Here is a 56,532-nt window from a genome sequence, read left to right as displayed (position 1 = left end):
CGTCCTCGGCGGTTTCACCACGTTCTCGACGTTCGCTGTGGACGCGGTGCGGGAGGACGCCGTCACCGCGACGCTCTACGTGGTGGCCACCCTGATTCCTGCCCTGCTCGCGGCGCGGCTCGGGATGCTCGCCGGTCACCGGCACCGGCTGGCGCGGAAGGCGGCGGCATGACCGTTCTCCTCGTCGCGCTGGGCGGCGCGCTCGGTGCGACGGCGCGATACCTCACCGGCCGGTACGTCGACTCGTACCGCAGCTTTCCGGTGGCCACCTTCCTCGTGAACGTCGCCGGGTGCCTGATCCTCGGACTGCTGTCGGGGGCGTCGATGTCCGAGCAGACGTTCGCGTTACTGGGCACGGGCTTCTGCGGCGGCCTGACCACGTACTCGACGTTCGCGGTGGAATCGGTGGGACTGCTGCGGATCCGCCTGGTGCTCACGTCCGTCGTCTACGTGGTCGCGAGTGTGGCGGCCGGACTGGCCGCCGCCTGGCTGGGATTCCGATTGACGTCTTGAGGGCAGACTCCGGTGCGAGGGTGCAGGATGGGTGGGTAGTCGAGTTCGATCCCGATGAATTTCCAGGAGGTCTCGTGGCGCACGACAGAGCGGGTCAGGTGGCACTGCCGGAGGATCTCGTAGACATCGCGCACCTGGTGACGGCGTACTACAGCGGCGTGCCCGATCCCGAGAATCCCTTGCAGCAGGTGGTGTTCGGGACATCGGGGCACCGGGGGTCGAGCCTCGACAACGCCTTCAACGAGGCACACATCCTGGCCACCACCCAGGCCATCGTCGAGTACCGGGCGTCCCAGGGCATCGACGGACCGCTGTTCGTCGGGCGCGACACCCATGCCCTGTCGGAGCCGGCGTGGACGTCGGCTCTGGAGGTGCTGGCCGCGAACGACGTGACGGTGCTGATCGATTCGCGGAACCGGTACACCCCGACTCCCGCGGTCAGTCACGCGATTCTCCGCTACAACCGCAGCGGCCCGGAGTCGCGGGCCGACGGCATCGTCGTGACGCCGTCGCACAACCCGCCGCGCGACGGCGGCTTCAAGTACAACCCGCCGCACGGTGGCCCCGCAGGCTCCGAGGCGACGACGATCATCGCCGACCGTGCGAACGAGTTACTCCGCCGGGACCTCTCGGGTGTGCGGAGAGTCTCCGCGGACCGGGCGATCCAGCGGGCCGAGCGGTACGACTTCCTCCGCTTCTACATCGACGACCTGCCCGGCGTGCTCGATCTCGACGCCATCCGGAGCGCCGGAGTCCGGATCGGCGCCGACCCGCTGGGCGGAGCGAGCGTCGACTACTGGGGTGCGATCGCCGACACCCATCGGCTCGATCTCGAGGTCGTCAATCCGCTCGTCGATGCCACATGGCGGTTCATGACCCTCGACACCGACGGCAAGATCCGCATGGACTGCTCGTCGCCCGACGCCATGGCCTCGCTGATCGGAGCCAAGGACCGGTTCGACATCTCCACCGGAAACGACGCCGACGCGGACCGGCACGGGATCGTCACTCCCGATGGGGGACTGATGAATCCCAATCACTACCTCGCGGTGGCCATCGACTACCTGTTCTCGCACCGCACGGGGTGGGGTTCGACGGTGAAGGTGGGTAAGACGCTCGTCAGTTCGTCGATGATCGACCGGGTGGTCGGGAGCCTCGGCCGTGAACTGCTGGAAGTGCCGGTCGGTTTCAAGTGGTTCGTCCCCGGACTTCTCGAGGGCTCGCTCGGATTCGGCGGCGAGGAGAGTGCGGGCGCATCGTTCCTGCGCCACGACGGCGGGGTGTGGACCACCGACAAGGACGGGATCATCCTGGCCCTGCTCGCCTCGGAGATGACGGCGGTGACGGGCAAGACACCGTCGGTCCGGTACCGGGAACTGGCAGAGCAGTTCGGCAGCCCCGCCTACGCGCGCATCGATGCCCCCGCCACCCGGGAGCAGAAGGCGGTACTGGCGAAACTGTCGCCCGAACAGGTGTCGGCAACCGAACTGGCGGGGGAGCCGATCACCGCGACGCTGACGAGTGCCCCCGGTAACGGGGCAGCCCTCGGCGGGCTGAAGGTCACCACCGAGTCGGCGTGGTTCGCGGCGCGGCCGTCGGGCACCGAGGACGTCTACAAGATCTACGCCGAATCCTTCAAAGGCCCGGACCATCTCGCGGAGGTACAGGCGGCGGCCAAGGAACTGGTGGCCGACGTCCTGAAGTAGGAACTCGGCCGGGGTAGGTGCTGCCGCGGAACCGGGGGCACCTACCATCGGATTCAACTATGAACACTCGCGCAGCCGGGCTGCCCGCCGGGCGCAGCCCGCGGCTCCCTTCGGAAATCTGGGTGCTGGTCTCGGCCAGCTTCGTCATCGCACTCGGATTCGGGATCGTCGCACCCGCCCTCCCGCAATTCGCCCGCAGCTTCGACGTGAGCGTGACGGCGGCCACCGTCGTGATCTCGTCCTTCGCGTTCATGCGCCTGGTCTTCGCCCCGGTCAGCGGCCGGCTCGTGCAGAAACTGGGGGAGCGGCCGGTCTACATCACCGGACTCCTGATCGTCGCCGCCTCGACCGCCGCCTGCGCGGTCGCGGGGGACTACTGGCAGTTGCTCGTCTTCCGCGCACTCGGTGGCATCGGCTCGACGATGTTCACGGTGTCGGCGATGGGCCTGGTGATCCGCATCGCACCCGTGGACAGCCGCGGTCGAGTGTCCGGGCTCTACGCGACGAGCTTCCTGATGGGATCGATCTCCGGACCCCTCGTCGGCGGGTTGCTCGTCGGATTCGGGCTCCGGGTTCCGTTCGTCATCTACGCGATCGCCCTCGTCATCGCGGCCGCGGTCGTCTTCGTCAGCCTGCGGGGTTCGCACCTGACGGCGCCCGACGCCACCGCCGCCGGAGCCGCCATGACGCTCCGGGAGGCCCTCGGGCAGCCCGTCTACCGCGCCGCGCTCGGCTCGAATTTCGCGTTCGGCGGGGTGATCTTCGGGGTGCGGGTGGCGATGGTGCCACTGTTCGTCGTCGAGGCACTGCACCGCGACGCCGCGCTCGCAGGCATCGCCCTCACCGTCTTCGCCGTCGGCAATGCGCTCGTCCTCATCGTGTCCGGGCGGTTGTCCGACGTCTACGGCCGGAAGCTGTTCGTCCTGATCGGACTGCTGGTGTGTGGCGCCAGCACCGTCGGGATGGGCCTCAGCGAGAACCTGCTGGTGTTCCTGGTGCTGTCCGGCATCGCAGGCATCGGTTCCGGAGTGATGAGTCCCGCGCAACAAGCCGCGGTCGCCGACGTCGTGGGCGCGAAGTCCCGCGGTGGTCCCGTGCTGGCCACCTTCCAGATGGTCGCCGATGTCGGCGGGGTCCTCGGCCCGGTCGGGGCGGGTCTGCTCGCCCAGCACCTGTCGTACGCGGTCGCATTCGGCGTGACCGGCGGGGTCATGCTCCTCGCCGTAGTGGGCTGGCTGCTCGTGCCGAACAAGCCGGCGCCCAAGGTGTCGGTCGAGGCGGTCTGACCGGCGTCTTCGGTACGCTCGTTCGGGTGTGGATCAAGGTCGTCTCCCTTCTCGCCCGGCTGTCTCTCGCCGCCGTCTGGCTGGTCTCCGGCGCACTCAAAGTCGCCGACCCCGCCCAGACGATCATCGCGGTCCGCGCGTATCAACTGCTCCCCGAGGACCTCGTCCGGCCCGTCGCCAACACGTTGCCGTTCTTCGAGATCGCCCTCGGTCTGCTCCTGCTGATCGGGCTCGCCGTCCGCGCCACGGCCGCGGTGTCCGTCGTGCTCCTGCTCGTGCTCATCGGCGTGATCGTCTCGGTGTGGGCCCGCGGGCTGTCCATCGACTGCGGATGCTTCGGCGGCGGCGGTGCGGCCGACGTGAACGGCTGGGACTACACCAAGGAAATCCTCCGGGATGTGGGCTTCCTCGCACTGGCGGTGTGGCTGATCGTGTTTCCCCGTACCCCGGTCGCACTGGGACTCGGCTCACGCACCACTTTCTCAGTGACCCCTCAGCAGGCGATGGCAGAGTAAGCATCCGGTAAATCGATCCGACGTCGAAGGACTGCATCCACGTGAGCTCGAAGAACAAGTACAACCCGCAGCCGGAATCCAGCCGGTCCACCTACATTCTCGGTGGGCTCGCCGTACTGGTCATCGCCGTACTGGTCATCGGCGGTGTGATCTGGCAGAGCAACCGCAGCAAGCCGCGCAACGACGGTTACGGCGGGGTCCAGAACTCCGAGGTCCAGGTGGCGCTGCAGGCTGACGGCGTCGTGCTTCTCGGCCGTCCCGATGCGGCCACCACGGTCGACCTGTTCGAAGATCCCATGTGCCCGTACTGCGCTGAGCTCGAGAACAAGAACGGCCAGGAACTCGCGCAGGCCATCGACGACGGCAAGGTAGCCGTCCGCTACCACGTCCTGAACTTCCTCGACCAGCTCTCGGCCAGCGGTGACTACTCCACCCGCGCCGTCGCGGCGTCCGAGTGCGTCGCAGAAACCGGTGACGCCGTGGCGTATTCGGCGTTCCACGCGGCGCTGTTCTCCCCGTCGAACCAGCCGAAGGAGAACGGCAGCTCCGATCACACCAACGAGGAGCTCGCGCAGATCGCCAGTGACGCCGGAGCGTCCGACGCGGCCGCCCAGTGCATCACCACCGGCGCGAAGGTCGAGCAGGCCCGGACACACGCCGAGGCGGGCCGTCAGGCCCTCGCCGCGAGCGGCGCTACCGGCACCCCTGCCGTGGTCGAGGACGGCACCGTGATCGATGCATTGTCCAACGAGAACTGGGTGTCGCAGCTGTAGGCGGCTCCGCCGCCCGTGCGCGGTTGACGAGTGTCTGGACTCCTTAACCACGCACGGGCGCGAAGCGCCTCTGACCAGGCGATTTGTTGGCCAGGTCGGCAATGGTGTAACTTTCTTCGAGCACGGAGGAAGTCATTCCGAGTGCGGAGAACAACCGAATACGGGGCTATGGCGCAGCTGGTAGCGCACCACACTGGCAGTGTGGGGGTCAGGGGTTCGAGTCCCCTTAGCTCCACTTTAGAGAGAAGCCTCTCATCCGCAGACAATGCGGGTGGGAGGCTTTCCTCGTTCATCCTTTTGTCCCGGTGGGACACTGGCGTCATGACATTCACTGTGACGCATCGATCATTCGACCAATTGGCGGAGTTCGCCGTCACCGACTTCGGCGACGACGACAGCTACAGCATCCACGAGTCCGGGGCGCTCGTCATCGTCCGTGCCGCCCGGGAGCTGATCTACGCCCCCGGGAGCTGGTTCCTGGTGGAGCGGGAGGACGGGCAGGAGGACGGTTCGCCCGGCAACTACATGTGACCGACCATCGCAGCGTCGGAACCCAGGGCGAACTCGCACATATGTTCGACTACCGGGTAGATTCGACGTGTGGCCGCCAGAACCGAAACCGCGCCGGGGCGCTGTCCGAACGGGCACACGCTGGCCGCCAATACGTGCCTGGTGGGGTGGGAGGTCTGCGGGTGCGCGACGTCGAACAACGGTGGGCACCGTACTCATTTCTGCCGGCGATGTGGCGCGACCGTCCGCACTCCGCCGTGCAGTGGCGCGGCGTCCGGCGATGGTCGGTGAGCGGGTGGTTATCGGATCGGTTGCCTCGCGGCCGTGGGGTTGCCCCAGATCGTGTCTGATTCGTCCTGGAGTACGAGGGCGACCAACCTTTCGGTGCCCGCGGTGAACGTGGATGCCGCGACGCGCACCCAGATCCAGTGGCCTTCCCGGTGGCGGATGCGCAGATGTGCTGTCGCGCTGGTGCTTTCCGGGCCCAGGACCCGGGCGAGCATGGTGCCCCACAGTTCGGCGTCGTCGGGGTGGAAGAGTTTCTCGTGTTCGAGGTCGGCGAATTCGTCGGTGTCGTAGCCGATCAGGGCCGCGCACGCGGGGTTGCTGAACACGAGGTTTCGTTCCCGGTCGTGAACGCTGATCGCATGGGGGATGGACTCCATCAGTGCAGCGAATCCGTCGCTATCCAGTTGTGTCACTGTCCCCCCTCGGGCATCTTCGATGGCGCCCACATCGTACGCCGCGCCTCGGATCTTCGGGCGATGTCGTAGTTAACGACGAGCAACTACCGGTGGCGAACCTGATCCGTGGGGATAGGGTGACGGGATGCGGTTCGTCACCATCGTCCAGGCCTCCGCGTTCGTCCCCGTGTGGCTGCGCGTCCTCCTGCTGATGGCGGCGGGCGCGAAAGTGTGGGGAGCCGGCATCTATTCCGGCTGCTATTTCGGCAGCAGGAACGTCACGATGGGGCTGGGGACGTTCGTCAACCGCGGAGTGCTGTTCGACGGCACCGCACCGATCACGCTGGGCAGGCAGGTCGCTGTCGGGCACCGTGCCCAGTTCATCACGAGCACTCACGAGATCGGTCCGAGTTCCGGCCGGGGCGGGCGAGTGGTCGACCGTCCGATCGTGGTCGGAGACGGGTGCTGGATCGGCGCAGGCGCGATCATCCTCCCCGGAGTGACGGTGGGGGACGGCTGTGTCGTCGGGGCGGGCACGGTGGTCACCCGCGACTGCGAGCCGAACGGGCTCTATGCGGGGTCGCCGGCGCGTCGCGTCCGCGACCTCGACTCCGCGCCGTCCGTGCGGTGAGCGCCGGCCTGGCGTTCGACGGCGACAGCACGGTTCACGCCGTCGAGAAACCGTGAAATGGTGGCTCTTTCGACGGCGTCGAAGTCGTCGAGGACGGCGGCCGCCCGGTCGATGAGCGGTCCGAAGAACGTCTGACCGAGGTCGACGGCCCGGGGGGTGACGGCGAGCAACGACCTGCGGCGGTCGTCGGCATCCCGGTCGCGCCGGATCAGGCCTGCTTTCTCCATCCGGTCGAGGAGGGCCGTCACGGAGGCGGAGTTGATGCCGAGCTGACTTCCGAGCCATCCGGGTGTGGCGGCGAGGCCCGCCCGGTGTGCGTCGAGGATGCAGATCAGGGCGCGGAGATCGGTGGTGTGCAGTCCGTGCAGTTGTGCGAATTCGGCACCGAGCAGGTTCAGCTCGACTGCCAGGGCACGCAGCCGGTGCACGGTCTGTGCGCCTTCGTCCGGGTCCACGCCCCGCAATCTACTGCGACTATTCCTTCGATTGTCTAGTATCTCGATTATCGAGATAATTCGAGGAGGGCTGATGACGACGGTCGACGACTTCGTCCGGGCCTACGACGCGCTGCTGGACCACTGGCCGGTGAACGTCACACCCGTCGACGTCCCGACACCGTTCGGGCCCACCCGGGTCAACGTGTGCGGACCGGAGTCGGGGGCGCCGCTTCTCCTGCTCCCCGGGGGCGGGGCGACGTCGACCGTGTGGATCGCGAACGTCGCGGCGCTCGCCCGCAGTCACCGGGTGTTCGCGGTCGACGTCATGGGCGACGTGGGGCGCAGCGTGAACGACGGTGCACCATTGCGCACGGTCGAGACCCTGTTCGAGTGGCTCGACGCGGTGCTCGACCACCTCGGGGTGAACGCGTCCGCAGTGGTCGGCCATTCGTACGGAGCCATGATCGCCCTCGCCTACGCGCTGCACGATCCCCGTCGCGTCGACAGCCTGGTGCTGCTCGACCCGACGTCCTGCTTTGCGCGCATGAGCTCGAAATACCTGCTCCGGGCGTTGCCGGTGCTGATCCGGCCGACGGAGACGCGGCAGCGGAGCCTGATCGACTGGGAGACCGCCGGCGCCGGAGTCGACCCGAGGTGGCTCGGCGTCGCCGCGCTCGGGACGGCGGCCTTCGGCCGCACCGCGCTCGTGGTGCCGCCACGCCCGAAGCCCGACGCGCTGGAGCGACTGACCGCACACACCGCTGTGGTGCTGGCCGGCAGCAGCCGGGCGCACGATCCGGGCAAGGTGGCGGCGAACGTCCGCCGGTTGCTCCCGGCGGCCACGGTCACGACGATTCCCGGAGCCACACACCATGCGCTGCCGATGGCACCCGCTGCCGACGTCACCGCGGCGATCCTCGCCGCGGTGGGCTGACTCCCACCCGTGTGCCGGACGCTAGGATGGGCGCCCGGTAGCTCATCGAGGTCCACGGAGGTCGCAGCGTTGGCGAAGAAGCGGATTCCCGTCGTCATCGTCGCCGGATTTCTCGGTTCGGGAAAGACCACTCTGCTCAATCACGTGCTGCGCAACAACCGCGGGGTCCGGGTCGGCGTCATCGTCAACGACTTCGGCGCCGTGAACATCGATTCGATGATGGTGGCCGGTCAGGTCGATTCCATGGTGTCGCTGAGCAATGGGTGCATGTGCTGCGCCGTGGACGTCAGCGACATGGACGAGATGCTCGACCGCCTCGCCCATCCCTCGTCGCAGATCGACGTGATCATCGTCGAGGCGAGCGGGCTTGCCGAGCCCCGCAACATGATTCGGCTCGTCCTCGGCAGCACCAACCCGCACGTCGTGTACGGCGGTCTCGTCGTGATGGTCGACGGCGAGCAGTTCGAGGACATGTCGGCGCAGCACCCGGACCTCGGCAAGCACGTCACACTCGCCGACCTCGTGATCTTGAACAAGACGGACCGCATCGACGACGCCCGACGCGCCGCCGTGCAGGCGATGGTCCGCGACTACAACGACCGGGCGCCCGTGCTGACCACCGCCCACGGCCGAATCGAGCCCACCCTGCTGTTCGACCGTGAACCCGGGCGTGAACCGGCGGCGGGGGAGCAACTCACCCTCGACCAGCTCCTGCTGGACCAGCACGACCACTGCGGAGACCACGATCATCTGCACGCGTCCTACGAGGCAGTCGATTTCGCCTCGGACGACCCGATCGATCCGCGGCGGCTCGTCGAGTTCCTCGAGAAGCGGCCGGTCGGGATCTACCGGATCAAGGGATTCGTGCACTTCGCGGTGCCCGGGCAGTCGCGGAAGTTCGAGGTGCAGACGGTCGGCCCGCACATCAGATTCACGTCGACGCGCTGGGAACCCGGTGAAGAGCGGGCGACCCAGTTGGTGCTCATCGGCGCGGACATCGAGGCCGGGCACGTGCGGACCCGGCTCGCGGACTGCGTCGTGGCGGAGGGAGAAGCGGCGGACCCCGGCGCGATGCTGGGTGTGCACCGCTATACCGTGACCGCGTGACCGAGTCTGCGTGTAGTCCTGAAACGAATCCCGAGCCCGCGCTGTCCGTGTACGACGCGATCCGTCGTCGCCGCGACGTGCGGGCCGAGTTCACCGGGGAGCCGATCGCGTCCGACGTGCTCGACCGCATCCTGGGCGCGGCGCACTGCGCCCCCAGCGTGGGCAACACGCAGCCGTGGGATTTCGTCGTCGTCCGCGACACCGGGACGCTGACCACATTCGCCGACCACGTGGCCGGCGCGCGGCGGCGTTTCGCGGAGTCGCTGCCCGAAGACCGGAAGAAGACGTTCGATCCCATCAAGATCGAAGGGATCTGCGAGAGCGGCATGGGTGTGGTCGTCACCTACGACCGGAGCCGCGGCGGCGAACACATCCTCGGCAGGCACACGGTCGACGACACCGGTCTGTTCTCCGCGGTGCTCGCGATCCAGAATCTGTGGCTCGCCGCGGCCGCCGAGAACGTCGGCGTCGGCTGGGTGTCGTTCTACGACGAGCCGTATCTCACCGAGTTGCTGGGAATCCCCGAGCCGGTGCGCCCCATCGCCTGGCTGTGCGTGGGGAAGGTCGCCGAGTTCCAGCAGGTGCCGGATCTCGAGCGGTTCGGGTGGCGGGGGCGCCGGCCACTGGCCGACGCCGTCCACCTCGAGAAGTTCTAGCCCTGACGGCGGCGTGCGCCACCGGCGGACGCCGTGCGGGTTCCGCCGCCCGTGGACGAAGCGGCCCGCGGGCGTCCGGCTCCACCCGAGCGGGAGCGACGTGCGCCGCCGCCCTGACCGTGTGCGCGACCGCCCTGACCGCCGCGTCCACCCTGGGCGCCGCCCGGTCGCTGATTGCGTCCGCCGCCGTTCGACGCCGGCGCCGCCGCCTTGGGGGCGGGCGCTACGTGCGGTGCGATGTCGCCGACCAGGTCGAGCACGTGCGCGGAATCCGCGGTGCTGCGGACGGGGGTCACCTTGATCGCGGCCTTGCGCATGAGGACGGCGAGGTCCTTGCGCTGCTCGGGCAGCACGACCGTCACGACGTCGCCGGCGCTGCCCGCGCGTGCGGTGCGACCGGAACGGTGCAGGTATGCCTTGTGCTCGGCGGGCGGATCGACGTGGACGACCAGCTGCACGTCGTCGACGTGGACGCCGCGCGCTGCGACGTCGGTGGCCACCAGCACGCGTGCCTCACCGGCGGAGAACGACGCCAGGTTGCGGTCACGGGCCGCCTGCGACAGGTTGCCGTGCAGGTCGACCGAGGGGATTCCCGCCTCGGTGAGCTGACGGGCCAGCTTGCGGGCCTGGTGCTTGGTGCGCATGAACAGGATCCGGCGTCCGGTTCCGGAGGCCAGCCGCTCGACCAGCTTGCGCTTGGCTTCGACGCCGTCCACGTCGAACACGTGGTGCGTCATGGCCGCGACGGGCGAGTTCGCCTCGTCGACCGAGTGCAGGACCTCGTTCTTCAGGAACCGCTTCACCAGCTTGTCGACGCCGTTGTCCAGGGTGGCGGAGAACAGCAGCCGCTGTCCCTGCTGGGGGGTCGCGGTGAGGATGCGGGTGACGACGGGCAGGAAGCCGAGGTCGGCCATGTGGTCGGCCTCGTCGAGCACGGTGATCTCGACGGCGTCGAGGCTCACGAACTTCTGCTTCATCAGGTCTTCGAGCCGTCCGGGGCACGCGACGACGATGTCGACGCCGGCCTTGAGGGCGCTCACCTGACGGTTCTGGGAGACACCACCGAAGATCGTGGTGACCCGCAGGTCGTAGGCGGCTGCGAGGGGCTCGAGGGTGGCGGTGATCTGCGTGGCGAGCTCACGGGTGGGGGCCAGGATCAGGCCGACCGGGCGACCCGGGCGGCGCTTTCCGCCCGACAGTTCGCCCGCGAGGCGGGACACCATCGGAATGGAGAAGGCGAGCGTCTTACCGCTGCCCGTCTTTCCCCGGCCGAGCACGTCGCGGCCCGACAGCGTGTCGGGGAGGGTGTCGACCTGGATGGGGAACGGGGAGGTGATCCCCTTGTCGGCGAGTGCTTTCACCAGGGGGTCACGGACACCGAGCGCGGCGAACGTCGTGTCGGGAGTATGTGTGTCAGACAAGTGGTCAGGCCTTTCGGGCACAGGGTTGTGCCCGGAGGGCCGATACGGAAGGTCTCCGTCGGAGCTCGAGCACAGGTTGGCGGCGTTGCCGGTCGGCAAGCTTCTTCGCCGTAAGAAGAGCGGATGCGGTGGTGCACATCCAACAGGATTCGGGTGACCGAACTGAATGCGTTCTACGACGCTGGGTGACCGTCGTGGTCACCTAGTGATGGCCACTGTACCCGGTGGCGGCCGAACGGTCCGACCGAGGAGTCACAGACCCACCCATTCCGAGGCCCCGTCGGCGAACTTCTGCCGCTTCCAGATGGGTACCTCGTGCTTGATCCGCTCGACCAGTTCGGCGCACGCGGCGAATGCCTCGGCACGGTGGGGTGCGGCGACCGCGGCGACCACCGCGAGGTCGCCGACGGTGAGGGATCCGACCCGGTGGATGGCCGCCACGGGAAGTCCGGAGGAGGCCGCGACCTCCTCGCAGACGGTGCGGAGGAAGCGCTCGGCGTCGGGATGCGATTGGTACTCGAGGGCCGAAACGGATTGTCCGCCATCGTGATTGCGGACGACTCCGGTGAACACCACGACGGCGCCGTGCTCGGGACCGGCCACGGCCGCGTCGACGACGGCGGGATCGAGGGGCTGATCCGAGATCTGGGCGAGGATGTCAGGCATCGTGCGCACCTCCGCCGGCGACCTGGGCGAGAAGGTGGTCGACGAGGGGATCGAGAACAGATAATCCGTCCTTGACGCCACCCGGCGAGCCGGGGAGATTCACGACGACTGTGCCGTTCGCCACACCGGCGAGTCCGCGGCTCAGCGAGGCGTGCGGCGTCACCTCCGTCCCGCGGTTCCGGATGGCGTCGGCCACACCGGGTAGTTCCCGGTCGAGCACCGCACGGGTGGCCTCCGGCGTGGCGTCGGTGGGGGAGACGCCCGTGCCGCCGGTACTGATGATCAGCGCAGGATTGCCGGACAATGCGTCAGCGAGGCCGGCCGCGATGTCGGCGTCCGCGTAGACCAGCGGACCCCGGGTGGTGAAGCCACGCTCCTCGAGCCATGCCGCGATCACCGGGCCGGTCGTGTCTTCCCGGGTGCCCCTCGCGCCACCGGTGGAGGCGACCAGGACGGCCGCGGATCGCGGTGTCACCGTGGGGGTTCCGGTGCTCTGCTGCTCACGCGTCCAGTGTCCGCGTTTGCCGCCGTCCTTGGTGAGCAGCCGGACGCCGTCCAGTGTCGCGGCGGGGTCGACGGCTTTCACCATGTCGTGCAACGTCAATCCGGCCACCGCCACGGCGGTGAGGGCCTCCATCTCGACGCCGGTGGGGCCCTTCGTCTTCGCCGTGGCCTCGATGGTGATGGCATCCTCGGTGAACCCGAACTCCAGCTTCACCGAGGACAACGCAAGCTGATGGCACAGCGGAATCAGCTCGGACGTCTTCTTCGCCCCCGAGATCCCGGCGATCCTGGCCGTCGCGAGAACGTCCGCCTTCGGCAGATCGTCGGCCCGGACGAGTTCGATCACCGCGGCTGTGGTGACCAATTGCCCCGCGGCCACCGCGATTCGGGTCGTGTCCGCTTTCGCGCTCACGTCGACCATGCGGGCGCGGCCCTCACTGTCGAGGTGCGTCAGGTCGGTCATAGGGGGATCACCTTCACGAGTTGGCCGGCGTCGAGCGCGGTGACGTCGGCGGGAACGTCGAGGAGGACGTCCGCCCATGCCATCGCGGCGACGAGATGGGAACCGGGGCCGGATACGAGTTCGACTCCGGCGTCTGTGCGGCGTGCGCGGAGGAACTGCCGCTTGCCGGGAATGGAGGTGACGGCTGCGGCGAGCGGCAGTTCCTCGGATTCCGTCGGGGGGAGCCCGGCTGCGCGCCGGATCTCGGGACGCGCGAACACCTCGAACGAGACGAGGGTGCTCACCGGGTTCCCGGGAAAGTTGAGGACGGGCGTGCCGTCCACGACGGCGGTGCCCTGCGGGCCGCCCGGTTGCATCGCGACGTGACCGAACTGTGCGCCGAGCGGCGTGAGCGTCTCTTTGACCACCTCGAAGTCGCCCATCGACACCCCGCCGGAGGTGAGGACGAGATCGGCAGTGGTGGTCGCTTCCGCGAGCAGGGTGCGGAACTCGGCCGGGTCGTCGCCGCTGCGGGTGATCGAGACGACCTCGGCGCCGTTGGCCCGGGCGCTCGACGCGAGAGCGATTCCGTTGGAGTCGTATATCTCCCCGGGGTGCAGCGCAGTTCCGGCATCCACCAGTTCGGCCCCCGTGGTGATCACGGCGACGCGGGGACGGGGACGCACCGGGACGCGCTGCAGTCCGACGGCGGCGAGGACGGCGATGTGCCGGGCGGCGAGAACACTGCCTGCGGGCAGCAGGAGCGTGCCCTCGCGGACGTCGCTGCCGCGCTCGCGCACGAATTCGCCCGCCGTGCGCGAGCGTTCGATGCGGACCTGCCCGTCCGTGGCCTCAGTGTCCTCCACCGGGACGACGGCGTCGGCACCGTCGGGGATCGGCGCGCCGGTCATGATCCGGTAGGCGGTCCCGGGTGTGTGGGTGGTGGCGACGGCCGGTCCCGCGGCGATCACACCCCGCACCGGCAGCAGGGCCGGGACCGATGCGACGGATGCGGCGTCGACCGCGTATCCGTCCATCTGCGAATTCCGGAACAACGGCAGGTCGACGGGGGAGTGGACGTCGGCGGCGAGGGCGCGCCCGAGTGCCTCGCCCAGCGGAATCTGCTCGGCCGGCCGCTCGTGGAGCGTCGCGAGGAGTTCGGCGACGTGCTGGGCGTGCTGCTCCACAGAGCGTGCGGTCACGATGTTCCTCCGGCCATGGTCACCAATCCTAGGCACCTCTCCAGCGGAGCGACGCATGCCCCGCGCCGGACAACGGTCACCCCCTCGCGGCATACTGGACAGATGCAGGGAAAGGCAACTCGATGACGGCGGTAGCGATGGGAATCCCGACCGTCCGGCCGTCGGTCTCGCTCGAGGGGAGGCCCGACGTCGACCAGCTGGTCGACCGGTTCGGCCGGGTCGCGCGGGACCTGCGGGTGTCCATCACCGAAAAATGCTCGCTGCGCTGCACGTACTGCATGCCAGAGGAAGGTCTGCCTGCCATTCCCGCGGAGAACCTCCTCACCGCGAACGAGATCGTCCGGCTCGTCGACATCGCCGTCCACCGGCTCGGTGTGCGCGAGGTGCGGTTCACCGGGGGTGAACCGCTGATGCGGGTGGATCTCGAGCAGATGATCGCCGGGTGCGCCGAGCGCGCGCCGGGTGTTCCGCTCGCGATGACCACCAACGCGGTCGGGCTCGAGCACCGCGCGGCCGGGCTCGCCCGCGCCGGACTGACGCGGGTCAACGTCTCCCTCGATTCGGTCGATCGTGAGCACTTCGCGAGACTGACGCGGCGCGACCGTCTGCCGTCGGTGATCGCCGGTATCCGCGCCGCCGCCCGCGCCGGACTGGCGCCGCTGAAGATCAATGCGGTGCTGATGCCCGAAACTCTCAGTGGAGCGGCCGATCTCCTGGAGTGGTGCCTGAGCGAGGGCGTCGCGCTGCGGTTCATCGAGGAGATGCCGCTCGACGCGGACCACGAGTGGGCACGCGAGAACATGGTCGCCGCCGACCGGTTGCTGGCCGTCCTCGGCGAGCGGTTCACCCTCACCGAACACGGGAGGGAAGATCCGTCCGCGCCCGCCGAGGAGTGGCTCGTCGACGGTGGACCGGCCACGGTCGGGATCATCGCGTCCGTCACCCGCTCGTTCTGCTCGGACTGCGACCGCACCCGTCTCACGGCGGAGGGAACGGTACGGTCGTGCCTGTTCAGCGACCAGGAGATCGACCTGCGGGCGGCCCTGCGGTCGGGTGCGGGCGACGAGGAGCTGGCGCAGTTATGGCGCGGCGCGATGTGGAACAAGTGGGCGGGCCACGGAATCAACGCGGACGGCTTCGCGCCGCCGCAACGCAGCATGGGAGCAATCGGTGGATGACGTGACGGGCATTTCCGTGCGGTACTTCGCAGCCGCCGCCGACGCGGCGGGCTGCACCAAGGAAACTCTCGACCTCCCGGCCGGCGCGGATCTCGGCCAGGTGAAGGCGCTTCTCCTGGCCAAGTACGGTCCCGACATGCAGCAGGTGCTGTCGGTCTCCGCGTTCCTCGTGGACTCCGAATTGACGCGCGATCTGACCCGCACCGCCGGTGCGCAGGTGGACGTGCTGCCGCCGTTCGCCGGCGGCTAGCGGCCCGCGTTCGCGGAGTCGGCCAGCCACCGGTCGAACGTGATCGTTCCGAACCGATTGTCGGGCACCAGGTTCGATCCGTCCCGAAAGAACCGACCCAACGCGCCGGGAAGGGGCACGTTCACCACGAATCCGTGCGTTCCGGTGGCTTTCTTCCACGCCGTCGTCATATCGCGGGCGGTGCGCACCTCCGGTCCACCGATGGTGATCGGTCCCTCCGGCGCCGGTTCCGCGGCCAGGGCGGCGTCGACCAGCGCGGTCGCGAGATCCCTGGTGTCGATGGTCTGGAAATTCGTCTTGGAGAAGGCGGGGATCAACCCGGCCCGGCTCGCGGGCTTCGCGATCATGGGAATGAAGTCGTGGAACTGGGTCGCCCGCACGATCGTCGTCGCCATCGCAGCACCCTCGTAGACCCGTTCCTGCTTCCGCTTCGCCTGGTAATAAGGGAACTCGGCCTGGTCGACGTTGACGATGGACAGCAGGACGGCGCGTCCGACGCCCGCACCGTCCGCGGTGGCGAGCAGGTTCTCGGCGCCCTTCTCGAGCACGGCCCGAGTTCCCCGGGTCTTGCCGTCGGTGGTGTCCACCAGGACGTCGACACCGTCGAGTGCCTCGGCGAGGCCGTCACCGGTGACGAGATCACCGTGGAAATGGGCGATCTCGCTGCCCGGCGCACCGCCGTGCCGGGTCAGGACCCGGACGGAGTGACCGCGCGCGAGGAATTCCTTGACCACCTGCCGGCCTGCCGTGCCGGTACCGCCCGCGACCAGCGCCTGGACCATCGGGTCACCGCCACCAGGTGTCGAGCGGGGTCACCGGGACCGTGCGCTTGTGGCGGGTATTCAGGAACATCGTCTCCAGCTTCTGCCCGACGGCGTCCGGCACGTCCTTGCCTTCGAGGTAGTCGTCGATCTGGGCGTATGTGACTCCCAGCGCTTCCTCGTCGGGGAGGGCGGGCCGATCATCCTCCAGGTCGGCAGTCGGAACCTTCTTCCACGTGCTCTCGGGTGCGCCGAGTTCGCGCAGGAGCGCGGCGCCCTGACGCTTGGACAATCCGGTCAACGGGGTGACGTCCACGCCGCCGTCGCCGAACTTGGTGAAGAAACCGGTGATCGCCTCGGCGGCGTGATCGGTGCCGACGACGAGATACCCGAGCTGGCCGGCGATCGAGTACTGGATCACCATCCGTTCGCGGGCCTTGATGTTCCCTCGGACGAAGTCGCGGAGTTCGCCGCCGTCGCCGATGATGTCGCGCAGCGCCTCGGACGACTCCTTCGCGGTGGCGTCCGCTCCGGGCTTCACGTTGACGACCACCGACCGGTCGGGCTTGATGAAGTCGAGGGAGATCTGCGCGTCGGACTCGTCGGCCTGGGTGCCGTAGGGCAGTCGCACGGCGACGAACTCGGCGTCGTGGCCCTCGTCGCGGAGCTCGCTCGCCGCAAGCTGGGCGAGGCGGCCGGTGAGGGTGCTGTCCTGACCGCCGCTGATACCCAGGACGAAACCCTTGGCCGGGGTCGACAGCAGGTAGTCCTTCAGGAACTGAACACGTTTGCGGATCTCGTCAGCCGCATCGATGGTGGGCTGGGCACCGAGTTCCTCGAGGATCTGCGCACGTAGATTCGCCATGCCAGAACTCTAGCGAGTGCCCCTGACGAACGCAGGGTACGGTTCCGCGCATGAGTAGATCGGACGTTCTGGTGGTCAGCGCGACCAAGGCGGAGGCGGTGCACGTCCCGTCCGAGTTCGAGGTCCTGATCACCGGGATCGGAAAGGTGAGCGCCGCCGTCGCCGTGGCGTCCGCACTCGCCGACTACCCGCGAACGGACAAACCGCTCGTCGTCAACATCGGTACCGCCGGCGCGCTGCACGAGCATCACAGCGGCCTGTTCACGCCGTCGACCGTCCTCAACCACGACATCAGTGGCGATGCCATCCGGGCGCTCGGGCACGAGGTGGCCGATCTCCTCGCCCTGCCGGACGGTGACGGTTCCGTGCTCGCGACCGGCGACCTGTTCGTGTCCGACGCCGGCGTACGCGACGTACTCGCCCGCAGAGCCGACCTCGTCGACATGGAGGGCTTCGCCGTCGCCTATGCCAGCGCTCGCGGCGGCGCCCGGTGCCGGCTGGTCAAGCACGTCAGCGACACGGCCGATGACTCGGCACTGGACTGGCCCGCCCGGATCGATGCGAGCGCCCGGGAACTCGGGCGCTGGCTCGCGGCTCTCTAGCTCGCCCGCAGTGTCAGCCCGACCCCGTCGCTGTTGACCAGCCGCAGCGAGTCCGAATGGACGCTGTAGCCCGTCTCCCCGGTCAACGCCGCGAGCACGGCACGCTCGACCTCGGAGACGTCCGGGGGGCACGCCATCCGGGTGGTGGCCCAGGGGCCGAACAGGATCGAACTCTGCTGCACGTCCGCGGTCCCGGTCATGCGGTTGCAGCCGGTGAAGCCGGACGCCGAACCGTCGCCGGCGATCAGCAACTGGGGTGCCGTCCTCTCCAGCGCCGCGGTCGTCGTGACCGCGTCCGGACTGATCAGCGCGGTGACCGTCCAGGTGGTCCCGACGACGGGCCGATCCGGCCGGGCGACCTTCTCGTCCGTCAGCGTCACCGACCCGGTGGGGGTGGTGAGGGTGAGTGTGTCGCCGCCGAGGGTCCAGTTCGGTTGCGCATCCAGCAGTGCCGCCACCCAGGCGTCCGCGCCGGCCGCCTCTCCCGGACATGCCATCAGCGTCATCGCGAGTGGTCCCGCCACGACCTTGCCCTCGGACAGGTCGACGTCGGCGCTGCCCTGATTGCACCCGGCCTCGACGGAGAGGCGTCCGGTGTCGGTGAACCCGAGTACGAGCGGCCCACCGCCGGGAATGGGATCGCCCTCGACGGAGGTGGAGACGAAGGTGCGGCCCGACGGATCGGGGGGCGTGGTCTGCTCATCCCCGCCGCAGGCGGTGAGCGAGGCGAATGTCAGGAGGCCGAGAACGGCGGCGGTGGTGCGCATTCCCCGAGGTTAGACACATTGTCCGGATCCGGGATCAACATCGGGTGACGCGCCGGATCAGGTCCTCCCAGGCGGCGCCGAGCCGTTCGACGGACATTCCGAGGTCGCGCAATTCGTGCAGAACGAGCGTCGCCTCGAGGGGGGCGAGGAGGGAACAGGCGAGCAGTTCGTGGTCGCCCTGCACCCCGGCCGCGCGGAGCAGGGACACGACGTGGCGCACGGACACTGCCCGGGCGGGTGCGGCGAACCGGAACTCGAGGGAGTTCTCGGCCGCGCGCTGGACCTCGCCCTGCACCTCGACGATCGCGATGCGGGCGTGCCCGAAGGCGATCAGCCGGTCGATCGGGTCGCCGCCCGGCCCGAGCGGTGGTGGACCGAACATGAAGGACTGCTGGAGTTCCCGTTCGGTGTGGTCGAGGAGTGCGTGCATGAGGCCCGACCGGCTGCCGAACCGGCGGAACACTGTGCCCTTACCCACACCGGCCTTGCAGGCGACCGCGTCCATCGTGACGGCGTCGACGCCGCGCTCCGCGACCAGCAGTGCTGCCGCATCGAGCAGAAGACGCCGATTACGTGCGGCGTCTCCGCGTTCCGGGGGGTCGACCCCGATCTGGGGCAGCAGGGGACTGGTCACGCTTGGCATCCTACCGCGACGGGAACATAAGTGGACCGCGGTCCGTTTAGTTGCTATACATGTTCACGAGTCGCCCTACGCACCATCGAAGGATTATTGACATGTCACAGACCAACGTTCTCGTTCTCGTCGGCAGCCTGCGCGCCGCCTCGGTCAACCGTCAGCTCGCCGAGACCGCGGTCGCCGTGGCGCCCGAGGGTGCCGAGGTGACCGTGTTCGACGGACTCGGAGACGTCCCCTTCTACAACGAGGACATCGACGTCGCCGGTTCCATCCCCGCCGTCGAGGCGCTGCGTGACGCCGCAGGCCGCGCCGACGCGCTCCTGCTCCTCACGCCCGAGTACAACGGCACCATCCCCGCCGTCCTCAAGAACGCCATCGACTGGATCTCCCGGCCGTACGGCACCGGTGCCGTGAAGGACAAGCCCGTCGCCGTCATCAGCGCCTCGCCCAGCGGCAACGGTGCACAGTGGGCGCACGAGGACACCCGCAAGGCTGTTCGCATCGCAGGCGGCAAGGTCCTCGAGGACGTCACCCTCGCGATCGGCGGCACCATCGACAAGTTCGGTGACCGGCACCCGCGCGAGAACGCCGAGGTCGCCCAGCAGGTTGCCGGCGTCGTCGCCAGCCTCGTCGACGCCACGAAGCAGCTCGTCGACGCCTGACGATCCGCTCGCGCGGCGCCGTCGTCGGCTACAGCCCGGTCCGATCCAGGGCTGCGTCGACGGCGTCGCGCACCGAGTCGAAGTCTTCACCAGCCGCCAGGGCAGAGTCCCTGGCGGCTTCTATCTGTTCGCGCACCGTCTCGTACCGCGCGACCCACTCCTCCTTGTTGTTGCGCCAATAACCGATGACGTCGTAGCAGTCCGCATGCCAGCCCAGGTCGTGGCGCAACCAGCGCCGCACCGCCCGCGACACCTTCGCCTCGCCCGCGAACCACACGTATCCCGGTGCATCCGGCCGCGGCCAGTCGCGGGCCGCGTCGGCGAGCAGACTGGCCCCGGCGCCGTTGCCGCTCCCGTCCAGCCACGTCACGGTCAGCGCGGCCTCGGTGGCGAACTGCTGCCGGTCCTCGTGCGTGGTGACCTCTGCGATCACGTGCGCCCGCGCCGAGCCGGGCAGTTCCTCGACGATCCGGCCGACCGCGGGCAGTGCCGTCATGTCGGCGACGAGGAGTTGCCACGCGGCGTCGGCCGGCGGCGCGTACCACCCCGAGGCGGTCGAGAACCCGAGCGTCTCGCCCGGGCGGGCGTCCGCGGCCCAGTGCGCTGCGGTCCCGCCCGCGTGGACGGCGAAATCGATGTCCATCTCCAGTGCGTCCGGGTCCCAGCGGCGCACGGTGTAGCTGCGCTTCTCCGCGCCGTCCGGTGGGAAGGCGAGGAGCAGGCGCTCGTCCGGCCTCCCACTGGACGCGAATCGACCGAGATCTCCACCCGCGAGGGTGATCCTCTGCATGTTCGGCGTCACCCGCCTCGTGCGCGCCACGGGCGCCGACCAGTCGAGGTGGTCCAGGGAGTCGTCGGACATGCGCTCAAGGTACCGGGCGGGCCGGCAGCTACCGGTGGGCAAGCGTGGGGCGAGCGTCGTACGCGACGCCCTTGTGTGCCCGGCCGCGAGCGGTCGGGGAGTGGCGTCTCCGGATGTGGCGAGTACGGCGCCCGGAGGGTGTCACCACGGTCCGGCGGAGTCGTCTCCGGCCGGTCCGGACGGTGCTCTCCCGGGGCCCGCACCGCGGATGCGGGCGTGTCTCCGGAGGTGACGTAAGCTCCCGGAGCCTCCAGTGCACGAGCGCGATGCGAGGGGTGTTCCGCGTCACGCCGAAAATGTGATGTGCGACACGCCGGAGCGAGCACGAAATTTATGGTCGGCGGGATGACGACCTGGGAATTTCATCAATGTGACTCACAACATCTCGGGTTGAGTGTTTCTGTCGGCCACTAGGTGTAGTGTCTTGAGCACTGAGAGACCACAACGAGAACCGACTCGGTGAGCATCTCCATCGGGGGTCACCGCCATCTCGATCCGGGGAAGTCTCAGTGCGCTGAACACACACTTCGTCAGCTCCATTCGGCAGTGGAAAGAGGGACTTCATGAGCATCACCGTCTACACCAAGCCCGCTTGCGTTCAGTGCAATGCCACCTACCGGGCCCTCGACAAGGCGGGTATCGAATACTCCGTCGTCGACATCACCGAAGACCCCGAGGCCCGGGACTACGTCATGGCACTGGGATACCTGCAGGCGCCCGTGATCGTGGCCGGTGACGAGCACTGGTCGGGCTTCCGCCCCGACCGCATCAAGACCCTCTCGGCAAACGCTGCTTGAAGCGAGGCGATCGCACCGCCCGAGGCGGAGATCGATCCGATTCCCGGGCGGCAGTAAACGGTAGTACTAGTCCAGATGGTGGAAACCGATGACATCGCTGGTGTACTTCTCCAGCGCCTCGGAGAACACGCACCGATTCGTCCAGCGGCTCGGGCTGCCTGCGACGCGCATACCCATTCACGACCGCGAGGGCGCCTTCGAGGTTCGCGAACCCTACGTGCTGATCGTCCCCACCTACGGTGGGGGAACGACGGCCATGGGCCGCGACACCAGTTACGTCCCGAAGCCGGTCATCCGATTTCTCAACAACACACACAACAGGTCGCTGATCCGAGCAGTGATCGCGGCAGGAAACACCAATTTCGGTGAATCCTATTGCTTTGCAGGAAACATCATTTCTCAGAAATGCCACGTTCCCTACCTCTACCGCTTCGAACTCATGGGCACAGCCGAGGACGTCGAGCGGGTCAGGGCCGGTCTGGGTGAATTCTGGGATCACTTAGACGACGAGGAGCACGAGAAGTGGCGCCGACCATCACAGACACCATCGACGCGGGGAGCGTAGAGCGCGACGCGCGCGGTGGAGACTCGACGAACGGTCTCGATTACCACGCACTCAACGCAATGCTCAACCTGTACGGCCCCAACGGTGAGATCCAGTTCGACAAGGACGTCGCCGCCGCCCGCCAGTACTTCCTGCAGCACGTCAACCAGAACACCGTCTTCTTCCACAACCTGGACGAGAAGCTCGACTACCTCGTGGAGGAGAACTACTACGAGCCCGAGGTCCTCGACCAGTACTCACGTGCGTTCGTGAAGTCGCTGATCGACCACGCCTACGCCAAGAAGTTCCGCTTCCCGACGTTCCTGGGCGCGTTCAAGTACTACACCTCGTACACGCTGAAGACGTTCGACGGCAAGCGCTACCTGGAGCGGTTCGAGGACCGCGTCTGCATGGTCGCGCTCACGCTCGCCGCCGGCGACGAGGAACTGGCGACCAAGCTCGTCGACGAGATCATCGCCGGCCGGTTCCAGCCCGCCACCCCCACGTTCCTCAACTCCGGCAAGAAGCAGCGCGGCGAGCCCGTGTCCTGCTTCCTGTTGCGCATCGAGGACAACATGGAGTCGATCGGCCGCTCCATCAACTCCGCCCTGCAGCTGTCCAAGCGCGGCGGCGGAGTTGCGTTGCTGCTCAGCAATGTTCGCGAGCACGGCGCCCCGATCAAGAAGATCGAGAACCAGAGCTCCGGTGTCATCCCGATCATGAAGCTGCTCGAGGACTCCTTCTCGTACGCCAACCAGCTCGGCGCGCGTCAGGGCGCGGGCGCGGTGTACCTGCACGCGCACCACCCGGACATCTACCGCTTCCTCGACACCAAGCGTGAGAACGCCGACGAGAAGATCCGCATCAAGACGCTGTCGCTGGGTGTGGTCATCCCCGACATCACGTTCGAGCTGGCGAAGAAGAACGAGGACATGTACCTGTTCTCGCCGTACGACGTCGAGCGCATCTACGGTGTCCCGTTCGCGGACGTCAACGTCACCGAGAAGTACTACGAGATGGTCGACGACAAGCGGATCCGCAAGTCGAAGATCAAGGCGCGCGAGTTCTTCCAGACCATCGCCGAGCTGCAGTTCGAGTCGGGCTACCCGTACATCATGTTCGAGGACACGGTGAACCGGGCCAACCCCATCGAGGGCAAGATCACCCACTCCAACCTGTGCTCGGAGATCCTGCAGGTCTCGACACCGTCGCTGTTCAACGACGACCTCTCGTACAGCGAGGTCGGCAAGGACATCTCCTGCAACCTCGGCTCGCTGAACATCGCGAAGACCATGGACTCGCCGGACTTCGCGCGCACCATCGAGGTGTCGATCCGCGCCCTCACCGCGGTGTCCGATCAGACGCACATCTACTCGGTGCCGTCGATCGAGCAGGGCAACAACGACTCTCACGCCATCGGCCTCGGGCAGATGAACCTGCACGGGTATCTGGCCCGTGAGCGGATCTTCTACGGCTCCGACGAGGGCATCGACTTCACGAACATCTACTTCTACACCGTCGTGTTCCACGCGGTGCGGGCGTCCAACCGGATCGCCATCGAGCGGGGCACCCACTTCAAGGGATTCCCGCAGTCCAAGTACGCGTCCGGCGAGTACTTCGACAAGTACACCGATCAGGTGTGGGAGCCGAAGACGGAGCGGGTGCGGCAGCTGTTCGCAGAGTCCGGTGTGCACATCCCGACGCAGGACGACTGGCGCGAGCTGAAGGCGTCCGTGCAGAAGTACGGCATCTACAACCAGAACCTGCAGGCCGTCCCGCCCACCGGGTCGATCTCGTACATCAACTACTCCACCAGTTCCATCCACCCGGTGGCGTCGAAGATCGAGATCCGCAAGGAAGGCAAGATCGGCCGCGTCTACTACCCGGCGCCCTACCTGACCAACGACAACCTGGAGTACTACCAGGATGCCTACGAGATCGGGTACGAAAAGATCGTCGACACCTACGCCGCGGCGACGCAGCACGTCGACCAGGGGCTGTCGCTGACGCTGTTCTTCAAGGACACCGCCACCACCCGCGACATCAACAAGGCGCAGATCTACGCGTGGCGCAAGGGCATCAAGACGCTGTACTACATCCGGCTGCGTCAGATGGCTCTGGAGGGTACCGAGGTCGAAGGTTGCGTTTCCTGCATGCTGTAGGCGGCTCCGCCGCCCGTGAGTACTTGTTAACCGCCGGCGGTTAACAAGTACTCACAGTCGAACGAAGTGAGGAATCAATGGTCAAGCTGGTGAGTCGCGTATCCGCGATCAACTGGAACCGCGTCCAGGACGAGAAGGACGCCGAGGTGTGGGACCGTCTCGTCGGCAACTTCTGGCTGCCCGAAAAGGTGCCGGTGTCCAACGACATCCCGTCGTGGGGGACGCTCACGGCTCAGGAGAAGCAGCTCACGATGCGGGTGTTCACGGGGCTGACGCTCCTCGACACCATTCAGGGCACCGTGGGCGCCGTCAGCCTCATCCCCGACGCCATCACCCCGCACGAAGAGGCGGTGTACACCAACATCGCGTTCATGGAGTCGGTGCACGCCAAGAGCTACAGCTCGATCTTCTCGACGCTGTGCTCCACCCGCGACATCGACGACGCCTTCCGCTGGTCCGAGGAGAACCCGAACCTGCAGCGCAAGGCCGAGATCGTCATGGACTACTACCAGGGCGACGAGCCGCTGAAGCGCAAGGTGGCGTCCACCCTGCTGGAGAGCTTCCTGTTCTACTCGGGCTTCTACCTGCCGATGTACTGGTCGTCGCGGGCGAAGCTCACCAACACCGCCGACCTCATCCGCCTCATCATCCGTGACGAGGCCGTGCACGGGTACTACATCGGCTACAAGTACCAGAAGGGTCTCGAGCAGCTCACCGAGGCCGAGCGCGACGACCTCAAGAACTACACGTTCGAGTTGCTCTTCGAGCTCTACGACAACGAGGTCGACTACACCCAGGACCTCTACGACGAGGTGGGCCTCACCGAGGACGTCAAGAAGTTCCTGCGGTACAACGCCAACAAGGCGCTGATGAACCTCGGCTACGAGGGTCTGTTCCCGAAGGACGAGACGGACGTCAACCCGGCGATCCTGTCGGCGCTCTCACCGAACGCGGACGAGAACCACGACTTCTTCTCCGGCTCGGGCAGCTCCTACGTCATCGGCAAGGCCGTCAACACCGAAGACGAGGACTGGGACTTCTAGTCCTTTCGCCCAATGTCACACCGGTGCAGTTCGACTGCACCGGTGTGACATTGGGCGAACTGCGTTCAGCGGCGGAACCATGCCTCGGGCTCGTCCTGCAGCGCCTTGTCGAGCCGCAGTCGCGACGACGGGGTGAGGTCCGACGGCAGAGCGTCGGGGGAGAACCAGGCGACGTCGTGGTTCTCGTCGTCCGACACGGCAGCCTCCCCGCCGACGTACCGCGCCAGGAAGCACACGTCGAGATACTGTGCGACGTCGCCGTTGGGGTAGGTGATCGGATCGGTGACGTCGACGCTCGTGATCCGGACCAGTTCCGCGTCCACGCCGGTTTCCTCGCGCACCTCACGCAGCGCCGCGGGTCCGGGTTCCTCCCCGGGCTCGAGGATGCCGGACACGACGGCCCACTTGCCGTTGTCGACGCGCCGGGTCAGCAGCACCCGGCCGTCGGCGTCGCGCACCACGACGCTCACCCCGGACAGCCACAGCGGCGCAGTGCCGACGTGGCCGCGCAGGGCGGTGACGAACTCGGGGACGGGCACCGGGCCTCCTAGCCGACGTAACCGTTCAGCGTGTTCCTGAGGTCGGTGAGCATCGCGCGTGCGGCGACGACACCGTTTCCGCCCCACACGTCACCCTCCACGGCGAAGACCCGCTTGTCGGCGGCCGCCTCGAGGTCTTCCCACGCCTCACCGGACATGACGTCCTCCGCGTGCGCGGTGCCCTCCTCGCCGTCCAGGACGGCGTAGATGAGGTCGCCCTCGGCCTGGTCGATGTCGGACTCGGAGATCGGTTCGGTGACTGCGCCGTCGAGGTTCTGATAGGCGGGCCGCCGCACTCCGGCGTCGGTGAGGACCTGGCCGGCGAACGTGGCCGGACCCTCGACCTCGATGCTGTCGGCGTCGAATCGGACGACGGACGCCTGTGTCTGCGCGGCATCGATGTCGACGCCGAGCTGCTTGGCGTCCTGCTGGTATTGCTCGAGCGCGGCCGTCGCCGCGCCGGCCCGGCCCAGGGCGTTGCCCGCGAGGAGGAACTGCGCCTTCCAGTACACGGGGTCGGAGCCGACGAACACGGTGGGCGCGATGGGGGAGAGCGCGCCGTACAGCTGGTCGGACGCCGGACTCGATCCGAGGATCAGGTCCGGGTCCGCCTGCGCGATCTTGTTCAGGTCCGGGGCGTCGACGGATCCGACGCTGGGGATCTCGGAGACGCCCGTGCCGAGGTATCCGGGTTGAGGCAAGTCCCCGTCGACGGTCGCCGCGCCGACGACGTTCTTCCATAGACCGAGTGCGCACACCGCGTCCAGCGCGGCGCTGTCGAGTACCACGATCCGCTGCGGATCGGACGGAACGTCGCTCTCGCCCTTCGTGTGGACCACCCGGTGGGTCGAGCCGGCCGCGAGTGCGGCGTCGACCGGGGCCGGCTCGGCGCAGGCGGTCGTGGTGTCCCGCTCGATGCCGACCACGCCCGCTCCGGCGATCTGCGTGGTCGTCCGGACGATGGACGCTGCGGGATCGTCGTCGGACGGTTGAGAGCAGCCGGCGACTGCGAGCACAGCGACGGCGGCGACGAGACCGGTGGACGCGCGGCGGGCGGAAAACCTACTAGGGGACAATTCGGCGACTTCCTGTGTGTGCGGGCGCGTTCAGGTTAGCCGCTGTGCTTGTCCACCCCGAACGTGTCCGACAGGTCGTCGAGGATGAGGTGCGCGCCCTGGATGCTGACCGGCGACATCCAGCGGGCGTCGTCGACGTCGACCTTGCGTCCCTTCAGCGTCTGCCACAGCGGGCTCTCCAGGAACGGCTTCGCCGCTTCGGCGCTCTTGCCCGCCGGGTCCTGCCAGGTGCTGACGAAGATGGCGTCGCCCTCCGCCTCGCTGATCAGCTCGGGGCTGATGGCTTGCATGATGTTGTCCGGATCGGCCGGATCGGGGCCCTGGCTCTGCGGACGAGCGAGCCCGGCGTCCGCGAGGACGATTCCGCTGAACGAGGTGGTGCGGTAGAGGCGTGCCGTGGGCTCGCCCGCGAACCGGACGACCGAGATCACCGGATTCGACGCCGTGTCGTTGATCTCGGCGCCGACGGCGGCGGCCCGCTCCTCGTAGGCGCCGATCTTCTGCTCCGCGAGTTCCTCCTTGCCCAGTGCCTTGCCGACGAGCCGGATGTTGTCCTTCCACGTGGGCCCGGTCGTCTCCGTGAAGATGGTCGGCGCGATCGCGGACAGTTGCTCGTAGTTCTTTCCGTCGCGCACCTCGGCGGAGATGATCAGGTCGGGTTGCAGCGCGGCGATCTGTTCGAGGCTCGCGGTGCTGACCTTGCCCACCGACTCGGCTTCCGCCGCGAACTCGTCCCGCGAGGAGCCGAGGTAGTCGGGCAGGCCGGGTTCGCGGTAGTCGACGTACCCGACGAGTGGCGCCTCGAGGAGGAGGACGGCGTCGGTGAAGCTGTTGTCGAGTGCCACGATGCGCAGCGGTGCGGCCGGGATCTCGGTGCTGCCGCGGAAGTGGTCGACGGTGCGGGGGAAATGCCCGGTCGACGACGTGGTGCCGGACTCGGCGGCGGAGTCGTCGCTGCTGGAGCAGGACGTGATCGAGAAGGTGACTGCAGCGGCTAGTGCGACCGCGCCGGCGACTACCCGGCGTCGGGAAAGAACGTTCACATGGAGCTCCTGATCGAAGTTAGGTGAGCGAAACCTTAGCACCGGGGTTCCGGCGTGTCGGAGCCTCCGTAGGTCCGTGTCGAGCGGTCGCGTGCGACACGCCGGACCGCGTGACAGTGAGCACTCCCCGGTGGGACAAACCGCAGGTCGCATGAGTCACAATTTGCTCTGAGTCCGGGTAAGTACGACAGTGGGTAGGACCCAGTCGGAGGCCGCTCAGGGCACGGTCTACGATTCGATGAGCGCAAGCCAGAGACCGTTCGCCTCGCAGCCCGGGGACGGACGCGCATTCAGGAGGATCAGTGACTGCCGTAGCGCCCCAGCCAGTCCCCGCGATAGCTGCAGCCAGGCCTTACCCGCCGCGGCAGGGACCCAAGGGCTCGTTCATCTTCAAAATGATTACGACCACCGACCCCAAGGTGCTCGGAATCATGTACTTGACGACCTCGATCGCGTTCTTCCTCATCGGTGGTCTCATGGCCCTGATGATGCGCGCCGAGCTCGCTGTGCCCGGTATGCAGTTCTTGTCGAACGAGCAGTTCAACCAGCTGTTCACGATGCACGGCACGATCATGCTGCTGCTGTACGCGACGCCGATCGTGTTCGGGTTCGCCAACTACATCCTGCCGCTGCAGATCGGTGCCCCCGACGTGGCGTTCCCGCGACTCAACGCGTTCAGCTACTGGCTGTACGTGTTCGGCGCGATCATCACGACCGCCGGTTTCATCACCCCCGGCGGTGCCGCGGACTTCGGCTGGACCGCCTACACGCCCCTGACGAGTGCGCTGCACTCCCCGGGCGTCGGCGCCGACCTCTGGGTCATGGGCCTCGCGGTCGCCGGCCTCGGCACCATCCTCGGTGGTGTCAACATGATCACCACCGTCATCTGCCTGCGTGCCCCCGGCATGACCATGTTCCGCATGCCGATCTTCACGTGGAACATCTTCATCACCAGCATCCTGATTCTGCTGGCGTTCCCGTTGCTGACCGCCGCTTTCATGGGCCTGTTCGTCGACCGGCACCTCGGTGGCCACATCTTCGACCCGGCCACCGGTGGTGTGCTGCTGTGGCAGCACCTGTTCTGGTTCTTCGGTCACCCCGAGGTGTACATCATCGCGCTGCCGTTCTTCGGCATCGTCTCGGAGATCTTCCCGGTCTTCAGCCGTAAGCCCGTCTTCGGTTACAGCGGCCTGGTCTACGCGACCCTCGCGATCGCAGCCCTCTCCATCGCGGTGTGGGCGCACCACATGTACGCCACCGGCGCCGTGCTGCTCCCATACTTCTCGTTCATGACGTTCCTGATCGCCGTCCCGACGGGTGTGAAGATCTTCAACTGGATCGGAACCATGTGGAAGGGGCAGCTGACGTTCGAGTCGCCGATGCTGTTCTCCATCGGCTTCCTCATCACCTTCCTCTTCGGTGGTCTGTCCGGCGTCATCCTCGCGAGCCCGCCGCTCGACTTCCACGTCACGGACACCTACTTCGTGGTCGCCCACTTCCACTACGTGGTCTTCGGCACCGTCGTGTTCGCCACGTACGCCGGCATCTACTTCTGGTTCCCGAAGATGACCGGACGCATGATGGACGAGCGTCTCGGCAAGTGGCACTTCTGGACGACGTTCATCGGCTTCCACGGCACGTTCCTCGTCCAGCACTGGCTGGGTAACGAAGGTATGCCGCGCCGCTACGCCGACTACCTGCCCTCGGACGGCTTCACGTTCCTGAACTCGTTCTCGACGATCTTCGCGTTCGTCCTCGGTGCGTCGACGCTGCCGTTCATCTGGAACGTCTTCAAGAGCTACCGGTACGGCGAGGTCGTGACCGTCGACGACCCGTGGGGTTACGGCAACTCGCTCGAGTGGGCAACCAGCTGCCCGCCGCCGCGGCACAACTTCACCGAGCTGCCGCGCATCCGCTCCGAGCGCCCCGCGTTCGAGCTGCACTACCCGCACATGGTCGAGCGGATGAAGGCCGAGGCGCACGTCGGACCGGGCCACGGTGGCAAGCACGCCAGCACCGTGCTCGAGAAGGAACGCCACGAGCCGCTGACCGTCGGCGACGAAGGCGACCCCGGAACCGACACCGGCCGCTGACACCTCAGTTTCGGAAAGGCCCCGCCCCCACACCGGGCGGGGCCTTTCACTTGGCACAATGGGTGCCGGACAAGCCGCGCGAGCAACATGATCGGAGTACATCGGTGGGTGCAGCTGACACCACTGTTCTGGTGACCGTGACGGGCCCCGACCGACCCGGCGTCACCTCGGTGCTCTTCGGGTCGCTCTCCCGTCACGACGTGAGCCTTCTCGACGTGGAGCAGGTGGTGATCCGCGGGCGACTGACCCTCGGTGTCCTGGTGGCCTGCCCCGAGAACGGGGAAGCGCTGCAGGAGGAACTCGAAGAGGCGATGGCCACCGTCGGGATGTCGGTGGACGTCGAGATCGGTGCCGATCCCGGCAGGCAGTCGCTGTCCACCCATGCGGTGGTCGTCCTCGGTAGTCCGGTGTCGGCTCGCGCACTGCGTTCGGTGGCGCGGGAGATGGCGACGCTCGGGGTCAACATCGACTCGATCCGCGGTGTCGCCGACTACCCGGTGACGGGCCTCGAACTCCTCGTGAGCGCTCCCGGCACGGCGGAGGCGGACAAGAGTCTGCGCACCGTGCTGGCAGAAGTGGCCGTGCGCGAGAACGTCGACATCGCGGTCGAGCGCGGGGGATTGGCCCGGCGCGCCAAACGGCTCATCGTGTTCGACGTCGACTCGACCCTCGTCCAGGGCGAGGTCATCGAGATGCTCGCCGCTCGCGCGGGTGTCGAGGACGAGGTGCGCGCCGTCACCGAATCGGCGATGCGCGGCGAGATCGACTTCACCGAATCCCTGCACCAGCGGGTCGCGACCCTCGCCGGCCTCGACGCCTCCGTGATCGACGACGTCGCGGAAAACTTGGAACTGACACCGGGCGCCCGCACCACCATCCGTACGCTGCGCAGGCTGGGCTTCCACTGCGGTGTGGTGTCCGGCGGTTTCCGGCAGGTCATCGAGGGCCTGGCCCACGAACTGGAACTGGACTTCGTGCAGGCCAACACGCTGGAGATCGTGGACGGCAAGCTCACCGGCCGGGTGATCGGCGACATCGTGGATCGGGCCGCGAAGGCGACCGCACTGCGCAAGTTCGCCGCTCAGGTCGGCGTCCCGATGGAGCAGACGGTGGCGGTCGGCGACGGAGCCAACGACATCGACATGCTCAACGCCGCCGGCCTGGGAATCGCGTTCAACGCCAAGCCCGCTCTGCGGGAGGTCGCGGACACCGCACTCTCGCACCCCTTCCTCGATGCGGTGCTGTTCATCCTCGGGGTCACCCGCGACGAGGTCGAGGCCGCGGACGCGGTGGACGGCGTGGTGCGACGAGTCCCGCTGTCGTGACGGAATCGTGCCGGGACGCGGTCACCGGGGAGACCGGTGACGACACCCTGTGGGCGGCGCGTCACGCCGTCCTCGCGGCCGGATACGGCGGCCGGCCGGATCCGGACGACCCGGCGCAGGTTCTCGCCATGCCGATCGTGCTGCACATTCCGAAGGCCGACCCCCCGCCGCGTAGTGCTCTGCTCGAAGCTGCCGCGACCGCGGCGGTGGCGTTGTGCCTCGACCCCCGTGTCGGCCCCGACGAGACGGGCGCGCCCGGACCGTGGCAGGAGGACTACCTCGCCTGGATCGGGTCCCGGATCCGCAAGGTGTCCCGGCGGGCGCGGGGAGCGGGGTGGCGTGCGGCGCAGGAGGTCGAGGGGATCACCGTCGACGTCGACGGTGCGCAGGCCCGCGCACTCGTGCCCGTCGCCGTCGGCGCGCTCGATCCCCGCATCCGGAAATTGCAGATCGGCGGCACCGATCTCGACCACGACGATCCCGGGGAGATCCCGGACGGGATTCCGGTGCTGTGGATCAACTCCGCCCTGGACATGACGGTAGGAAAGGCCGCGGCGCAGGTCGGGCACGCGTCGATGCTGCTCGCGGGCGCGATGACCACCGAGCAGGCACGCGCGTGGGCGGCCACCGGCTACCGCTGCGCGGTGCGGGACGCCGACGTCGGACTGTGGGAAGAGCTGACCATCGAGGTGGTGCGGGCCAGGGCGATCGCGGTGCGCGACGCCGGCTTCACCGAGGTGGCTCCCGGATCGATGACTGTGATCGCCTGCCCCTGAAGATCGATGCCTGACGCATCGTCGGTCCAGTGCCTGCGTCGTGGCTATGGGATGCGGCAGGTTTCCCCGGAACACTGACGGTCATGCTCGCTCGACGCCTGATCGCTCTGTTCGCCGGACTGTGGCTGTACGGTTTCTCGATGGCCATGATGGTCACCGCCGGCCTCGGTCTCGACCCGTGGGACGTGTTCCACCAGGGGGTCGCGGATCGCACGCCACTCAGTTTCGGTGTGGTGACCGCACTGACCGGGGTTGTGGTGCTCACACTCTGGATCCCGATCCGGCAGAAGCCGGGATTCGGCACGATCGCCAACGTCGTGGTCATCGCCGTGTCGGTGGACACGTCGCTCGCGTTCCTCGAACCCGCCGAGTCCCTGGTCGTGCGGATCGTGGTGATGCTCGGTGGCGTGGTCCTCAACGCGCTCGCCACCGTGCTGTACATCGGTGCGGGGATGGGCCCCGGGCCGAGGGACGGTCTCATGACCGGTCTGGTCGCGCGCACCGGGCTGTCGGTGCGGGTGATCCGCACGTCGATCGAGGTGACCGTGCTGGCCACCGGCTGGTTGCTCGGCGGCACCGTCGGGGTGGGCACCGTCGTCTACGCGCTGGGCATCGGCCCGCTCATCCAGCTGATGATGCGGTTCGGCGGCCTTTACCCGACGGCACGGAAGACGAGCAGCGTCGGACCGGACAGTGCAATCGTGGAGTCTCCGGAGATCGGGCCGCCCGGCGGCGGTGCGCCGTCGGGGGACGCCGAGTCGAATTCGGCGAGCACCGTCCCGTAGAACCATTCGGGACAGCCGAGGGTGATCACGGTGGGTCCGCCCGAGTGGAAGACGAGGAGCCAGCTGTCGTCGGTGAGCTGGTGCCCGTCCTCGGTGTGGGACCGGATGTCGGATCCGTCGATCCACGCCTGGAGGGTGCGCCTCGAGTCGTCGTACCACGCGGGGTCGTCCATCTCCGCGCCGTCGGCGCCGAACCACACGAGGTCGGGATGGCCGGTGGGTGTGCGCCTGCCCTCGAAGAATTCCGGCTGGCGCAGGGCGGGGGAGGCGCGGCGGAGGTCGAGGGCGCGCGTGACGAAGGCGGTGAGAGTCGTGTCCCCGCGGCTCCAGTCGAGCGGCCAGGAGTCTTCACGCGGGGTGTCCTCGGGGACGCAGTACGCGTTGTTGTTGCCGCCCAGTGTGTGACCGAATTCGTCGCCGGCCGTGAACATCGGCGTGCCCGTCGACAGTGCGAGCGTGGCCAGGAGTGCGCGGACGTGCCGGGACCGTGCCTCGATGATCGACGGATCGTCGGTGGGGCCTTCGACGCCGTGGTCGACGGAGTCGTTGTGATCGGCGCCGTCCCGGTTGTCCTCGCCGTTGGCCTCGTTGTGTTTGCGGACGTACGACACGAGGTCCGCGGCGGTGAACCCGTCGTGGGCGGTCACGAAATTGACGGACGCCCACGGCCGCCGGTTTCCGAACACGTCCTCGGAACCCGCCACCCGGGAGGCGAGATCGCGCACCCCGGTGCCGCCGTTCCAGAACCGTCGAACGGTATTGCGGTACTTGTCGTTCCATTCCGACCACTGGACGCCGAAGTGCCCGACCCGGTATCCGTCCGACGTGGCATCCCACGGTTCGGCGATCAGTTTGCACCGGGAGAGAACGGGATCCGCCGTGATCGCGGAGAAGATCGAAGCGCGGGAATCGAATCGGCCGCCACCGGGCCGGCCGAGAGCGGACGCGAGGTCGAACCGGAAGCCGTCGACCCCCATCTCGTGCGCCCAGTAGCGCAGGCTGTCGCCGATCATCCGGACGACGACGGGCGACTGAGCGTCGACGGTGTTCCCGCAACCGGTGATATCGATGTCGCGACCGTCGGAGTCGAGGAGGTAGTAGCCGGGGGCGTCGAGGCCGCGCCAGCTGAGGCTGATGCCGTCGACGCCCTGTTCACAGGTGTGGTTGTACACCACGTCGAGAATGACCTCGATCCCCGCGGCGTGCAGCGCGTCGACCATCGTGTGGAACTCGGTGATCTCCTCACCGGGCACCACCGCATAGCCCGGGTGGGGGGCGAAGAACGCTGCCGTGGAGTATCCCCAGTGATTGCGCATGCCCCGGGAACGCACGGTGGCCTCGGAGACGAACGCCTGAACGGGAAGAAGTTCGACCGCGGTCACCCCGAGACGGACGAGATGGCCGACGACGGCGGGTTCGGCGAGACCCAGGTACGTTCCGCGGTACTGCGGCGGCACATCGGGGTGCCGTGCGGTGAACGATCCCACGTGAAGTTCGTAGACAACGGTTTCCTCCCACGGCCTTTCGATCCGCGGTCCGCTCGTGCGGGCGTGGTCGGCCGTGACCACCGACAGCGGTGTGTGGCCCAGGCTGTCGACGCGTGACGGGCCGCCGAACGGGTCGCCGTCGTGGGAGACGAGTGCGTCGTGGTCGCCGAGTTTTCCCGTGATGCGGGTCGCCCACGGATCCAGAAGCAGCTTGGCGGGGTTGAGGCGCACGCCGCGAGCGGGGTCCCAGCGTCCGTGCGCGCGGTAGCCGTAGCGCCTGCCCGCGCCGACACCCTCGACGATGCCGTGCCAGATACCGTACGTCCGCTGAACCAGATCGATCCGCGTCTCGTCGCCGTCCTCGGAAATCAGGCACACCTGTACCAGCTCGGCGTCGGGAGCGTGAACCGCGAACTGCGTTCCGGTGCCACGCACTTTCGCTCCCAGCGGAAACGGTGATCCGGGCAGCCGCAGACTCGGCGGGAGCGACGAGATCTCGCCGGGGTGCGAATCGATGTGAGGCGACACGCAACTGATCCTGCCGTGAATGCTCGGAAGATGTGCGGGAAGATGGGTGCGTGCATGAACCTGATCCCGATCTCCTCATCGAATTCGACGACGTTCTCCTCCGCCGCGGGGGCAACACTCTGGTGGGCCCGGTCACCTGGAAGGTGGAACTCGACGAACGATGGGTCGTCCTCGGGCCGAACGGGGCAGGGAAGACGTCGTTGCTCCGGATCGCGGCCGCCGAACTGCATCCCACGAGCGGAAGTGCCTACCTTCTCGGCGAAAGACTCGGCCGGGTCGACATCAACGAACTTCGACCGCGGATCGGACTGTCCTCCTCGGCGCTCGCCAACCGGGTGCCGTCCGAGGAGGTCGTGACCGATCTCGTCGTCTCCGCCGGCTACGCGGTACTCGGGCGCTGGCGTGAGCGCTACGACGACATGGACACCGACCGTGCCGTCGAGATGCTCGAGAGCCTGGGCGCCGAGCACCTCGCGAAGCGCACGTACGGCACGCTGTCCGAGGGTGAGCGCAAACGCGTCCTCATCGCCCGTGCGCTGATGACCGACCCGGAACTGCTGCTGCTCGACGAGCCCGCCGCCGGTCTCGACCTCGGTGGGCGCGAGGAACTCGTCGCGCGCCTCACCGACCTCGCCGCCGACCCCGACGCACCCGCGACGGTCCTCATCACCCACCACGTCGAGGAGATCCCGCCGGGGTTCACTCATGCACTGCTCCTCAAGGAGGGGGAGGTGGTCTCGCAGGGGCTCCTGGATCAGGTCATCACGGCCGAGAACCTCAGCGAGGCGTTCAGCCAGTCGATCAGCCTGGACAAGGTCGACGGCCGGTTCTTCGCGCGGCGGACCCGCGTCCCCGGCGCGCACCGGCGGGGCTGAGCACCGGCGGTCACACGGGGGGACCGACTGCGACCCGCGTCACCCGGCGGCGTAGGTTCCGAGACATGGTCTCGAAGCAAGAGCAGGCGCCCCGCGACAGTACCGACGTGGCACCCAAGGACGCGTCCACCGTCATCCTCATCCGTGACGCCGCGGCAGACGTCGCGGCGCCCGGAATCGAGGTGTTCCTCCTCCGCCGGGTGAAGGGGATGGCGTTCGCCGGCGGCATGACCGTGTTCCCCGGCGGCGGGGTCGACCCGTCGGACGCCGACGCCGAGGTCGACTGGGCGGGACCGTCCGTCGACTGGTGGGCCTCGCGGTTCTCGACCGACCCGGCGCGCGCGAAGGCCCTCGTGTGCGCGGCGGTGCGCGAGACGTTCGAGGAATGCGGCGTGCTTCTCGCGGGACCGAGCGCGGACACGGTCGTGGCGGACACATCCCGGTACGCGCAGTCCCGCACACAGCTCGAGAAGCGCGAACTGTCGTTCAGCGACTTCCTGAAGCGCGAGAACCTCGTCCTGCGGGCCGACCTGCTGCGGCCCTGGGCGAACTGGATCACTCCGGTCGGCGAGGGCCGCCGCTACGACACGCGGTTCTTCGTCGCCGCCGCACCACACGGCCAGATCGCGGACGGGGCGACGTCCGAGGCCGAGGACGTGCAGTGGCAGAGTCCTGCCGCGGCACTCGCGCACTGGCAGGGCGGCGGAAGCATCCTGCTGCCGCCGACGTGGAGTCAGCTCACGGCGCTCAGCGCGTTCGGTTCGGTCGCGGAGGTGCTGGCCGCGGAGCCGGAGATCCCGGTGATCCTGCCGACGCTGATCACGGGCGAGGAGCAGCTCCGCGTGGAGTTCCCGGGACAGGACGGCTACTACGAAGCCGGTCCGCATCCGTGGGCGTCCCGCGACTGATCGCGATGCGGCGGGCCGCGAAACCGCGTCGGAGGCAGACAAGTAGCCTTTTGCCTCATGGCTGAGTTTGTCACTCTCGAGGTATCCGAAGGCATCGGCACGATCCGGCTCGCGCGCCCCCCGATGAATGCCCTGAACCGTCAGGTTCAGCAGGAGTTGCGGGCGGCGGCGCGGGAGGCGACCGTCAACGCCGACGTGAAGGCCGTCATCGTCTACGGCGGCGAGAAGGTCTTCGCCGCGGGCGCGGACGTGAAGGAAATGTCCGAGATGGACTTCGGGCAGATGTCCGACGTGATCGGCGACCTGCAGTCCGACCTCGCGGCGGTTTCCGAGATCCCGAAGCCCACCGTCGCCGCCATCACGGGGTACGCGCTCGGCGGCGGCCTGGAGGTGGCGCTGTCGGCGGACCGGCGCATCGCGGGCGACAACGCCAAGCTCGGCGTGCCGGAGATCCTTCTCGGCGTCATTCCCGGCGGCGGCGGCACCCAGCGTCTGGCCCGGCTGATCGGACCGTCCAAGGCCAAGGATCTGCTGTTCACCGGCCGGTTCGTCGACGCCGAGGAGGCTCTCGCGATCGGTCTGGTCGACGAGGTCGTGGCGCCGGACGACGTGTACGAGGCGGCCCGCACGTGGGCGTCGCAGTTCACGAAGGGTGCGGGCCGCGCCCTGGCTGCGGCGAAGGCCGCCGTGGACCGTGGGCTGGACGTCGACCTGGGTACGGGGCTCGCGGTGGAGCGTCAGCTGTTCACCTCGTTGTTCGCCACCCGGGACCGCACGATCGGGATGGAATCGTTCATCGAGAACGGCCCAGGTAAGGCTCAGTTCACGGGCGAGTAGTCTGGAGCCCGAAACTAGAACCTGTTCACTCTTACCAGCGAGTAGGATTTGCCGCATGACTGCAAGCGCCCATGACGACCCAGCTCCTCATCCGCACGCCACCGCCGAAGAGGTAGAGGCTGCGCTGAAGGACACCAAACTCGCCCAGGTGCTGTACCACGACTGGGAAGCCGAGACGTACGACGAGAAGTGGTCGATCTCGTACGACGAGCGGTGCATCGACTACGCGCGCGGACGTTTCGACGCCGTCGCGGGCGATCAGCCGCTTCCCTACGAGCGGGCGCTCGAACTGGGCTGCGGCACCGGATTCTTCCTCCTCAACCTGATGCAGGGTGGAGTCGCGAAGACCGGTTCGGTCACCGACCTGTCGCCCGGCATGGTGAAGGTCGCCCTCCGCAACGCCGAGGGCCTGGGATTGTCCGTCGACGGCCGCGTCGCCGACGCCGAAACCATCCCGTACGAGGACGACACGTTCGACCTCGTCGTGGGACACGCGGTCCTGCATCACATCCCGGATGTGGAGCAGTCGCTGCGCGAGGTTCTGCGCGTCCTGAAGCCGGGCGGGCGTTTCGTGTTCGCCGGTGAGCCGACCACGATCGGCAACTTCTACGCCCGCTGGCTGGGTCGCGCGACGTGGGAGGTCACCACCCGGGTCACCAAGTTGCCGTTCCTCGCCGACTGGCGTCGACCGCAGGCGGAACTGGACGAGTCCTCGCGCGCGGCCGCGCTCGAGGCCGTCGTCGACCTCCACACGTTCGATCCGAGCGACCTCGAGAAGATCGCGAAGTCGGCAGGCGCCGAGCAGGTTCACGCGGCCACCGAGGAATTCGCCGCCGCTCTGCTCGGGTGGCCCGTCCGCACGTTCGAGGCCGCTGTGCCGCCGGAGAAGCTGGGCTGGGGCTGGGGACGTTTCGCGTTCACCGGATGGAAGACGCTCAGCTGGGTCGACGAGAAGGTTCTCCGGCACGTGGTGCCGCGGGGGTTCTTCTACAACGTCATGATCACCGGCGTGAAGCCCGGCAACTGAATTGGGCTATGCGTTCACTCCCGGGGACGTGGAGTTCCTGCAGAGCCCGGACGGGGCGGCCGCTCTCGCGGAAGTGGACGGCCTCGCACTGACCACGTCTACGCGCCTGGCCGACATCGGCCGGGCGCGTACGCGTTTCGGCTCACACGGGGCGTTACTGGTGGAGACCGTGCTGTTGCGGCGGAAGGCTGCCGCCAAACTTCCCGGCACCGACACCTGGTTCTTCACGGACGATGCTCTGCAACAGGCGACGCCGCGGGTGGTCGCCGCGCACCGTGCGCTGCGGCTGAAGGACCGGGACGTCCACGACGTCACGTGCTCCATCGGTGCCGAACTGGACGCGGTGGTCGGGACGGCCGCGACCGTGATCGGCAGCGACCTCGACCCGGTCCGGCTCCTGATGGCGCAGCACAACGTTCCCGGGGCGGCCGTTCTCCGCGCCGACGCGCTGGTCCCGTGCACTCGCGGCACCGTCGTCCTCGCGGATCCGGCGCGACGGTCCGGCGGCAGGCGCACGCACGATCCCGCTGCGCTGGAACCGCCGCTGCCCGATCTGATCGACGCGTACCGCGGACGCGATCTTGCAGTGAAGTGCGCCCCGGGACTCGATTTCGACCGGCTCGGCTGGGACGGCGAAGTGGAGGTGGTGTCCCTCGACGGCGGCGTGCGCGAGGCGTGTCTGTGGTCGCCGGGACTGTCCGGTGCCGGTGTCACCCGGCGGGCGAGCGTGCTCGGCTCCGACGGCACCGCGTGGACGGTGACGGACGCCGAGGACGACGACATCCCCGAACGCGCACCGGGGCAATGGATCATCGACCCCGACGGCGCCGTCGTGCGTGCGGGCCTGGTGCGGCACTACGCCGCCCGGCACGGCCTGTGGCAGCTGGATCCCCGGATCGCCTATCTCACCGGCGATTCGGTTCCCGACGGCGTGCGGGGCTTCCGGATTCTCGAACAGGTGAAGTTTTCGGAGAAGTCGCTGCGGCAGGACCTGGCGCGGCACGACTGCGGGGTGGCGGAAATCCTCGTGCGCGGCGTCGACGTCGATCCCGCGGTCCTGCGTCCCAAGTTGAAGTTGCGCGGAAGTCGTTCGCTCAGTGTGGTGATCACACGGATCGGCCGAGCGGGCGTCGCCTTCATCTGCGCTTCGCGCCCGTGAGTACTTCTCAACCGCCGGACGTTGACAAGTACTCACGGGTCAGCGGAGGACGAACAGCTCCCCGAGCAGTGTCGGGGTGAGGACTTCACCCTTCGGCCCGATGGAGGTGCCGACCGTGAACCCCTTGGCCCCGGGCAGGGTGTCCTGGTCGAGGGTTTCACCGGTTCCGGTGTCGAACGTCAGCATCGCCAGTCCGTCCGTACCCTCGCGGACCACTGCGTAACCGGTCGACCCGGCCGTCTGTGCCGGGACGCCCAGCTGCAGCAGATCCTTCCGCTCCCAGACCAGTTCGGCGTGATCGCCCTTGTCCTGCAACGCCAGCAGGTGGCCGTCGAGTCCGCCCGCGGGGATGATCAGACCGTCCGCGGACGTGGACGGGCTGCCGGCGGCGGCGTACCCGATGTCGTAGCTCCACTTCGGATCGCCGGTCGCAGAATCGATCGCCCACAACGTGCCCCAGTTGTCGTTCGCGTAGACGACGGAGCCGTCGGCCGACAGATCGGGGCTGGACGCGCTGCCGCCCGGCAGAGTGTCGCTGGACCATTCCTGGGTGATCGCGGGGTTGTCGCCGCCGGAGTACTTCATCGCGACGAGTTCCGCCTCGGGAGCGCCGGGCGCGAAGAACGTGAAATAGAACTTGCCGGACTCGAGGTTTATGGCCGGCATATTGGCGACCGGGCAGTCGGGGGAGCCGAAGAAGCAGCCGTTGAGGCCCTTGTCGTCGGGCAGGATGTCGACGTTCGCGCCCTCGGCGACGGACGGCGGCGGGACGAGATCGTACGGTGCCACGACCTTCTGACCGGTCTGCGTGTTCACGACGTTGATCTGGCCGAGCTGGGTGATGAAGAGGAGGTTGCCGTCGCCGGTGAACTGCGCCGACAGCGGCGTCCCGACCACCGGTGTGCGCCAACGCAGCTGGCCGTACTCGTTGAACGAGTTGATGGCGCCGTTCTCGCCCACGTACACGTTGGCGGCGCCGTCGACGATCGGCGTGGACGCCACGACACCCGGCGCGAGCTGGCGGCACCAGCGTTTGCGGCCGCTGTCCATCTGGTAGGAGAAGAGGTTGCAGCCCTTCTCGGTGCGGGCCGTGATGAAGATCTGGCCGCTGGCGGCCACCGACGCGTAATTCGCGACCGGACCGCCGAGCGGGCGAGACCAGGCGAAGGAGATGTCACGGGAACCGGTGACGGGGCTGGTGTCGCTGTTGCGGGAGTCCGCGTGCATGCCGGGCCACCCGCCCGCGGAGAAGATGTCGTCGACCTGCGTTCCGCTGCTGCAGCCGCTGAGGACGACAGCCGAGATCGTCGCCAGCGCCAGTACTGACGAACGTAGGACCCGCCGCATTACATCTCCTCGTCTTCGATAACGCTCGGCCCAGAGACTATCCCGCCGAGGCTGCGCCGATCGGCACACCCCGATGCCGGTGTCGGAGTCCGGACACACCCGAACGGGGGCGCGAGCCGTGAACGTAGGCTGACAGGCTATGACGAGCATGTGGGGCGCACCGTTGCGTACGAGGTGGCGAGGATCCCGGCGGAGCGACAGCGAGCAGGCCCGCTTCGTGACACGCGACTCGCTGCGATGGGTGCTGGCGAACAAGGCGTACACGCCGTGGTACCTCGTGCGGTACTACAGGCTCGCGAAGTTCAAGCTGGCCAACCCGCACGTGATCCTGCGCGGCATGGTGTTCCTCGGCAAGCGGGTGGAGATCCATTCGACCCCCGACCTGTCGCGGCTCGAGATCGGCCGCTGGGTCCACATCGGTGACGGCAACGCGATTCGCTGCCACGAGGGTTCGCTGCGCATCGGCGACAAGGTGGTCTTCGGCAAGGACAACGTCGTCAACACGTACCTCGACATCGAGATCGGCGCGTCGACGCTCGTGGCCGACTGGTGCTACATCACCGACTTCGACCACCGTATGGACGACGTGAACGTCCCGATCAAGGATCAGGGCATCGTGAAGGGCCCGGTCCGGATCGGACCCGACACGTGGGTGGCGGCCAAGGTCACGGTTCTCCGCAACACGCGGGTGGGGCGGGGCTGTGTCCTCGGCGCGCATGCCGTCGTGAAGGGTGACATCCCGGACTTCAGCATCGCCGTCGGTTCGCCCGCCAAGCCCGTGAAGAACCGCAAGGCCGAGTGGGAGGCGGGCGCGTCCGAACGCGCGAAGTACATCGCGGCCCTCGAAGACATCGCCCGGAAGAAGGCGGCGCAGGAGAACTGACCGGCGCGGTGGCATAGTCGGCATCATGACCGTGTCGGACAGCGAACTCGAGGAGCGCATCCGGGCGCTCCTCGACGCCCGGGCCGACAGTGCGAGCATCTGCCCGTCGGATGTCGCGCGCGCCGTGGCACCGGACGACTGGCGGCCCCTCATGGAACCGGTGCGGGAGGCCGCCCGGCGTCTGGCCGACGCAGGGGAAGTCGAGGTCACCCAGAAGGGCGCCGTGGTGGATCCGGGGTCGGCGCGGGGCCCGATCCGGATCCGGCGGGTGCGCACGGACTGAGCGCCACGTCAGCGGCCGGGCAGCGGACGCTCGGGAATCTCCGGTCTCGCCAACGGGTGCCGCACGCGACGCTTGGCGCCCGCGTAGACGTGGACGGTGTCCTCGGCCACCGTGTGCCAGTCGAAATCGGCGGTGAGGCGGTCGCGCGCGGCCACCGCGCGCTGCTGCGCCCCGGCGGGATCGTCGAGGACCTCCCGGACCGCGGACGTGAGCCCGGTGACGTCGCCGGGGTGGAACGACACGCCGGTCTCCCCGTCGACGACCGCTTCACCGAGGCCGCCGGCGGTGGACGCCACGAGCGGGGTTCCGGAGGCGGCGGCCTCGAGGGCGATGATGCCGAACGGCTCGTACCGGCTGGGCAGGACGATGGCGTCGGCGCCGTGCAGCCACCCGAGCAGTTCGATGTGGTCGAGGTTGCCGAGGAAGTTCACGGCGCGGGCGACGCGATGGGTGCGGGCCTGCTGGTAGAGCCAGGTGAACTGGGTGCCCTCGCCGGCGATCGACAGGGTCGTCCCGGGGTGGCTGCGGCGGATGCGGGGGAGCGCGGCGATGGCGTCCTGCACACCCTTCTCGTATTCGAGGCGGCCGACGAACAGCAGTTTCGGCGGACCGGACCGTGGCGCGCGCTCGCGGAAGCTCCAGGTGGTGACGTCGATTCCGTTGCGGATCACCGTGATCGGCGGGAGCTGCGGGCCGTAGAGTGTGGTCACTTCCTCCTGCATCGATGCGGAACAGGTGATGAGAGCGTCGGATTCGTTGGCCAGCCACCATTCCACCGAATGCACCTGCCGGTTGATCCGGCCGGACACCCAGCCGCTGTGCCGTCCGGCCTCGGTGGCGTGGAGCGTGGAAACCAAAGGGACGTCGTAGAATTCGGCCAACGCGATCGCGGGGTGGGCCACGAGCCAGTCGTGTGCGTGCACCACGTCCGGCTGCCAGCCCTCCCCGACACCCGGTTTGTGCAGGGCGACGCCGGCGCGCACCATCGCGTGCCCCATCGCGAGTGTCCACGCCAGCATGTCCTCGCCGAAGACGAAGTGCGCGGGGTCCTCGGCGACGGCGACCACCAGGACGCCGTCCTCGATGTGCGTGACGGTGGGATGGGTGGCGGCGTCGGTGCCCGACGGCCGCCGCGACAGCACCACCACTTCGTGTCCGGCCGCCGCGAGTTCGGTGGCCAGGTGGTGGACGTGGCGACCGAGACCGCCGACGACGACGGGTGGGTACTCCCACGACACGATCAGGATCTTCACGACGCTCCTCCCTCGGTGCCCGTCAGCCGCTGGTCCCTGCCGGGCAGACGGCGCGCGTCGAGCCCGGGGAACAGGCCGTCGGCGCGGTTCCATCCCTCTGCGAGTCGGTTCGCGGCCACCTCCTTGCCCGCCGAGACCGCGGCGGCGATCTCGCGGGTGGCGTGCGCGTGCTTGTGTGCCCGGTCGCGGGCATACCCGGCCGCCGAATCCTTGCTGACCATGAACGCCCAGTCGCTCGACACCGTCATGAGTGCCTCCCGCAGTATCTGATCGTTCACGCGGTTCCGGAGCGCGGGACGTCCGGGGGCGGTATCGGCGTCGTGGGTCTTGTCGACGGTGTCGAGGGCGGTCGCGACCACCTCGGAGTTGAGTTGCACCAGGTCCGACACCTGATCGTCGGCCCATACCCGCCAATCCTTGCCGGATCCCCACGACGAGTTCTCGAGCTGGACGGGCTCGCCCACATAGCCCTGCCTGCGGGCGTCGTCGAGGGTGCCGACCCGGATTCCGGCCTCGGGCAGCGCCCGCAGCACCTTCTCGAGCCATTCGGGGCCCTCGTGCCACCAATGCCCGAACAGTTCCGTGTCGAACGCGGCGACGACGAGCGCCGGCCGTCCGATGCGCTCGGACTCGCCGCGCAGCCGCTTGCGGACGGTGGCGACGAAGTCGGCCACGTGCCGATCGACCGCCGCCGACGCGAGCGCGGGGTCGTACGGCGCCTTGTCGGCCGAGTCGACCGTGCGGCCGGTGACCCGGGCCGGTTTGAGGCCCGTGTCGTGGTCGTACGTGTGGAAGTCGCGGTAGGCGCCGTGCCCGGGATAGCCCGACTTCGGGGACCACACCCGGTAGCTCACCTGCAGGTCTCGGCCGAACGCGACCACATCGGACTCACGGACCGGCCTGCCGAGCGACGTGTCGCCGCGCAGGGCGGGACCGTCGACCATGAAATGAGTGACGCCCGCCTCGGCGTATCCGGTCTCCATGCCGGGGGTGTACCCGCATTCGGGCCCCCAGATACCTGTCGGGGTGCAGTTCCACCGAGCGGCCGCGTCGGCGAGTCCCTCGCGGAGGGAGTAGGCGCGCAACCGCGGATCGAGCAGCGGCTGGAACGGGTGGGCCAGCGGGCCGCCGAGCAGTTCGAACGCTTCGCGGTCGAGAAGGTCGCGCAGGACGGGTGAGCCGCCGTGCCGCCAGCGCAGCTCGAAGTCGGCGAGTGCGGCAGCGGACGCGCGGTGCTCGCGGGCACCGAGATCGCGGTGCGCGTCGTCGGGCATGCCTGCCGCCTCGTGCGCGCGGATCTGCCAGTTCCCGAGCCAGTGGTGCATTCCCGCCAGACAGTGCGGATCATCGAGCTGAGCTGCGAGAACGGGGGTGATACCGAGGGTCAGCAGATGCGCGCGACCCTCGTCGGACAGTCGCCGCAGCATCGCGGTGAGGGGGAGGTACGACGCCGCCCACGACTGGTACAGCCACTCCTCGCCCACCGGCCACCGGCCGTGGTTGGCGAGCCAGGGCAGGTGGGAGTGCAGGACCAGGCAGAACATGCCCGGTTCCGTCGCGTCGCCCGCTCCGGTGCGGTTGTCGGTTTCGGTCACCGAACAGGATCTTTCACCGCGACGGCCACCAGGTCGAGGCTGTCGTCGATGTCGCCCTCGTGCAGGGCGAAATCGTCGACGGTGATGCCCTCGACGTCGCGGGTCAGTTCGTCGGGCCAGGGTTCACCGGCGAGTGCGCGGTCGATCTGCGCGCCGATGAAGGAGCCGCCGTGCTTCGCGTCGAGGGACTTCAGCCGATCGCCGTGATGGACGCCGGTCATGAGGGCGACCGTGAACCCGGCCTCCTCGAGGAGTTCGGTCAGCTCGGCCGCGTCGAGTTCGCGGGTGTGGAACGGATTGAGCGGCGTGTCGCGGCCCGGCGAGAACGTGATGCGGTTGGGGGTGCTGACCAGCAGTTCCCCTCCGGGCGTCAGCACCCGGAAGCACTCGCGCAGGAATTGGGCCTGGTCCCACAGGTGTTCGATCACCTGGAAATTGACCACGGTGTCGACGGATTCGTCGTCGAGGGGAAGCTCCGCGAGGTTGCCGTGCAGCATCTCGACGCGGGGGTATCGCGCACGCACGTGTTCGACTGCCGAGATGTCGTAGTCGAGTCCGGTGACGCTCTGTGCCACATCGGCAATCATGTTGGCGCCGTAGCCTTCTCCGGATCCGGCCTCGAGTACCCGGCGTTCCGCGCAGCGGGGGAGGAGGTCGCGGTAGACCACCTCGTGACGCCGGAACCAGTAGTTCTCCTCGGGGATCCCGGGCACGGTCCGCTCGCCCGTGAGGGGTAGTTGCTCGTCTCCGGTCGATGGCAATTGCTCGTGACCGTGCGGGGGCAGCGGTGCGTCCTCGCGGTCGCCGACAAATGATTCGCTCACCGCTGCGAGGTTAGTGCCACCGGCAAGGTCGCTCGTCCAGGTGGTCTACATCACAGGGATGAAATGCGCTTTCGGCCGTTATGGTGAACGAGACTTTCACGCAAGTTACCGACCGGTAACTTAACGTGGGGTAATCTGTCGCAGAGCCATCGTGCGACGAAATATCGACAACGAGAGCTCGGCCCACGCGGAGCAACTCACGATAACCACGCAAGAACACACAGGAGGTCGACGAAGACCCATGACGAACATCGTTGTTTTGATCAAGCAGGTCCCCGACACGTGGTCCGAGCGCAAGCTGACCGACGGTGACTACACGCTTGACCGCGAGGCCGCCGATGCAGTGCTCGACGAGATCAACGAGCGCGCCGTCGAAGAAGCGCTCCTGATCAAGGAGGCTCAGGGCGGCGAGGTGACCGTCCTCTCCGCAGGTCCGGACCGTGCCACCGACGCCATCCGCAAGGCCCTGTCCATGGGTGCCGACAAGGCAGTGCACATCAACGACCCGGCCCTCCACGGCTCCGACGCGGTGCAGACCGCGTGGACCCTGGCCGCGGCACTCGGACAGATCACGTTCGAGAACGAAGAGCCTGCCGACCTGATCATCGCCGGTAACGAGGCCACCGACGGCCGCGTCGGCGCCGTCCCGGCCATCATCGCCGAGTACCTGGGCATCCCGCAGCTCACGCAGCTGCGCAAGCTCACGGTCGCCGACGGCACCGTCACCGGCGAGCGCGAGACCGACGAGGGCGTCTTCGGCCTCGAGGCGAGCCTGCCGGCCATCGTCAGCGTCACCGAGAAGATCAACGAGCCCCGCTTCCCCTCCTTCAAGGGCATCATGGCCGCGAAGAAGAAGGAAGTCATCGTCTACACGTTGGCCGACCTCGGTGTCGACCCGGAGACCGTCGGTGTCGCCAACGCGGGCACCACCGTCACCGCCTCCACCCCCAAGCCCCCGCGTACCGCTGGTGAGCGCATCGTCGACGAGGGCGACGGCGGCAGCAAGATCGCTGCCTACCTCGTGGGCCAGAAGATCATCTGATCGCGCCCCTCTACGGACCAGCAGACACATACAGGGAGAGTTAGACATGGCAGAAGTACTGGTGCTCGTCGAGCACGCAGAGGGTGCGCTGAAGAAGGTCAGCACCGAACTCATCACCGCCGCTCGCGCGCTCGGTGAGCCGGCCGCAGTGGTCACCGGTCCCGCCGGTACCGCCGACAAGCTGGCCGAGGGCCTCGCCGCCGCAGGCGCGGCCAAGATCTACGTCGCCGAGTCGGACGACATCGACGGCTACCTGGTCACCCCGAAGGTCGACGTGCTCGCGTCGCTCGTCGAGTCGGCTGCGCCGGCCGCGGTCATCACCGCCGCCAGCGTCGAGGGCAAGGAGGTCTCCGGACGTCTTGCTGCCCGCATCGGCTCCGGCCTGCTCGTCGACGTCGTCGACGTCAAGTCCGACGGCAGCGCCGTGCACTCCATCTTCGGTGGCGCGTTCACCGTCGACGCCAAGGCCAACGGCGACGTCCCGGTCATCTCGGTCCGCCCGGGTGCCATCGAGGCGAAGCCCGAAGCCGGCGCAGGCGAGAAGGTTTCCGTCGAGGTTCCGGCCCAGGACGAGGGCGCCGTCAAGATCACCTCGCGTGATCCGATCGTCGGTGGCGACCGTCCCGAGCTCACCGAGGCGACCGTCGTCGTCTCCGGTGGCCGTGGTGTCGGCAGCGCCGACAAGTTCTCCGTCGTCGAGGAACTCGCCGACTCGCTCGGTGCCGCCGTCGGCGCCTCGCGTGCCGCGGTCGACTCGGGCTACTACCCGGGCCAGTTCCAGGTCGGCCAGACCGGTAAGACGGTCTCCCCGCAGCTGTACATCGCGCTCGGCATCTCCGGTGCCATCCAGCACCGCGCCGGTATGCAGACGTCGAAGACCATCGTCGCCGTGAACAAGGACGAGGAAGCCCCGATCTTCGAGATCGCGGACTACGGCATCGTCGGCGACCTGTTCAACGTCGCTCCGCAGCTCACCGAGGCTGTCAAGGCTCACAAGGGCTGATTCTCGACCGACGGCGGCCCCGTTCCCTTCCCGGGAGCGGGGCCGCCGTCGTATCTTCCGTCGTTCATCCGGGCTGCATCGACACGACACCCAGGCGATGCCCTCACGCCGCCCCTGCTCGGTAAACCTGCGCCATGACAACTTCGTCAGTTCTCCGCGCACCGAGTGAGACCGCCGATTCTGTTGTAACCGCACCCCGATACTCCCTGGTCGTCTCGTCCGACCGCGAACACCGCGTGGCCGCCCAGCGGCTGCGCTACCGCGTGTTCGCCTCCGAGCCCGGATTCTCCGTCCCCGCGCATGCGGACGCCCTCGACGCCGACCGGTTCGACGACTTCTGTGACCACCTCCTCGTCCGCCACGAGGCGACCGGCGAGTTCGTCGGGTGCTACCGCATGCTCCCGCCCGACGCCGCAGCCCAGGCCGGTGGCTACTACACCGCCACCGAATTCGACATCTCCGCTCTGGACCCCGTCGGCAACCGCATCGTCGAGATGGGCCGGGCGTGCGTCGACCCCGACCACCGCTCCGGTTCGGTCCTGAGCCTGATGTGGGCCGGGATCCTCCACTACCTGCAGCTCACTGGATACGAGTGGGTCATGGGGTGTGTCTCCGTGCCGATGCGGGAGCATCCGGATGCCGTGGCCGGTTCCAACGTCCGCGGGGTGCGAGACCTGCTGCTCCGCAAGTACGGCAACGACCCGGACTCACGGGCCGTGCCCAGGAACCCGGTGTTCGTCGACGGGCGGTCGCTCGACGAGATCGATCCGCCCGCCCGGCCGACCCTGCCGCCGCTGCTCCGGGGCTACCTGCGCCTCGGCGCCAAGGTGTGCGGTGAGCCCGCGCACGATCCGGAGTTCGGTGTCGCCGATTTCGTCGCCCTGCAGGGACTGCACGGCGCCAACGAGCGGTACCTCGAACGCCTGCGGTCGGCGTCGGCCACTCTCGAGGCGGGGGCACAGGCATGAGCACGGCCGTGTCCGAGTCGACCGGGGTGACCGTGCACTCGTGGATGCCGTCGAGTCCGTGCGGCGCGGGGTGTCTGCCTGCGGAGGCGAACGGAGTGTCGATCCCGACCGTGGTCGTTCGGTGGTGTCTCGTGGTGTCGGCCCTGGCGACGGCGCCGCTCCTGACCGCGGGATGGTTGCTGCCCCGGTCGTGGCGGACCGGTCTGCAGCGGCGGTACGCGGCGATCCTGTTGCGCTGCGTGGGAATCCGCCTCGTCGTCGTCGATCATCGCGGAAAGCGCCGCCATACCGGCGGGATACTGGCGGTGGCCGGCCACGTGTCGTGGACCGACGTACTGGTGCTCAGCGCACTCGCCCCGGCGAACTTCGTCGCCCGCGGGGATCTACTCGACTGGCCGGTTCTGGGATCGCTCGCGCGGCGGATGAGGGTCGTCCCGATCGAGCGGCAGAGCCTGCGGGCGCTCCCGGCCACGGTGGCGACGACGGCGGGCAGGCTGCGCGCCGGCGAACGAGTCGTGGCGTTCCCGGAGGGCACCACGTGGTGCGGACGGGCGTACGGCGGGTTCCGGCCCGCGCTGTTCCAGGCGGCGATCGACGCGGAATGCCCGGTCCAGCCGATCTCGCTGCGGTACACCGGCCGGGGCGGGGAGCTGACGACCGGGCCGTGCTTCGTGGGCGAGGAGACGATCGGTCAGTCGATCCGGCGCATCATCCGCCAGAAGGGGGTCATCGCGGAGGTCAGGCTGGCGCCGATCGAGTATCCGGGAGAGTGCCGCCGCGATCTAGCGGCCCGGTGTGAGCGCGCCGCGCGAGGCGACGAACGGATCGATCTCGCAGCGCACGACATCGTCGATCCGCTGCAGGGTGCGGTCGGGGTGGCGGCCGCGGGCATCGAGGCGGCGGAGCGTCTCGTCGCCTGAGCTATCCTGGTCACGTCATGACCTCTGCCCGCAGTGCCGATCACCCCGTCTACCTGGACCACGCAGCCACCACTCCCATGGTGCCCGCGGCCGTCCGGGCGATGACCGACATCTTCAGGACCGTGGGCAATGCGTCCTCGCTGCACGGTTCCGGGCGCGCCGCCCGCCGTCGCATCGAGGAGGCCCGCGAGTCCATCGCCGCCGCCCTCGGCGCCAGACCGTCCGAGGTCATCTTCACCTCCGGCGGCACCGAGAGCGACAACCTGGCCGTCAAGGGCATCTTCTGGGCCCGGCGCGACGCCGACCCGGGCCGGGTGCGGATTCTCGCCAGTTCCGTCGAGCACCACGCGGTGCTCGACGCGGTGGAGTGGCTCGAGAAGCACGAGGGTGCTCAGGTCACGTGGCTGCCCGTCGACGAACTGGGCCGGGTGTCCCCGCAGACGTTGCGCGACGAACTCGCCGTCCACGCGGACGAGACGGCCCTGGTCACGATCATGTGGGCCAACAACGAGGTCGGCACGATCATGCCGATCACCGAACTCGCTGCGGTCGCGGCCGAGTTCGGTGTGCCGATGCACAGCGACGCCGTCCAGGCCGTCACGCACATCCCCGTGGACTTCGCTGCGAGCGGGTTGTCCGCGCTGAGCATCGCCGCGCACAAGGTCGGCGGACCGCAGGGCGTCGGTGCACTGCTGCTGGGACGGCAGGTGCCGTGTGTGCCGCTGCTGCACGGCGGGGGACACGAACGCGACCTGCGTTCGGGTACCCCGGACACGGCGGGTGTCGTCGGCATGGCGGCGGCGCTGCGCGACACGACGGCCGACCTCGACTCCCGCGCGACGGACCTGACCGTGCTGCGCGACCGCCTGATCGAGCGCGTCGGCGAGACCGTTCCCGACGCCGTGCTGAACGGGCCGGTGGGCAGCGCGCGACTGCCGGGCAACGCCCACTTCACGTTCCCCGGCTGCGAGGGCGATTCGCTGCTGATGCTGCTCGACGCCGCCGGGATCGAATGTTCTACGGGCTCGGCGTGTACCGCCGGGGTCGCTCGTCCGAGTCACGTCCTGACCGCGATGGGCGTGGATTCGGCGACCGCGCGGGGATCGCTGCGCTTCTCGTTCGGGCACACGTCGACCGTCGCGGACGTGGATGCAGTCGTCGCGGCATTGCCGCAAGTTGTGGAGCGGGCCCGGGCCGCCGGGCTCGCCGGTGTCGGAGCGCGTGGAGGGGATCGTTGATGCGAGTACTGGCGGCCATGAGTGGCGGCGTGGATTCCGCTGTGGCGGCGGCCCGGGCGGTCGCTGCCGGGCACGACGTGGTGGGAGTGCATCTCGCGCTGTCCGCCGAGCCGGGCACGCTGCGGACCGGATCCCGGGGCTGCTGCTCCAAGGAGGACGCCGGTGATGCCCGGCGTGCCGCGGACGTGCTCGGAATCCCGTTCTATGTCTGGGATTTCGCCGACCGTTTCAAGGAGGACGTGATCGACGACTTCGTGGCGTCGTACGCCGCGGGGGAGACCCCCAACCCGTGCCTGCGGTGCAACGAGAAGATCAAGTTCGCGGCGCTCGCGGACCGTGCGATCGCCCTCGGGTTCGACGCGGTGGCCACCGGCCACTACGCGCAGCTCGAGAACGGCGTGCTGCGCCGTGCCGTCGACGCGGACAAGGACCAGTCGTACGTGCTCGGTGTGCTCACCGCCGAGCAGTTGTCGCGGGCGATGTTCCCGGTGGGGGACACACCGAAGGACCGGATCCGGGAGGAGGCCGCCGAACGCGGCCTCGCCGTGGCGAACAAGCCCGACAGCCACGACATCTGCTTCATCCCGTCCGGCGACACCCGCGCGTTCCTCGGCGCCCGAATCGGTGTCCGTCCGGGCAGTGTGGTCGACGCCGATTCGGGTGAGGTGCTCGCGGAACACGAAGGCGTGCACGGTTTCACGATCGGCCAGCGGAAGGGCCTCGGCGTCCAGGGTCCCGCAGCCGACGGGCAACCGCGGTACGTGACGTCGATCGAACCCGACACCGGCACCGTCCGTGTCGGTTCCGCACGCAACCTCGAAGTGCACGCGATCACGGCGGACCGCGCCGTGTGGACGTCCGGGAACGCGCCTGCCGGGCCGGTCGAATGCACCGTCCAGGTACGGGCGCACGGCGGGCTCGCCGAGGCCGTCGCCGAAGCGGTCGACGGCGGCATCGCCATCTCTCTTCGGGAGCCGCTGACCGGTGTCGCGAAGGGGCAGGCCGTCGTCCTGTACCGGACCGACCCGGCAGGCGACATCGTGCTGGGCAGCGGAACCATCTCGGGTACCGACGCGCGTCCGAACACGCAGTGACGCAGGGTATCTCACTGGCCGGGGCCGTCACCGGCGTCGGCTCGTGGCCGGGCACCGATCCGCGTGAAGCCGCCACGGTCGTCCTCGGCGAACTCGGCCGGCTCCCGCACCTCGTCGAGTTGCCCGCCCGTGGGCTCGGCGCCGACATGATCGGCCGGGCCAGCGCTCTGCTTGTGGATCTGCAACTGGACGTGTCCACGACGGCCTACCGTGTGGTGCAGCGTCGCGGCTCGGTCGCCAAGCGGGCGACCGACCTCCTGAACCAGGATCTCGACGCGCTGGAGGAGGCGTGGGAGAGCGCGGGCCTCGTCGGTGCCGACCACGTGGTGAAGGTGCAGTCGGTGGGCCCACTCACGCTGGCGGCCGAGGTGGAACTCGGCACCGGCCGGCGCGTGCTGACCGACCCCGGCGCGGTGCGCGACTTCGCCGAATCGCTGGGCGAGGGGCTCGCGCGGCACGCCGCGGAGGTCAACCGACGTCTCGGCGCGCAGGTGCTGGTCCAGTTCGACGAGCCACGACTGCCCGCCGTGCTGGCGGGCACACTGTCCGGCCGGTCGCGGCTCGAGACCGTGCGGGCGATGCCGGAACCGGAGGCGCTCGCCGTGCTCGAGGCCGCCCTCGCGGGCTCCGGCGCGGTGACCATGGTGCATTGCTGCTCCGGCGATCTGCCCACCGACCTCCTGCGGCGCAGCAGTGCCCGCGCAGTGGGTCTGGACGTGGCACAGCTGACGTCCGCGGACCTGGACGGCATCGGCGAGTTGCTCGATGCGGGCAAGGAGCTCGCATTCGGCCTCGTTCCGACCGACACTCCCGCTGTGCCTGCCACGTGGCGCGACCTCGCTCGACCTGCGGTGACGTTGATCGACCGGCTCGGATTTCCGCGCACGACGCTGCGGACCCAGGTCGCCGTGACTCCCGCCTGCGGGCTCGCGGGCGCCGATCAGTCCTGGAGCCGGGAGGCGCTGAAGTTGTGCTCCGAGGTGAGCAGCGCGTTCACCGATGACCCCGAATCGCTCTGAGTCCGGCGTTCGGTGTCGGCCGGACCGGTTAATCTTCGGTAGTGAGTGAATCGACCGAAGCCCCGACACCGGCCCCCGGACACGTCCGGGAGCACTGGAACGAGCTGGCCGAGGAAGTGCGACAGCACCAGTTCCGCTATTACGTCCGCGACGCGCCCATCATCTCCGACGGAGAGTTCGATGTGCTGCTGGGCGAGCTGAACGACCTCGAGAACCAGTATCCCGACCTGCGGACGCCCGATTCGCCGACACAACTCGTCGGCGGCGGTTTCGCCACCGACTTCGCCTCCGCCGATCATCTCGAGCGGATGCTCAGCCTCGACAACGTCTTCGCCACCGACGAACTGCGTACCTGGATCAGCCGGGTGGAGCAGGAGACCGGGCCCGACCTGCACTACCTGTGCGAGGTGAAGATCGACGGAGTCGCGCTGAACCTGGTCTACGAGAACGGCCGGCTCGTCCGGGCGGCCACGCGCGGCGACGGCCGCACCGGTGAAGAAGTGACCCTCAACGCGCGGACCATCGACGACATCCCGGAAAAGCTCACCGGCACAGACGAATACCCGGTCCCGGCGCTCCTCGAGGTGCGCGGCGAGGTGTTCTTCCGGCTCGAGGACTTCGCGGCACTCAACGCGGCGCTCGTCGAGGAAGGCAAGGCGCCGTTCGCGAATCCCCGGAACTCCGCGGCCGGGTCGCTGCGGCAGAAGAATCCGGCCGTCACCGCCCGCAGGCGCCTCGGGATGATCTGCCACGGCCTCGGCCGGAGCGAAGGATTCGAGCCGGTCTCCCAGTACGACGCGTACACGGCACTGGCGGCGTGGGGCCTGCCCGTGTCGACCCACACCGCCCGCGTCACGGGCGCGGACGCCGTCGTGGACAGGGTGCAGTACTGGGGCGAGCACCGGCACGACGTGGAGCACGAGATCGACGGTCTGGTGGTCAAGGTCGACGAGACGTCGCTGCAACGCCGGCTGGGGTCCACGTCGCGGGCGCCGCGCTGGGCGATCGCCTACAAGTACCCCCCGGAAGAGGCCACCACCAAGCTTCTCGACATCCGGGTCAACGTCGGTCGCACCGGCCGCGTCACCCCGTTCGCCTACATGGAACCGGTCACGGTCGCCGGCTCCACCGTCTCCCTCGCCACCCTGCACAACGGCTCCGAGGTCAAACGCAAAGGCGTGCTCATCGGCGACACGGTCGTGCTGCGCAAGGCCGGTGATGTCATCCCCGAGGTCCTCGGGCCCGTGGTCGACGCCCGGACGGGCGACGAGTACGAGTTCGTGATGCCCACCCACTGCCCGGAGTGCGGCACACTGCTGGCCCCCGCCAAGGAGGGGGACGCGGACATTCGCTGCCCCAACCAGCAGTACTGCCCCGCGCAGCTCCGGGAACGCGTGTTCCACGTCGCGGGCCGCGGCGCATTCGACATCGAGGTCCTCGGCTACGAGGCCGCCACGAGCCTCCTCGAAGCCAAGGCGATCGGCGACGAGGGCGACCTGTTCTCGCTCACCGAGGACGATCTGCTCAAGACGTCGCTCTTCCGGACCAAGGCCGGCGGGTTGTCGGCCAACGGCCGCCGGCTGCTCGACAATCTCGACTCCGCCAAGGACAAGCCGCTGTGGCGGGTGCTGGTCGCGCTGTCCATCCGTCATGTCGGTCCCACGGCGGCACGTGCCCTGGCCGGTGAATTCGGGTCGCTCGAGCGGATCCGGGAGAGCTCCGTCGAGGAACTCGCGGCAGTGGACGGGGTCGGCGGCACCATCGCCGCGGCCGTCGCCGAGTGGTTCGGCGTCGACTGGCACCAGCAGATCGTGGAGAAGTGGTCCGCGGCCGGGGTTCGCATGGAAGACGAACGCGACGAATCGATTCCGCGCAACCTCGAAGGCCTGTCGATCGTCGTCACGGGTTCGCTCGAGACGTTCTCGCGCGACCAGGCGAAGGAGGCGATCCTCGTCCGAGGCGGTAAGGCCGCGGGTTCGGTGTCGAAGAAGACGGCGTTCGTGGTGGTCGGCGAATCACCGGGTTCGAAGCACGACAAGGCCGTCGAACTCGGAGTGCCGGTCCTGGACGAGGACGGGTTCCGCCGACTGCTGGAGGGCGGACCGGACGCCGTCGCGGATTCCGGAGTGTGATCGGAACCTCACGCCCGCATTTTGGGCGGCGTGAGCCGTCCTGTCATAGTTCTGGACATGATCGAGATTCGGAATGCGACGCCGGACGACTACGAGGCCGTCGGTGACCTCACGCTGATCGCCTACGTGGGTGGCGGATTCGTCGAGGCGCACGATCCGTACACGAACCGGTTGCGCGACACCGCCGAGCGGGCGGAGAAGGCGGATGTGCGAGTGGCCGTGATGGAGGGCCAGATCGTGGGTTCCGTCACTATCGCGGAACCGGCTTCCCCGTACGCCGATGTCGCGCAGCCGGGTGAACTCGAATTCCGGATGCTCGCCGTGTCACCCGACGCCCGCGGTGCCGGGGTCGGGTCGGCGCTCGTGCGGCACGTGCTGGACACGGCATACGACCGCGGGGACCGCGCGGTCGTGATGTCCACCCAGCCTGACATGGAAGACGCCCGCCGGATCTACGACCGCAACGGTTTCGTGCCTGTGCCCGAACGCAATTGGGCACCAGTCCCCGGTGTCGAGCTGACCGTCCTGGTCCGCGAGCTCGTCTGAGGCGGCCACCGCCGGACCTCTCGGACCGGCGCGGTGGTCAGCTCAGAGGTGGTCAGCTCAGAACCGTCGCGATGATGCCGGCGAGGTAACCCAGCCGGGCGATCTCGGACGGACGGAATTCCGGGCCGCCGGGGCGGCCGAGCATCAGCACACGACCGGTCGTCCCGAGGGGAGCCGCCGCGAGTGTGGTGTTCATGTCACGCCACACCTGGGGGACCCAGTCGCCCTCGCCGTCGAGCGCGGTGGGTTTCTCCAGCGGCATCCACGGGATCTCGGTGGCGTGGGTCTCGGGAGCTCCCGAGCTGCCGACCACACGGTATGCGCCGTGCGGGCCGAGGTCGGCGACCACGGACCAGCCGACCCGGAGCACGCGCGGCGCCCCGTCGACGAGGACCTGCAGTCGATCGTCCGCCGCGGTGGCGACCTGGTCGATGAGCTCGAGCTCGCGGTGGGTGTCGAGGATTCCGGCGTACGGCCGGATGGAGTCGACGGTGACGCCGGGCAGGTTCTCGGCGGCGGTGATGAGGGTGTCGGGGAGCGATCCCGGCTCGACATCGACCACGAGGTCGTCGATGGCGAATCCGGCACCCCGTTCCACCACGTCGAGCGACAGAATGTCAGCACCCACCGAGCCCAGGGCGACGGCGAGAGAGCCGAGGCTACCGGGACGGTCGGGGAGCTGGACGCGAAGCAGATACGACACGTGCGTCCCTTTCACCACGAGATAGACGCGGGAGTACCTGCGACCCCCGTCGCTCACCATCCTTGCACTTTCGTTCCCGAGTATGCGGTCCCCCCTGCGGCTTCGCCG

The 56,532-nt window shown here is 68.4% G+C and carries 58 protein-coding genes, 1 tRNA gene and 1 pseudogene (1 of these 60 cut by a window edge); 40 read left to right on the top strand and 20 right to left on the bottom strand.

The window, feature by feature from the left end; translation table 11 throughout:
* From OYT95_RS04430 to OYT95_RS04395, 8 genes are all read left to right on the top strand, one after another.
* Nucleotides 1–172, top strand: partial view of a fluoride efflux transporter FluC gene (locus OYT95_RS04430; RefSeq protein WP_112299335.1) — the 3' portion only. It extends 203 nt beyond the left edge of the window; only the last 172 of its 375 coding nucleotides appear in the window; the start codon falls outside the window, past its left edge; it ends in the stop codon at nt 170–172.
* A complete protein-coding gene (gene crcB, locus OYT95_RS04425) occupies nt 169–513 on the top strand; it encodes a fluoride efflux transporter CrcB (protein WP_112299336.1) in 345 nt (114 codons plus the stop codon). Before OYT95_RS04430 ends, crcB begins: the two co-directional genes overlap by 4 nt.
* Nucleotides 514–587: 74 nt before the next feature.
* A complete protein-coding gene (gene pgm, locus OYT95_RS04420) occupies nt 588–2,219 on the top strand; it encodes a phosphoglucomutase (alpha-D-glucose-1,6-bisphosphate-dependent) (RefSeq protein ID WP_037245296.1) in 1,632 nt (543 codons plus the stop codon).
* Between the two features lie 59 nt (nt 2,220–2,278).
* Entirely contained in the window at nt 2,279–3,505 is a 1,227-nt protein-coding gene (locus OYT95_RS04415) for an MFS transporter (RefSeq protein WP_268790867.1), read from the top strand.
* Nucleotides 3,506–3,531: 26 nt separating this feature from the next.
* On the top strand, nt 3,532–4,020 hold the full coding sequence (locus OYT95_RS04410; protein ID WP_037245303.1) for a MauE/DoxX family redox-associated membrane protein: 489 nt from the start codon (nt 3,532–3,534) through the stop codon (nt 4,018–4,020).
* 41 nt (nt 4,021–4,061) lie between these two features.
* A complete protein-coding gene (locus OYT95_RS04405) occupies nt 4,062–4,793 on the top strand; it encodes a DsbA family protein (protein ID WP_037245306.1) in 732 nt (243 codons plus the stop codon).
* A 162-nt stretch (nt 4,794–4,955) separates the two neighbouring features.
* Nucleotides 4,956–5,028 (top strand) — tRNA-Ala (locus OYT95_RS04400).
* Nucleotides 5,029–5,114: 86 nt separating this feature from the next.
* Nucleotides 5,115–5,324 carry a hypothetical protein gene (locus OYT95_RS04395; protein WP_011598322.1) on the top strand — a complete coding sequence of 70 codons (210 nt, stop codon included), beginning with the start codon at nt 5,115–5,117 and terminating at the stop codon, nt 5,322–5,324.
* Nucleotides 5,325–5,602: 278 nt separating this feature from the next.
* On the opposite strand, the gene OYT95_RS04390 is transcribed toward OYT95_RS04395, so the two are convergent.
* Nucleotides 5,603–6,004, bottom strand: coding sequence for a PAS domain S-box protein (locus tag OYT95_RS04390; RefSeq protein ID WP_037245308.1), 402 nt, complete (start codon nt 6,002–6,004; stop codon nt 5,603–5,605).
* Between the two features lie 127 nt (nt 6,005–6,131).
* Between OYT95_RS04390 and OYT95_RS04385 the strand changes: the two genes are divergently transcribed.
* A complete protein-coding gene (locus OYT95_RS04385) occupies nt 6,132–6,617 on the top strand; it encodes an acyltransferase (protein ID WP_037245311.1) in 486 nt (161 codons plus the stop codon).
* On the opposite strand, the gene OYT95_RS04380 is transcribed toward OYT95_RS04385, so the two are convergent.
* Nucleotides 6,557–7,081 carry a MarR family winged helix-turn-helix transcriptional regulator gene (locus OYT95_RS04380; RefSeq protein ID WP_268790866.1) on the bottom strand — a complete coding sequence of 175 codons (525 nt, stop codon included), beginning with the start codon at nt 7,079–7,081 and terminating at the stop codon, nt 6,557–6,559. The two genes, OYT95_RS04385 and OYT95_RS04380, sit on opposite strands and share 61 nt — an antisense overlap.
* A gap of 64 nt (nt 7,082–7,145) precedes the next feature.
* Between OYT95_RS04380 and OYT95_RS04375 the strand changes: the two genes are divergently transcribed.
* The 3 genes from OYT95_RS04375 to bluB all read left to right on the top strand — a co-directional run bounded on the left by OYT95_RS04375 (nt 7,146) and on the right by bluB (nt 9,751).
* Entirely contained in the window at nt 7,146–7,988 is an 843-nt protein-coding gene (locus tag OYT95_RS04375; RefSeq protein WP_268790865.1) for an alpha/beta fold hydrolase, read from the top strand.
* 69 nt (nt 7,989–8,057) lie between these two features.
* The gene (locus tag OYT95_RS04370; protein WP_268790864.1) at nt 8,058–9,095 is read left to right on the top strand and encodes a CobW family GTP-binding protein; all 1,038 of its coding nucleotides are present in this window, start codon (nt 8,058–8,060) and stop codon (nt 9,093–9,095) included.
* A complete protein-coding gene (gene bluB, locus OYT95_RS04365) occupies nt 9,092–9,751 on the top strand; it encodes a 5,6-dimethylbenzimidazole synthase (RefSeq protein ID WP_052033814.1) in 660 nt (219 codons plus the stop codon). Before OYT95_RS04370 ends, bluB begins: the two co-directional genes overlap by 4 nt.
* Here the strand turns inward: bluB and OYT95_RS04360 are convergent.
* From OYT95_RS04360 to OYT95_RS04345, 4 genes are all read right to left on the bottom strand, one after another.
* Complete coding sequence (locus tag OYT95_RS04360) at nt 9,748–11,172, bottom strand: DEAD/DEAH box helicase (RefSeq protein WP_174484750.1); 1,425 nt, start codon at nt 11,170–11,172, stop codon at nt 9,748–9,750. The two genes, bluB and OYT95_RS04360, sit on opposite strands and share 4 nt — an antisense overlap.
* A 252-nt stretch (nt 11,173–11,424) precedes the next feature.
* Complete coding sequence (locus OYT95_RS04355; protein WP_037245328.1) at nt 11,425–11,838, bottom strand: molybdenum cofactor biosynthesis protein MoaE; 414 nt, start codon at nt 11,836–11,838, stop codon at nt 11,425–11,427.
* The gene (gene moaCB, locus OYT95_RS04350; protein WP_268790863.1) at nt 11,831–12,805 is read right to left on the bottom strand and encodes a bifunctional molybdenum cofactor biosynthesis protein MoaC/MoaB; all 975 of its coding nucleotides are present in this window, start codon (nt 12,803–12,805) and stop codon (nt 11,831–11,833) included. Before moaCB ends, OYT95_RS04355 begins: the two co-directional genes overlap by 8 nt.
* Complete coding sequence (locus OYT95_RS04345) at nt 12,802–13,986, bottom strand: molybdopterin molybdotransferase MoeA (protein ID WP_268790862.1); 1,185 nt, start codon at nt 13,984–13,986, stop codon at nt 12,802–12,804. Before OYT95_RS04345 ends, moaCB begins: the two co-directional genes overlap by 4 nt.
* A 122-nt stretch (nt 13,987–14,108) precedes the next feature.
* Here OYT95_RS04345 and moaA point away from each other — a divergent pair, with 122 nt between their 5' ends.
* Together moaA and OYT95_RS04335 are read left to right on the top strand one after the other, a co-directional pair.
* The gene (gene moaA / locus OYT95_RS04340; RefSeq protein ID WP_112299428.1) at nt 14,109–15,164 is read left to right on the top strand and encodes a GTP 3',8-cyclase MoaA; all 1,056 of its coding nucleotides are present in this window, start codon (nt 14,109–14,111) and stop codon (nt 15,162–15,164) included.
* Nucleotides 15,157–15,414, top strand: coding sequence for a MoaD/ThiS family protein (locus OYT95_RS04335; protein WP_037245341.1), 258 nt, complete (start codon nt 15,157–15,159; stop codon nt 15,412–15,414). The genes moaA and OYT95_RS04335 overlap by 8 nt, the downstream gene beginning before the upstream one ends.
* Here OYT95_RS04335 and OYT95_RS04330 read toward each other — a convergent pair.
* Together OYT95_RS04330 and nadE are read right to left on the bottom strand one after the other, a co-directional pair.
* The gene (locus OYT95_RS04330) at nt 15,411–16,196 is read right to left on the bottom strand and encodes an SDR family oxidoreductase (RefSeq protein WP_268790860.1); all 786 of its coding nucleotides are present in this window, start codon (nt 16,194–16,196) and stop codon (nt 15,411–15,413) included. The two genes, OYT95_RS04335 and OYT95_RS04330, sit on opposite strands and share 4 nt — an antisense overlap.
* 4 nt (nt 16,197–16,200) lie before the next feature.
* Nucleotides 16,201–17,040 carry an ammonia-dependent NAD(+) synthetase gene (gene nadE, locus OYT95_RS04325; RefSeq protein WP_037245345.1) on the bottom strand — a complete coding sequence of 280 codons (840 nt, stop codon included), beginning with the start codon at nt 17,038–17,040 and terminating at the stop codon, nt 16,201–16,203.
* A 50-nt stretch (nt 17,041–17,090) separates the two neighbouring features.
* On the opposite strand from nadE, the gene OYT95_RS04320 reads away from it, so the two are divergent.
* A complete protein-coding gene (locus OYT95_RS04320; RefSeq protein ID WP_037245347.1) occupies nt 17,091–17,642 on the top strand; it encodes a nucleosidase in 552 nt (183 codons plus the stop codon).
* On the opposite strand, the gene OYT95_RS04315 is transcribed toward OYT95_RS04320, so the two are convergent.
* On the bottom strand, nt 17,639–18,409 hold the full coding sequence (locus OYT95_RS04315) for an META domain-containing protein (RefSeq protein WP_112299425.1): 771 nt from the start codon (nt 18,407–18,409) through the stop codon (nt 17,639–17,641). The genes OYT95_RS04320 and OYT95_RS04315 overlap by 4 nt on opposite strands.
* Nucleotides 18,410–18,443: 34 nt before the next feature.
* Nucleotides 18,444–19,043 (bottom strand): TetR/AcrR family transcriptional regulator, encoded by a 600-nt coding sequence (locus OYT95_RS04310; RefSeq protein ID WP_128638983.1) that lies wholly within the window; start codon nt 19,041–19,043, stop codon nt 18,444–18,446.
* 101 nt (nt 19,044–19,144) lie between these two features.
* Between OYT95_RS04310 and OYT95_RS04305 the strand changes: the two genes are divergently transcribed.
* Nucleotides 19,145–19,708 (top strand): NAD(P)H-dependent oxidoreductase, encoded by a 564-nt coding sequence (locus OYT95_RS04305; RefSeq protein WP_037245358.1) that lies wholly within the window; start codon nt 19,145–19,147, stop codon nt 19,706–19,708.
* 28 nt (nt 19,709–19,736) lie between these two features.
* Here the strand turns inward: OYT95_RS04305 and OYT95_RS04300 are convergent, their stop codons facing one another.
* Nucleotides 19,737–20,570: a siderophore-interacting protein gene (locus OYT95_RS04300; protein WP_268790859.1), complete on the bottom strand. Its 834-nt coding sequence runs from the start codon at nt 20,568–20,570 to the stop codon at nt 19,737–19,739.
* Nucleotides 20,571–21,133: 563 nt separating this feature from the next.
* Between OYT95_RS04300 and OYT95_RS04295 the strand changes: the two genes are divergently transcribed.
* The 4 genes from OYT95_RS04295 to nrdF all read left to right on the top strand — a co-directional run bounded on the left by OYT95_RS04295 (nt 21,134) and on the right by nrdF (nt 25,116).
* Nucleotides 21,134–21,367 carry a redoxin NrdH gene (locus tag OYT95_RS04295; protein ID WP_005240286.1) on the top strand — a complete coding sequence of 78 codons (234 nt, stop codon included), beginning with the start codon at nt 21,134–21,136 and terminating at the stop codon, nt 21,365–21,367.
* Nucleotides 21,368–21,455: 88 nt separating this feature from the next.
* Nucleotides 21,456–21,932 (top strand): class Ib ribonucleoside-diphosphate reductase assembly flavoprotein NrdI, encoded by a 477-nt coding sequence (gene nrdI, locus OYT95_RS04290; protein ID WP_005240288.1) that lies wholly within the window; start codon nt 21,456–21,458, stop codon nt 21,930–21,932.
* Nucleotides 21,890–24,073 (top strand): class 1b ribonucleoside-diphosphate reductase subunit alpha, encoded by a 2,184-nt coding sequence (gene nrdE, locus OYT95_RS04285; protein WP_005240290.1) that lies wholly within the window; start codon nt 21,890–21,892, stop codon nt 24,071–24,073. Before nrdI ends, nrdE begins: the two co-directional genes overlap by 43 nt.
* A 77-nt stretch (nt 24,074–24,150) precedes the next feature.
* Nucleotides 24,151–25,116, top strand: coding sequence for a class 1b ribonucleoside-diphosphate reductase subunit beta (nrdF, locus tag OYT95_RS04280; RefSeq protein WP_015890191.1), 966 nt, complete (start codon nt 24,151–24,153; stop codon nt 25,114–25,116).
* Nucleotides 25,117–25,181: 65 nt separating this feature from the next.
* Here nrdF and OYT95_RS04275 read toward each other — a convergent pair whose 3' ends face one another.
* Genes OYT95_RS04275 through OYT95_RS04265 form a run of 3 tightly spaced genes read right to left on the bottom strand, consistent with a single transcriptional unit; the run spans nt 25,182 to nt 27,774 of the window.
* Nucleotides 25,182–25,655, bottom strand: coding sequence for an NUDIX hydrolase (locus OYT95_RS04275; protein WP_037245364.1), 474 nt, complete (start codon nt 25,653–25,655; stop codon nt 25,182–25,184).
* A gap of 8 nt (nt 25,656–25,663) precedes the next feature.
* Nucleotides 25,664–26,731 carry an iron-siderophore ABC transporter substrate-binding protein gene (locus OYT95_RS04270; protein WP_268790858.1) on the bottom strand — a complete coding sequence of 356 codons (1,068 nt, stop codon included), beginning with the start codon at nt 26,729–26,731 and terminating at the stop codon, nt 25,664–25,666.
* Between the two features lie 35 nt (nt 26,732–26,766).
* A complete protein-coding gene (locus OYT95_RS04265; protein ID WP_268790856.1) occupies nt 26,767–27,774 on the bottom strand; it encodes an ABC transporter substrate-binding protein in 1,008 nt (335 codons plus the stop codon).
* Between the two features lie 302 nt (nt 27,775–28,076).
* Here OYT95_RS04265 and ctaD point away from each other — a divergent pair, with 302 nt between their 5' ends.
* The 4 genes from ctaD to yczE all read left to right on the top strand — a co-directional run bounded on the left by ctaD (nt 28,077) and on the right by yczE (nt 32,753).
* A complete protein-coding gene (gene ctaD, locus OYT95_RS04260) occupies nt 28,077–29,867 on the top strand; it encodes an aa3-type cytochrome oxidase subunit I (RefSeq protein WP_005240299.1) in 1,791 nt (596 codons plus the stop codon).
* 104 nt (nt 29,868–29,971) lie between these two features.
* Nucleotides 29,972–31,192 (top strand): phosphoserine phosphatase SerB, encoded by a 1,221-nt coding sequence (gene serB / locus OYT95_RS04255; protein WP_005240300.1) that lies wholly within the window; start codon nt 29,972–29,974, stop codon nt 31,190–31,192.
* Entirely contained in the window at nt 31,189–31,968 is a 780-nt protein-coding gene (locus OYT95_RS04250; RefSeq protein WP_268790855.1) for an aminoacyl-tRNA hydrolase, read from the top strand. Before serB ends, OYT95_RS04250 begins: the two co-directional genes overlap by 4 nt.
* Nucleotides 31,969–32,051: 83 nt before the next feature.
* Nucleotides 32,052–32,753, top strand: a complete 702-nt coding sequence (gene yczE / locus OYT95_RS44630; protein WP_268790854.1) for a membrane protein YczE — start codon at nt 32,052–32,054, stop codon at nt 32,751–32,753.
* A gap of 65 nt (nt 32,754–32,818) precedes the next feature.
* On the opposite strand, the pseudogene glgX reads toward yczE, so the two are convergent.
* Nucleotides 32,819–34,675: pseudogene (gene glgX / locus OYT95_RS04240) on the bottom strand (glycogen debranching protein GlgX); the annotation flags it as partial.
* A 143-nt stretch (nt 34,676–34,818) separates the two neighbouring features.
* On the opposite strand from glgX, the gene OYT95_RS04235 reads away from it, so the two are divergent.
* From OYT95_RS04235 to OYT95_RS04215, 5 genes are all read left to right on the top strand, one after another.
* Nucleotides 34,819–35,643: an ABC transporter ATP-binding protein gene (locus tag OYT95_RS04235; RefSeq protein ID WP_052033815.1), complete on the top strand. Its 825-nt coding sequence runs from the start codon at nt 34,819–34,821 to the stop codon at nt 35,641–35,643.
* Between the two features lie 65 nt (nt 35,644–35,708).
* Nucleotides 35,709–36,551, top strand: coding sequence for an NUDIX hydrolase (locus tag OYT95_RS04230; protein WP_112299414.1), 843 nt, complete (start codon nt 35,709–35,711; stop codon nt 36,549–36,551).
* A 57-nt stretch (nt 36,552–36,608) separates the two neighbouring features.
* Nucleotides 36,609–37,388: an enoyl-CoA hydratase/isomerase family protein gene (locus OYT95_RS04225; RefSeq protein WP_037245385.1), complete on the top strand. Its 780-nt coding sequence runs from the start codon at nt 36,609–36,611 to the stop codon at nt 37,386–37,388.
* Between the two features lie 55 nt (nt 37,389–37,443).
* On the top strand, nt 37,444–38,415 hold the full coding sequence (locus tag OYT95_RS04220; RefSeq protein WP_007296833.1) for a class I SAM-dependent methyltransferase: 972 nt from the start codon (nt 37,444–37,446) through the stop codon (nt 38,413–38,415).
* 1 nt (nt 38,416) lies between these two features.
* A complete protein-coding gene (locus tag OYT95_RS04215; protein ID WP_268790853.1) occupies nt 38,417–39,574 on the top strand; it encodes a THUMP-like domain-containing protein in 1,158 nt (385 codons plus the stop codon).
* A gap of 39 nt (nt 39,575–39,613) precedes the next feature.
* On the opposite strand, the gene OYT95_RS04210 is transcribed toward OYT95_RS04215, so the two are convergent.
* Complete coding sequence (locus OYT95_RS04210) at nt 39,614–40,921, bottom strand: outer membrane protein assembly factor BamB family protein (protein WP_268790852.1); 1,308 nt, start codon at nt 40,919–40,921, stop codon at nt 39,614–39,616.
* A gap of 139 nt (nt 40,922–41,060) precedes the next feature.
* On the opposite strand from OYT95_RS04210, the gene OYT95_RS04205 reads away from it, so the two are divergent.
* Nucleotides 41,061–41,804, top strand: a complete 744-nt coding sequence (locus OYT95_RS04205; protein WP_268790851.1) for an acyltransferase — start codon at nt 41,061–41,063, stop codon at nt 41,802–41,804.
* A 25-nt stretch (nt 41,805–41,829) separates the two neighbouring features.
* Nucleotides 41,830–42,087 (top strand): DUF3253 domain-containing protein, encoded by a 258-nt coding sequence (locus OYT95_RS04200; RefSeq protein WP_037245391.1) that lies wholly within the window; start codon nt 41,830–41,832, stop codon nt 42,085–42,087.
* Between the two features lie 8 nt (nt 42,088–42,095).
* Here the strand turns inward: OYT95_RS04200 and OYT95_RS04195 are convergent, their stop codons facing one another.
* From OYT95_RS04195 to OYT95_RS04185, 3 genes are read right to left on the bottom strand one after another with little or no spacing between them, the layout of a single operon-like run.
* Nucleotides 42,096–43,340, bottom strand: coding sequence for a glycosyltransferase family 4 protein (locus OYT95_RS04195; protein ID WP_268790850.1), 1,245 nt, complete (start codon nt 43,338–43,340; stop codon nt 42,096–42,098).
* Nucleotides 43,337–44,935: a 1,4-alpha-glucan branching protein domain-containing protein gene (locus tag OYT95_RS04190; protein ID WP_037245395.1), complete on the bottom strand. Its 1,599-nt coding sequence runs from the start codon at nt 44,933–44,935 to the stop codon at nt 43,337–43,339. Before OYT95_RS04190 ends, OYT95_RS04195 begins: the two co-directional genes overlap by 4 nt.
* The gene (locus tag OYT95_RS04185; RefSeq protein ID WP_037245398.1) at nt 44,932–45,759 is read right to left on the bottom strand and encodes a class I SAM-dependent methyltransferase; all 828 of its coding nucleotides are present in this window, start codon (nt 45,757–45,759) and stop codon (nt 44,932–44,934) included. Before OYT95_RS04185 ends, OYT95_RS04190 begins: the two co-directional genes overlap by 4 nt.
* 241 nt (nt 45,760–46,000) lie before the next feature.
* On the opposite strand from OYT95_RS04185, the gene OYT95_RS04180 reads away from it, so the two are divergent.
* The 9 genes from OYT95_RS04180 (at nt 46,001) to OYT95_RS04140 (ending at nt 55,721) form a co-directional block, all read left to right on the top strand.
* Nucleotides 46,001–46,801 (top strand): electron transfer flavoprotein subunit beta/FixA family protein, encoded by an 801-nt coding sequence (locus tag OYT95_RS04180; protein ID WP_037245401.1) that lies wholly within the window; start codon nt 46,001–46,003, stop codon nt 46,799–46,801.
* A 46-nt stretch (nt 46,802–46,847) separates the two neighbouring features.
* The gene (locus OYT95_RS04175) at nt 46,848–47,804 is read left to right on the top strand and encodes an electron transfer flavoprotein subunit alpha/FixB family protein (RefSeq protein WP_005240335.1); all 957 of its coding nucleotides are present in this window, start codon (nt 46,848–46,850) and stop codon (nt 47,802–47,804) included.
* A 134-nt stretch (nt 47,805–47,938) separates the two neighbouring features.
* Nucleotides 47,939–48,772 (top strand): GNAT family N-acetyltransferase, encoded by an 834-nt coding sequence (locus tag OYT95_RS04170; protein WP_037245403.1) that lies wholly within the window; start codon nt 47,939–47,941, stop codon nt 48,770–48,772.
* Nucleotides 48,769–49,692 carry a lysophospholipid acyltransferase family protein gene (locus OYT95_RS04165; RefSeq protein WP_037245405.1) on the top strand — a complete coding sequence of 308 codons (924 nt, stop codon included), beginning with the start codon at nt 48,769–48,771 and terminating at the stop codon, nt 49,690–49,692. The genes OYT95_RS04170 and OYT95_RS04165 overlap by 4 nt, the downstream gene beginning before the upstream one ends.
* Nucleotides 49,693–49,709: 17 nt before the next feature.
* Nucleotides 49,710–50,930 carry a cysteine desulfurase family protein gene (locus tag OYT95_RS04160; protein ID WP_037245407.1) on the top strand — a complete coding sequence of 407 codons (1,221 nt, stop codon included), beginning with the start codon at nt 49,710–49,712 and terminating at the stop codon, nt 50,928–50,930.
* The gene (gene mnmA, locus OYT95_RS04155; protein WP_037245409.1) at nt 50,930–52,024 is read left to right on the top strand and encodes a tRNA 2-thiouridine(34) synthase MnmA; all 1,095 of its coding nucleotides are present in this window, start codon (nt 50,930–50,932) and stop codon (nt 52,022–52,024) included. Before OYT95_RS04160 ends, mnmA begins: the two co-directional genes overlap by 1 nt.
* The gene (locus OYT95_RS04150; protein WP_037245411.1) at nt 52,021–53,043 is read left to right on the top strand and encodes a methionine synthase; all 1,023 of its coding nucleotides are present in this window, start codon (nt 52,021–52,023) and stop codon (nt 53,041–53,043) included. The genes mnmA and OYT95_RS04150 overlap by 4 nt, the downstream gene beginning before the upstream one ends.
* Before the next feature lie 41 nt (nt 53,044–53,084).
* Nucleotides 53,085–55,175: an NAD-dependent DNA ligase LigA gene (gene ligA, locus OYT95_RS04145; RefSeq protein WP_112299404.1), complete on the top strand. Its 2,091-nt coding sequence runs from the start codon at nt 53,085–53,087 to the stop codon at nt 55,173–55,175.
* Between the two features lie 57 nt (nt 55,176–55,232).
* Nucleotides 55,233–55,721: a GNAT family N-acetyltransferase gene (locus tag OYT95_RS04140; RefSeq protein WP_037245415.1), complete on the top strand. Its 489-nt coding sequence runs from the start codon at nt 55,233–55,235 to the stop codon at nt 55,719–55,721.
* 52 nt (nt 55,722–55,773) lie between these two features.
* Here the strand turns inward: OYT95_RS04140 and OYT95_RS04135 are convergent, their stop codons facing one another.
* On the bottom strand, nt 55,774–56,424 hold the full coding sequence (locus OYT95_RS04135) for an amino acid-binding protein (RefSeq protein WP_025432327.1): 651 nt from the start codon (nt 56,422–56,424) through the stop codon (nt 55,774–55,776).
* Between the last annotated feature and the right edge of the window lie 108 nt (nt 56,425–56,532).

This window comes from Rhodococcus sp. JS3073 (genome assembly GCF_026810085.1).
GTDB classification, from domain to species: Bacteria; Actinomycetota; Actinomycetes; order Mycobacteriales; family Mycobacteriaceae; genus Rhodococcus_F; species Rhodococcus_F wratislaviensis.
Note: the sequence above shows the minus strand (reverse complement) of the source record. Positions and strands in the feature narration are given on the sequence as shown.

Coding starts and splice junctions, on each gene's coding strand:
- crcB (WP_112299336.1), top strand. CDS start 169: ATGACCGTTCTCCTCGTCGCGCTGGGCGGCGCGCTCGGTGCGACGGCG.
- OYT95_RS04415 (WP_268790867.1), top strand. CDS start 2,279: ATGAACACTCGCGCAGCCGGGCTGCCCGCCGGGCGCAGCCCGCGGCTC.
- OYT95_RS04395 (WP_011598322.1), top strand. CDS start 5,115: ATGACATTCACTGTGACGCATCGATCATTCGACCAATTGGCGGAGTTC.
- OYT95_RS04385 (WP_037245311.1), top strand. CDS start 6,132: ATGCGGTTCGTCACCATCGTCCAGGCCTCCGCGTTCGTCCCCGTGTGG.
- OYT95_RS04375 (WP_268790865.1), top strand. CDS start 7,146: ATGACGACGGTCGACGACTTCGTCCGGGCCTACGACGCGCTGCTGGAC.
- OYT95_RS04355 (WP_037245328.1), bottom strand. CDS start 11,838: ATGCCTGACATCCTCGCCCAGATCTCGGATCAGCCCCTCGATCCCGCC.
- moaCB (WP_268790863.1), bottom strand. CDS start 12,805: ATGACCGACCTGACGCACCTCGACAGTGAGGGCCGCGCCCGCATGGTC.
- moaA (WP_112299428.1), top strand. CDS start 14,109: ATGACGGCGGTAGCGATGGGAATCCCGACCGTCCGGCCGTCGGTCTCG.
- OYT95_RS04330 (WP_268790860.1), bottom strand. CDS start 16,196: ATGGTCCAGGCGCTGGTCGCGGGCGGTACCGGCACGGCAGGCCGGCAG.
- nadE (WP_037245345.1), bottom strand. CDS start 17,040: ATGGCGAATCTACGTGCGCAGATCCTCGAGGAACTCGGTGCCCAGCCC.
- OYT95_RS04320 (WP_037245347.1), top strand. CDS start 17,091: ATGAGTAGATCGGACGTTCTGGTGGTCAGCGCGACCAAGGCGGAGGCG.
- OYT95_RS04315 (WP_112299425.1), bottom strand. CDS start 18,409: ATGCGCACCACCGCCGCCGTTCTCGGCCTCCTGACATTCGCCTCGCTC.
- OYT95_RS04305 (WP_037245358.1), top strand. CDS start 19,145: ATGTCACAGACCAACGTTCTCGTTCTCGTCGGCAGCCTGCGCGCCGCC.
- OYT95_RS04300 (WP_268790859.1), bottom strand. CDS start 20,570: ATGTCCGACGACTCCCTGGACCACCTCGACTGGTCGGCGCCCGTGGCG.
- OYT95_RS04295 (WP_005240286.1), top strand. CDS start 21,134: ATGAGCATCACCGTCTACACCAAGCCCGCTTGCGTTCAGTGCAATGCC.
- nrdI (WP_005240288.1), top strand. CDS start 21,456: ATGACATCGCTGGTGTACTTCTCCAGCGCCTCGGAGAACACGCACCGA.
- nrdF (WP_015890191.1), top strand. CDS start 24,151: ATGGTCAAGCTGGTGAGTCGCGTATCCGCGATCAACTGGAACCGCGTC.
- yczE (WP_268790854.1), top strand. CDS start 32,052: ATGCTCGCTCGACGCCTGATCGCTCTGTTCGCCGGACTGTGGCTGTAC.
- OYT95_RS04230 (WP_112299414.1), top strand. CDS start 35,709: ATGGTCTCGAAGCAAGAGCAGGCGCCCCGCGACAGTACCGACGTGGCA.
- OYT95_RS04225 (WP_037245385.1), top strand. CDS start 36,609: ATGGCTGAGTTTGTCACTCTCGAGGTATCCGAAGGCATCGGCACGATC.
- OYT95_RS04220 (WP_007296833.1), top strand. CDS start 37,444: ATGACTGCAAGCGCCCATGACGACCCAGCTCCTCATCCGCACGCCACC.
- OYT95_RS04210 (WP_268790852.1), bottom strand. CDS start 40,921: ATGCGGCGGGTCCTACGTTCGTCAGTACTGGCGCTGGCGACGATCTCG.
- OYT95_RS04205 (WP_268790851.1), top strand. CDS start 41,061: ATGACGAGCATGTGGGGCGCACCGTTGCGTACGAGGTGGCGAGGATCC.
- OYT95_RS04200 (WP_037245391.1), top strand. CDS start 41,830: ATGACCGTGTCGGACAGCGAACTCGAGGAGCGCATCCGGGCGCTCCTC.
- OYT95_RS04180 (WP_037245401.1), top strand. CDS start 46,001: ATGACGAACATCGTTGTTTTGATCAAGCAGGTCCCCGACACGTGGTCC.
- OYT95_RS04175 (WP_005240335.1), top strand. CDS start 46,848: ATGGCAGAAGTACTGGTGCTCGTCGAGCACGCAGAGGGTGCGCTGAAG.
- OYT95_RS04170 (WP_037245403.1), top strand. CDS start 47,939: ATGACAACTTCGTCAGTTCTCCGCGCACCGAGTGAGACCGCCGATTCT.
- OYT95_RS04165 (WP_037245405.1), top strand. CDS start 48,769: ATGAGCACGGCCGTGTCCGAGTCGACCGGGGTGACCGTGCACTCGTGG.
- OYT95_RS04160 (WP_037245407.1), top strand. CDS start 49,710: ATGACCTCTGCCCGCAGTGCCGATCACCCCGTCTACCTGGACCACGCA.
- mnmA (WP_037245409.1), top strand. CDS start 50,930: ATGCGAGTACTGGCGGCCATGAGTGGCGGCGTGGATTCCGCTGTGGCG.
- OYT95_RS04140 (WP_037245415.1), top strand. CDS start 55,233: ATGATCGAGATTCGGAATGCGACGCCGGACGACTACGAGGCCGTCGGT.